Source organism: Citrobacter sp. CF971, assembly GCF_006385635.1.
Lineage (GTDB): Bacteria > Pseudomonadota > Gammaproteobacteria > Enterobacterales > Enterobacteriaceae > Citrobacter > Citrobacter freundii.
This window is the reverse complement of the sequence record NZ_CP041051.1, coordinates 2,129,035-2,186,705: the sequence shown is the minus strand read 5'-3', so window position 1 is coordinate 2,186,705 and position 57,671 is coordinate 2,129,035. Positions and strand designations below refer to the sequence as shown.

The following is a 57,671-nucleotide window of genomic DNA, read 5'->3' as shown; positions in this document are numbered from 1 at the left end:
GCGTCATTTTGCCGTGCAAGATATTGAATGGCAGGCCATAGCGCAGGGTCAACTCGCCAACCACAGGCCGGTGCGTGCGTTGCCCGGTAAACGTAAGCTTGATAACTACGCCGCCAAGCTCACTTGCCAACTGCGGATTAAACTCGTCTTCCTCGGTGTACTGACTCACCTGACGAACGAACTGTCGGGTGATCGGCTGCTGTGGATGGGTAAAGACGCTGAGTACGTCGCCTTCCTCAACAACTTTGCCATTTTCCATTACCGCCACGCGATCGCAGATTTTGCGTACTACGTGCATTTCATGAGTGATCAGCACAATGGTCAATTTGAAGCGACGGTTAATATCGAGGAGTAAATCGAGGATCTGATCGGTAGTTTGCGGATCCAGCGCCGAGGTGGCTTCGTCACACAGCAGGACATCCGGATTGTTCGCCAGCGCGCGGGCAATTCCTACACGCTGTTTTTGCCCGCCGCTGAGCTGGGACGGATACGCATTTTCACGACCGCTCAGCCCAACCAGCGTAATCAGTTCAGCAACCCGCTGTTTGATTGACGCTTTGGACGCGCCAGCGATTTGCATAGAGAAAGCAATATTTTCGCTAACGGTCCGTGACCACAGCAAATTGAAGTGTTGAAACACCATGCTGATTTTCAGTCGTGCCTGGCGTAACGATTCCCCACGGGCGGCAGAGATATCGTGGCCGTTAATCATCACGCTGCCGGAGGTCGGTTTTTCCAGCCCATTGAGCAAACGAATTAAGGTGCTTTTACCTGCCCCGCTGTAACCAATAATGCCGTAAATCTGTCCCTGTTCAACCGTCAGGTTGACGTTATCGACAGCGGTGATGGCAAGCCTTCCTGGCGTAAACACTTTCGAAATATTTTTCAGGACAATCATGTCGTTTGGGTATCCGCTGCTGCTTATTGTTCTTCTGCTATCACTTTTGGCTGTTTAGCAGTATGGATGTCCAAACGAGTGTAATCAGCGGAATTGTCTTTTAAAATGAATTAAAAAGTATTTGATATAACATTTAGATATATATGTCGCGAACACTGAACAGATATCCGTTCTATCCCAGCCACGATGATGGAAAAACTCCTGACATTTTTGTTCACTGTTTTTTTTATCTCAACCCATCTCAATTTATAACTGAATCGAGCAAGCCAGCATCTTTTAAATGAGACATAGGAAATTGCAAAACTAATACATGACTGTGCTCACAAGATATCTTGCGTTAATTGTAAACATATAAAAATAAAGAACGTGTAATCCACTTTTTATTATTCTCAATAATTTGGTTTTGCTTCCGGTTTACAGCATGATCTGTGATTCATTTCACCACATGGCAACATTACTATAAATACAATTCAGCAAAATACACGGAGGCTTTAAAGTTTAAAGAAGAAAGGCGTACATCTATTCTTAACTTACTCATCAAAGATCATAGTGTCAGCGTGAGAAAACTCGCCGTTCTTTTTAATGTTAGCCAGGAGACTATACGTTCAGATCTTTGTTATTTTCAGAAAACAGGAATGCTTTTGCGTTGTTACGGTGGTGGTATTGTTAACCGCCAGGCATTAAGCAAGTTGATAACAGAAAATAAAATTGATATCTCCGGCACAATTTCAACTCCGGCAAACAAAGATTTTCGATTACATAGAGAAGGCACGAAAATGTCGGGAAAAGTTTGTATATTAGGTTCATTTAATATTGATGTATCGGCTACCGTCCCCTGGCTTCCGCAAAGCGGTGAATCAATCCTCGCAAGCCAGTTCGGTTTTTATCCAGGAGGTAAAGGTGCTAATCAGGCATTGGCCGCAAATAATGCTGGCACCGACGTCCACTTTATTTTTAAAGTAGGTAAAGATCAGTTTAGCTCTTTTGCCCTCAATCATATTATCCAATCTGGTATAAATTCATATTGTGCTTATCAGACTGATGATGCCCCCACCGGAAGTGCATTAATTTATGTTTCAGAGCAGGATGGTGATAATATCATTGCTATCTATCCTGGTGCCAATATGATGCTAACCAGGCACGAAATTAATGAACAGCAGGGTCATATATCTGAAGCTAACGTTTTGCTAATGCAGCTGGAGACTAATATCGATGCTATTGAAGAATTTGTTCGCTTGGGTAAATTAGCAAACAAGACAATTATTTTGAATCCGGCACCTTATACCAAAAATGTTAGCCGTTTATTACCTTCAATAGATATTTTAACACCTAATGAAACAGAAGCATCATTTTTATCGGGTATTACAATCTTAAATATTGATGATGCCCAAAAAGCAGGGAATATCATTCTGCAATCAGGCGTTGAGAAGGTCATTATCACTCTCGGCGCACAAGGATCATTACTGTGCGAACGCAACCGTACTTTGTTTATCCCAGCCTGGAGTGCCGTCGTCAAAGATGCTGCGGGCGCGGGTGATGCATTTAATGGCGCACTGGCCGCCTCACTTGCCCGTAAATCAGACCTTGTATCAGCCATTCAGTATGCCTCTGCCTTTGCTTCACTGGCAGTTGAACAAGAAGGTGCATCGAGCATGCCGCAGCATGAGCTGGTACTACACCGGATGCGCACTCAATCGCATGATATTATTAATATCAAATAATAGGATCTTAGTATGAAAATTTTATTTATCGGTGAGTCATGGCATATTCATATGATTCATTCTAAGGGATATGACAGCTTCACATCCAGTAAATACGAAGAAGGCGCTGACTATCTATTATCCTGTCTGCGCCAGCAAAATATCACTATCGACTACATGCCAGCGCATATTGTACAAACCCGCTTCCCGCAAACGGTAGAGGAACTTGATATATACGATGCTATCGTGATTAGCGATATAGGCAGCAATACCTTTTTGTTGCAAAACAAAACTTTTTATCAGATGAATATCATCCCGAATGCGTTAGCGCTGATTAAAGAATATGTCTCAAATGGCGGCGGTCTGTTAATGATTGGCGGATACCTTTCCTTCACCGGCATTGAAGCGAAAGCAAATTATAAAAACACCCTGCTGGCCGAAGTTTTGCCTGTCGAAATGCTGGAGCATGATGATCGCGTTGAAATTCCGGAAGGATGCTGCCCAATCAACACGGAGGAACAGCATGTCATTACGCAAGACCTGACACAGTGGCCCCCCTTGCTCGGTTATAACAAATTGCGTGCCAAGGTAAACAGCATCACGTTGGTCAAAATAAATGACGACCCACTATTAGTTCTCGGTGAGTACAATAAAGGCAAAGTCGGCTGTTTTGCCAGTGATTGCGCACCGCACTGGGGAAGTCCGCAATTTATGCAATGGGAACATTACAAGTCATTCTGGTGTAACGTTCTGCAAGCAATTAAAAAATAAACGCCAATCTGCAGGTGATTATTGAATCACCTGCCCTTTTCCCTCCGTATCGGTTAAAAATATGCAAAGTCACTACAAATATGGTGAAATGTTTTGCGATAGCATATTAACCAGCTATCGTATTTATGGCGACCCGGCATCTCAATTAATGCCATTAATTATCTTACACGGCGGTCCATCAGGCGGTTTTGATTATCTATTAAATTATCATGAGCTGTCTGATGATGGACGCATGGTGATATTTTACGATCAATATGGCTGTGGTCGTTCGACGCATTTTCCGCTGGCGGATGCCTCATTCTGGACAATAGAACGTTATCTTCAGCAACTTCGCCAATTAATCAGTCATCTGAATATTGGTCAGCGATATTCATTACTCGGACATTCCTGGGGAGGTATGCTGGCAGCAGAGCACGCCTGCACGCAACCGGAAGGGTTGAGTGGTGTGATATATGCCAGCGCTCCCGCCAGCATCCCACTTTGGCAAAGCGAAGTACTGCGATTGTTTAAAGAACTCACGACTGGCGCTGATGCAATGTCAGACGATGCCATTATGCAGGCAAAAATCTATCAGCATCCGCCTGAACAACTTATTGCCTACTACAAAAAACATGTTTATTCCCTGGCGCAAGAACCGCTGCATATTCAGCGTTCTGATGCGCAATTTGCCGCCGATCCCACCGCCTACCATGTGCTATGGGGCGCGAATGAACTTGCGGTGAATGGCTTGCTGGCGCAGTGGGACATCACCCGTTCATTGCACAAGATTCGATGCCCAGGATTAGTCCTTCATGGTGAGTATGATCAGGCGACATCACAGGTCGTTCAACCGCTTATTACCCATATAACCCACTGTCGGGGTGTCACGATTCCTGACAGCAGCCATAACCCACATGAAGAAAATACCGAGCCTTGCCTCACTGCTGTCCGTGAGTTTTTACGAGGCCTTGATTAACACGAATTGAGGTGTTTACTATGAGTAAAATAAAAAAGTTATCTCTCACAGATTTGGTGCTGTACGGGCTGGTATTTATGGTGCCGATCGCGCCGGTTTCTCTCTATGGCGTCGTATATAATTTATCTCATGGCATGGTCGCGCTCGTGTATATTATTGGCGCTATCGCGATGTTTTTTACCGCCCACAGCTATTCAACATTATCAAAGCACATCTCATCCTCCGGGTCGGCTTATACCTATGCAGGCGTGTGCATCAACCCCGCTGTGGGTTTTCTCACCGGATGGATTTTGTTGCTGGATTATCTGTTATTCCCTACGCTGGTTGCCGTCCTGGGCGGTGTTGCTGTTCATGCAATACTTCCGCAAATACCGATTTGGGTATGGCCGTTAATTTATGTGGCTATCGGAACGGGCATAAATTATTTGGGAATACAACAAACAGCTAAATTCGACAAACTGCTGGTCTTTATTCAACTCGGTATTCTGGCCATTTTTGTGGTGCTGATTTTGCGACTGCTGATGCTTGATAGCAGTCATGTGTCATTTTCTTTCAAACCTTTTTTTGATTCTCAGTGGTTTACGCCTGGCTTAATTGCTACCGCGATCTCTGTTGCGGCGCTCAACTTCCTCGGATTTGATGCCATTAGTACCCTAAGTGAAGAAAGCGAAGGCGGCGGGAAAGCAGTCAGTAAGGCAACCCTTCTCGCCCTTATCCTGGCCACCGTGCTGTTTATTATTGTGGTGACCTTTGCCGCATTCGCTACGGGTAAAATCGACAGTTTTGCGGAAGGTACAGAAACTAACGAGGCCTTTTTCACGATTGCAGGCGATGTTGGCGGCATCTGGCTTAAAGTTGCATTTTCTATCATCGTAGCGTTCGTTTGCGCAGTCGGGAATATCATTACGGCGCAAACTGCCGTATCGCGCGTCCTGTTCTCTATGGGGCGAGATAAAATGTTACCCACATTTCTGGCGCATGTGCACAGTAAAAGAAAAACACCTGACTATGCAATTCTGTTCACCGGGGCTGTGACACTATTCCTTAGTTACTTGTTTTCCGGGAAAATTGAATCCATATCCACCCTTGTCAACTTCGGTGCGCTTTTCGCATTCTTTATGGTGAACCTGAGTGTCTTCGTGCTCTACAACGTAAAGATGAAAGAGCATCGTCGTTTTGTCCCTCATGTGATTTCTCCTGTGCTGGGGATGGTCGTCATTGGTTATGTCTGTATGAATATGAACATTCACGCGCTGACGCTCGGGGTTATCTGGTCTGTAATCGGTCTGGCGGTTCTGTGGTATCGGAAAGCGCATAAGCAGGACATCCATATCGATCTTGAGGGGCGAAAGCTGCTCGACTAAGGCTTAATGCTGAGTTTGCAACACGTTATTTTTTTCTTGTTGCGCAACACCGTCTGAAGTTGGGCGGTGTTTTGTTAACCAACCCGAAACAATTTAATGCTCATTCTTTGTAAAAGTGCACAGAAGTGTTTTGAAACGCTGTTTCCATTTTCCTTTTTGATAATTTTCAGCGTATAATGCGCGCCAATTGTCTCTTGAATGGTTTCAGCACATTGACCTGTAAAACTCAACGACTACAAAAATCACCATCCCGTTGGGCTGAAACACAAGCACACATTCCTCTGCACGCTCTTTCGATGTCACCTATCCTTAGAGCGAGGCATCACAACTTTCGTAACTCAGGTTTAGCTTCCCGTCCGTGCGCGGCGGGAGCCAGATTTCCATATCCTTCTCAACTTAAAGACTAAGACTGTCATGAAAAAGACGAAAATTGTTTGCACCATCGGTCCGAAAACCGAATCCGAAGAGATGTTAACCAAAATGCTGGACGCGGGCATGAACGTCATGCGTCTGAACTTCTCTCACGGCGACTATGCAGAACACGGTCAGCGCATCAAGAATTTGCGCAACGTCATGAGCAAAACCGGCAAGAAAGCAGCAATCCTGCTCGACACCAAAGGTCCGGAAATCCGTACCATCAAACTGGAAGGCGGTAACGACGTTTCCCTGAAAGCAGGCCAGACCTTCACCTTCACCACCGACAAATCTGTCGTAGGCAACAACGAAATCGTTGCTGTTACTTATGAAGGCTTCACGAAAGATCTGTCCGTCGGCAACACCGTTCTGGTTGACGATGGTCTGATCGGCATGGAAGTTACCGCCATCGAAGGTAACAAAGTTATCTGTAAAGTGCTGAACAACGGCGACCTGGGCGAAAACAAAGGTGTTAACCTGCCGGGCGTTTCCATCGCACTGCCAGCACTGGCTGAAAAAGACAAACAAGACCTGATCTTCGGTTGCGAGCAAGGCGTTGACTTCGTTGCAGCGTCCTTTATCCGTAAACGTTCTGACGTCGTTGAAATCCGTGAGCACCTGAAAGCGCACGGCGGCGAAAACATCCAGATCATCTCCAAAATCGAAAACCAGGAAGGCCTGAACAACTTCGATGAAATCCTCGAAGCGTCTGACGGCATCATGGTTGCGCGTGGCGATATGGGCGTTGAGATCCCGGTTGAAGAAGTTATCTTCGCGCAGAAAATGATCATCGAAAAATGTATCCGCGCACGTAAAGTCGTTATCACTGCGACCCAGATGCTGGATTCCATGATCAAAAACCCGCGTCCGACCCGTGCAGAAGCCGGTGACGTAGCGAACGCCATCCTCGACGGTACCGACGCAGTAATGCTGTCTGGCGAGTCAGCAAAAGGTAAATACCCGCTGGAAGCCGTTACCATCATGGCGACCATCTGTGAGCGTACTGACCGTGTGATGACCAGCCGTCTGGACTTCAACAACGACAGCCGCAAACTGCGCATCACCGAAGCCGTTTGCCGTGGCGCGGTTGAAACTGCTGAAAAACTGGACGCGCCGCTGATCGTCGTCGCAACCCAGGGTGGTAAATCTGCTCGTGCAGTACGTAAATACTTCCCGGATGCTACCATCCTGGCGCTGACCACCAACGAAACTACCGCGCGTCAGCTGGTGCTGAGCAAAGGCGTTGTTGCACAGGTGGTTAAAGAAATCAGCTCTACCGATGATTTCTATCGCCTGGGTAAAGAAGTCGCTCTGGAAAGCGGTCTGGCTCAGAAAGGTGACGTTGTGGTTATGGTTTCTGGTGCACTGGTTCCGAGCGGCACCACCAACACCGCATCCGTTCACGTGCTGTAATAATTCCATCGCGAATTAATTTGCTTAAAAAAGCGCCCTGGTGGCGCTTTTTTTATTTAATCGATAGCCACAATTAATAAAAAATCAAATCGGATTTCACTATCTAATCCGTGATTATCTAAGATGAATCCGATGGAAGCTTTCTGTTTTCACTCGGTTTTTTAGCCGTTTTTGCACAATTCGATGCTTCTTTGAGCGAACGATCAAAAATAAGTGCATTCCCATCAAAAAAATATTCTCAACATAAAAAACTTTGTGTAATACTTGTAACGCTACATGGAGATTAACTCAATCTAGAGGGTATTAATAATGAATCGTACTAAACTGGTACTGGGCGCGGTAATCCTGGGTTCTACTCTGCTGGCAGGTTGCTCCAGCAACGCTAAAATCGATCAGCTGTCTTCTGACGTTCAGACTCTGAACGCTAAAGTTGACCAACTGAGCAACGACGTGAACGCAATGCGTTCCGACGTTCAGGCTGCTAAAGATGACGCAGCTCGCGCTAACCAGCGTCTGGACAACGCAGCTACTAAATACCGCAAGTAATAGTATCTGTGTAATAAAAATGGCGCACATTGTGCGCCATTTTTTTTGCTCTGAATTCCCCTTCCCTGTTATTGCGTAGCGCGCACCTCAGCATCTTCTCCCGGCACACCATTTTGCGCAGACTTCACTTCTGGCCCATTGCTCGCGACCGATGCTTGCCCGGCAGTGACGGTGACCGGATAACCTGCACGACGATACAACGCCCTTTCCACCAGACTGTTATCCACCGCTTTATTGTCTTTAAACTGGGTAAAGCCGGCTGGTAACACATACGGCATGGTCTGGACGTTTTGTTCCTCTTCAGGCGACAGCGGTCGATGCACTTCGACATACCTCATACCGTTCGGCTCTATCGAATATTTTATCGGCTCATTAATCACCCTGACCGGCGTGCCTGTGCGGACCTGAGCAAACAACGCTTTGATATCCGGCGCGTTCATGCGAATACACCCAGAACTCACTCGCAGGCCCACGCTGTCCGGTGCGCTGGTGCCATGGATCAGATATTCACCGTTTCCATGCGCCAGACGCAGTGCAAAGCGTCCTAACGGGTTATTTGGTCCGGCAGGTACAACAGGCGGTAATGTGATGCCGCGCTCCAGAGAGCGTTTACGGATGCCTGGTGTAGGGGTCCAGGTTGGATTCGGGATTTTCTGCCCAACCCGGGTTTCCATTACCGGCGTTTCCAGCCCCTGCAAACCGATACCAATCGGGAATACCTGAACAATATTCTCTCCCGGCGGGAAGTAATACAGACGCAATTCCGCCAGATTCACAATAATGCCTTCGCGTGGTGCATCCGGTAGCAGTAATTGTGAGGGAATAGTGATCAGCGTTCCGGGTTTAGGTACGGGGGCAATAGTATTGTTGGCTTCAAGGATCAGCATTGCAGCGGTATCAAACTTACGGGCTATCGCCTGTAGGTTTTTATCGCCTTCCTGCACGGTGTAGGTTTGGTTTTGCCCAACAAGGCGGCTGTTCGCCTGGGGCAAAGGATAATCGACCGCCCATGCGGCCTGAATAGCGCTGTAGGCGCCGATTAGCATTAACGTAATAACAGACGCGCGTTTCATACTCACTCACCCCCCTGGCGTTCTTGCCGGACGGCGGCGAGCGCCCGATCCGGCCTACGAGTCACTGCGTTGCCTTACACGAACGCTTTCAAGTCGGTCTGAAAGTTGACGTGTTTTATCAGTTTAGCTAAGAGTTGCGGCTTTGGCGCGAATAGCCCGAATCATCGCCTCCAGCCCTTGTGAACGAGACGGTGTGAGATGCTGTGCGAGCGCCATTTTTTCAAACCACGGGCGCACATCAAAATTCACAATATCCTGAGCCGTCATGCGATCATACAAAATGAATACCACGGCAATAAGCCCTTTCACAATTGCCGCATCACTGTCGCCCTGTAATTCAATAATCCCTTCGCCATTCTGACGCATAACAATCCATACCTGGCTTTGGCATCCCTGAATGCTATTTTCCGGGCAGCGTAAGTCATCGTTTAGTTCCGGCAAACGCTGACCCAGTTCAATAATGTACAGGTATTTCTCTTCCCAATTAGCGCAACGCAGAAAATTACGCAACAACTTTTCTTTATCCGGTAGCGCAGCCATAACGCCTCCCTGTTAGCCCAGTAAATGGTGAATACGCTTGAGGCCCGTTACCAGGCGATCCACTTCTTCATGGGTGTTATACATTGCAATCGACGCCCGGCACATCGCGGGAACGTTATAAAAGGCCATCAGCGGCATTGCGCAGTGATGCCCCGTCCGCACGGCGATGCCATAGTTATCGAGAAAACTCCCGACGTCATAGGCGTGATGCTTGCCGAGGTTGAATGCAATCACACCCAGACGGTTATCCGGTCCGTAGATTGTTAAATCTGGCACATCCGCCAGCTGTTCCAACGCATAGCGCATCATGAACTGTTCATATTCGCTGATTTCAGTCAGCCCCAGCGCTGAAACATATTCAATAGCCGCGCCGAGTCCGATAATGCCCCCGGTGTTTGGCGTTCCGGCTTCAAACCGCCAGGGCGCTTTGGCCCACGTCGTTCCCTGACTCAAACTCACCGTCGCAATCATTGAACCACCGCCTTCCCACGGCGGCATCTCCTGCAGCAGCGACTCTCTGGCATACAGAACGCCAATACCGGTTGGACCGTAAAGTTTATGCCCGGAGAAAACATAAAAATCGCAATCCAGCGCCTGCACATCCACCTGATGATGCATCACCGCCTGCGCACCATCTACCAGCACTTTCGCGCCGTATTGATGCGCCAGCGCGATCATCTCACCCAACGGGTTTTCCGTGCCCAGCACGTTAGATACGTGGGTAATCGCCAGCAGCTTCGTGCGATCGTCAAACAGCGTCGGCAGCGTTTCCAGCTGCAACGTACCATCGTCATTGAGCGGGATAACGCGCAGTTCTGCACCTACGCGGGCACACAGCATCTGCCAGGGCACAATATTGGCATGGTGCTCCATTTCGCTGATGATAATGTTATCGCCCGCCCGCACATTGCTGCTGCCCCAGCTGTTCGCCACCAGATTGATGCCCTCCGTCGTACCGCGAACAAACACCAGCTCTTCGGCGGAGCGGGCGTTAATAAACAGCGAAACGAGCTTGCGCACATTCTCCATTTTTTCCGTAGCCTGAGCGCTCAGCGTATGGATACCGCGGTGGACCGCCGCATAGCCGTGACGGTAGAACTCGGCTTCGGCATCAATCACCTGGTTCGGCTTTTGCGCGCTGGCCGCGCTATCCAGATACGCCAACGGTAAACCATTCACTTCACGCGTCAGAACCGGAAAATCGGCCCGCACTTTTTCAATGGGAAATGTCATGCTACGCCTCCCGGTAAGCGTTGGGCGATCCGTGCCAGTACCTGTTGTTTCAGCGTTTCCTCGCCCAGGGCTTCCGTTAGCTCAGCGGCAAACGCATAGAGAATCATTTGTTGGGCATCTTGCTGGCCGATCCCGCGCGAACGCAAATAGAACATCTGCTCGTCGTCGATCCGCCCTACCGTCGCCCCGTGACTGCATTTCACGTCGTCGGCATAGATTTCAAGCTGCGGCTTGGTATCAACCTCCGCCAGTTTACCGAGCAGCAAATTATTGTTGGTCATCTGGCCATCGGTTTTAATAGCGTGCTGAGCGACGTTGATCAGGCCATTGAATACCGCCCGCCCCTTATCGCTGACTATCGTTTTATGCAGCTGGCGGCTGTTGCAATATCCTTTGTTATGCTCAAGCCAGGTGCGGGTGTCGCAGACTTCATTTTTCACCGGCATTGCCAGGCTGTTGAGCCGAAGCGTGGTGTTTTCGCCGTTAAGCTGGGTGCTGGTGTTATGACGCAGCACCGCATCACCGAGTAAAAAACTGTGGCTGGCGGCCGTGGCATCCGCCCCCAATTGAATGTCATTGTGCGCGAAATGGTGGCTCTGTGGGTTCTCAAACGCCAGTTTGATGTGGCGCAAGTGCGCATTCGCCGCGACATTCATGGTTAAACGTGCGCCGGTGAAATGGCGAAGCTCGCTGAGGCTGACATAGTGTTCAATAACGGTGGCTTCTGCGCCTTCCGCCAGCTCCAGATGGTGGCGATAGTGCGCCGTGTTCACCTCATCGCCCGCCAGCCCCTGGGTAATGTGCAGCAGCAGCAGCGGTTTCGCTGGGCGCTGGTTACGCTTCACCTGAATGTGAGTGACGCTACGCGACAGGCTTTCGGTCAGGTGCAGAAACACTTCCGGTTGGATAGCCGCTGGCAGCATCTGGCGCGCATCGTCAATGGTAATGTCAAAACCACTACCTTCCGCTCTGTCGCTCAGCGTTGGAGAGAATTGCCCGTCGACAAATACCAGTCGTATGGCATCAATTGCCGGCGCTAACGCTTCACACTGGGCTGACGTTATCTCAGTGACATGACTGACAAACTGGCTATTGGTTAACCCCTCCAGCGGCGTGTATTTCCAGTCCTCATGCTTACGCGTTGGCAGCCCCAGACGCAGCATCTGCTGCAGATGCTGCTGGGCATGTTGCGAGCGCGTCTCACCTTGCGTTTCAAACAGATGGTGCCACTGTTGCAGCACGTTACTGCTGTTCGCTAAGCCAGCCATAACCTTGCTCCTCAAGTTGTTTGACCAGCGTAAAATCACCGGACTTCACTATTCGCCCCTGGTAGAGAACGTGAACATAATCGGGTTTGATATAGTCCAGAATGCGTTGATAATGGGTGACGATAATGAATGAGCGTTGCCCGTCGCGTAGTGAGTTCACGCCGTCTGCGACGATTTTCAGCGCATCGATATCCAGCCCGGAGTCCGACTCATCCAGAATGCACAACTGAGGCTCCAGCACCGCCATTTGCAATATGTCATTACGCTTTTTCTCACCGCCGGAGAAACCAACGTTGACCGAACGCGTGAGCAAATCTTCCGGCATCTTCAGCAACGCAATTTTTTCTTCCATCAGATCCTGGAAGTCAAACCTGTCCAGCGACTCTTCACCACGGTAGGTGCGCACCGCATTCAGTGCCGTTTGCAGGAAAAACTGATTACTGACGCCGGGGATTTCCACCGGATACTGGAATGCCATAAAGATCCCTTCGCCGGCACGGTCTTCCGGTGACAGTTCCAGTAAATCCTTACCGTTGAATTCTACCGTCCCGCCGGTGACTTCATAGTCATCACGTCCGGCCAGGGTGGCGGAAAGCGTACTTTTCCCGGAACCATTTGGCCCCATAATGGCGTGCACTTCTCCGGGGCGAATTTCAAGACTCAGCCCACGCAGGATCGCCTTATCTTCCACACTGACCTGTAAATCTTTGATGCTTAACATGTGCTTTCCTTAAATTTTAACCGACGCTGTGTTCAAGACTTATGGCGAGAAGTTTTTGCGCTTCCACGGCAAATTCCAGCGGCAGTTCAGAGAACACGTCTTTACAGAAACCATTCACGATCATCGAAATGGCATCCTCTTCGCTGATACCGCGCTGCAGGCAGTAAAACAGCTGATCTTCGCCAATGCGCGACGTCGTGGCTTCGTGCTCGAGCTGGGCGCTGTTGTTACGACACTCCACATATGGGAATGTGTGCGCTCCGCAATCCGCCCCGATCAGCATCGAGTCACATTGGGTATAGTTGCGGGCGTTGGTGGCGGTCGGCATGATTTTCACTAAACCGCGATAGCTGTTCTGGCTGTGTCCAGCGGAGATCCCTTTCGAGATAATGGTCGATTTGGTGTTTTTACCGATGTGGATCATCTTGGTGCCTGTATCGGCCTGCTGATGACCACTTGTCAGGGCCACGGAGTAGAATTCGCCGATAGAGTTGTCGCCACGCAAAATGCAGCTTGGGTATTTCCAGGTAATGGCCGAGCCGGTTTCCGACTGCGTCCACGACATTTTGCTGTTTTCACCTTCGCACAGAGCGCGCTTGGTGACGAAGTTCAAAATGCCGCCGGTGTTACCATCCCCGGGGAACCAGTTTTGCACCGTCGAGTATTTCACTTCGGCATCTTTGTGGATGATGACTTCTACCACCGCGGCATGCAGCTGGTAGCTGTCGCGCACCGGAGCCGAACAGCCCTCGATATAGCTGACGTAGCTGCCCTCATCCGCGACCAGAATGGTGCGTTCAAACTGCCCGGTTTTTTCTGCATTGATACGGAAATAGGTCGACAGTTCCATGGGGCAACGCACGCCTTTCGGTACATAAATAAACGTACCGTCAGATGCCACCGCTGCATTCAGCGCGGCAAAGAAGTTGTCATTACCTGGAACCACGGTGCCCAGATATTGTTTTACCAGCTCAGGATGATCGTGAATCGCCTCACCGAACGAACAGAAAATAATGCCCTGTTCCGCCAGTTTGTCGCGATAGGTGGTCGCCACCGATACCGAGTCAAAAATAGCATCAACCGCCACCTCTTTGCCTTCACGGACCGGTACGCCAAGCTGTTCAAAGGCATCCTCAACCTCTTTGCTTAAAAACGCATTCGCCCCCGTTTGCTGCACCGCTCCCGGCTCAGATGCGCAGGTTTCATCGCAGTTACCGCAGGACGGTGCGGAATAATAGCTATACTCCTGGTAATTCAGCTTGTCGTAGTGCGCTTTTAGCCAGTGCGGCTCTTCCATGGTCAGCCATGCCCGAAAGGCATTCAGGCGGAATTCCAGCATCCAATCGGGTTCATTACGTTTTGCCGAAATCGCGCGCACGACCTCTTCGTTGATCCCTTTCGCCAGCTCATCGGTTTGCAGTTGGGTGAAGAAGCCCTCTTTGTAATTAAGGTGCCCGCCAGCCCAGGTGTTGACATCGTCAGTTGCTTCAGTATTACGAGACATAGTACCGCCTATACCCCAAAACTTTCGCCACAGCCGCATTCGTTCTGGGCTTTCGGGTTATGAAATTTAAATAACTGATTTAATCCTTCGCGAACGAAATCGACTTCTGTGCCGTCGATGAACGGCATCGCCTGTAAAGGCACATACAGTCTGGCGCCATCCGTTTCAAACAGGAGATCGTCTTTTTGGGCCTCGCGCACGGTATCCAGCACGTAGCCGAATCCCGCGCATCCCGTTTGCTTCACGCCCAGGCGTACGCCCAACATGTCGGGTTGCTTTGCCACCAGTTCACGGATATGCGCCGCAGCCGCAGGTGTTAACGTCAGTCCACGCCAGGCAAAATCGTCCGGGTTAAATGTTCCTGAATGCAATTCCATAGGGTTACCTCGAGTCACTAGCTTTTAAGCTATAACAACATGTTAGTGATAATGATTATCACTTCAACCCCTCAACAGCAGGGGCATTCGGGTTAACCGCCCTTTTTGACTACTTTTACTAAGCATAGACCCTGCAGCGAGGGTTTACAGGAATGGAATTATTTGTTCAATGCATTGATTAATAATGGATTATAGAAATCTAATCGTTCAGGCAGGTCAAAGATTAAAAGATGTATAGATAATGTCTATTTAAGGGATAGGTAGGGATAAAAACAGGGAAAACAACTATTCAAATAATATGCTAATGACAAAAAACCCTTAAGTCTGCTTGCTGGCAGGCTTAAGGGTTCCGGCCCCATCCGGCGCTTATCTCCGGCACTCACGATGGCTTAGCTCTTGAAGGGGCGATAAGAAGAATCTCATACACCGATAAGTTTTTTTTAACACAAATTGCGGTTTGACTATTTTGTGAGCACGTTTAGCTACCTTTTTAGCATTGCGCCGCCCCACTAAGCGCATCCAGCAGCAAACGTAGCCCCGCAGGCTGATGCTCCCGAGAAAGGTATAAACCATAAATTGGCAAGCATTTAGGTTGAAGTTCTGGCAGTAATCGAATTAACGCTCCCTGCGCCAGCCCTTCCTGCGCTTCCAGTTCTGGCACCAACGCGATTCCCATTCCTGCCACCGCCGACTCGCAGAGCAGCGAAGAGATTCCGGCGCTCAAGTTCCCTTTAATCGCAACGGCGACATCCTGGCCGTAGACATCCTGAAAGTGCCAGGATTTACCAGCAAACCCGCTGTAATAGAGGCAATTGTGCCGAGTGAGATCGTCGACTGTCTCAGGCGTGCCATGTTGATGCAGATAATCTGCGGACGCGCAAAGTACCGATTTACAGTCGCCCAACCGACGGGCGATGGTTCCTGGCTCGGGATTATCCGTTATGCGGATCGCCACATCGATGCGTTCCCCCACAAGGCTTACCGGTTGATTATTGATCTCCACCTCAATACGTAATTGCGGATATTGCTCCATAAACGCCGGCAGAACCGGAGCAAGAATATGCATGGCGGTAAAATGGGCGCAGGCCACACGTAGCGTGCCTGAGGGAATTTGCGCGCCACTGGCGGCACCAATATCCAGCGAAAGTTGCGCCAGAGAACGCGTTTTCAGTAATGCCTCTTCACCCGCTGGCGTGATCGTTAAGCGACGCGATGAGCGATGAATAAGCCTTGCGCCTGCCCATTTCTCCATCTCGTCGAGGTAACGACTGACCATCGGACGGGAAAGCCCCAATGCACGTGCAGCGGCGCTCAGACTGCCCAAATCACAGATATGATTAAATACCATTGCCGCCATCACTCTGTCCATTGCATCCCATCCGATCGTTTTATGAAACTCAGCATGTCCTAATGAGGGAATTCTAACAGATACGAATATGCTTAAAATACGGGAACTATCAAAAGACAATTCCCTGCATAAGGTTACCTGGTATGAAAGTTAAATCTCTGGCCCTGCTGTTACCTCTGTTTGCGTCTTCAGCTTTCGCCGCACCGCTACAGCTGGACGTCTATAATCCGCAGGAGAAGGGTATTTTCCCGGTCTCTTCGACGCTGGTGTCTGGCCCCAAAGAGGCGATTTTGTTTGACGCCCAGTTCAGCACCAAAGATGGCGAACAGCTGGTGCAGATGATTCGCGCCAGCGGTAAAACGCTGAAGGCTATCGTGATCACTTCCGGCGATCCGGATTTCTATTTCGGTCTGCAACCTATCGTCAACGCTTTCCCACAGGTAAAAGTTCTGGCAACACCGCAGGTGGTAGACCATATCCGCGCCACCAAAGAGGCCAAACTGCAATTCTGGGGCCCGCAAATGAAGGACGGCGCGCCAACATCGCTCACCGTTCCGCAGGCGACGACGCAAACGCAGTTCACGGTTGATGGTGAACCGCTGGAACTGCGTCACTCCAACGATTATGCAGCGTATATCTGGATCCCGGCGAATCGGGCCATTATTGGCGGCACAGGCGTGGCTTCAGGTATTCACGTCTGGACGGCGGATACACAATCTGAAGAACAGCGTAGTACATGGCGTAACGTACTGAGCGAAATGCAGAGCTTACAGCCCACTCAAGTGGTCCCGGGTCATTACATTGGCGAACGCCCAACCGGCGATAAAGCTATTCGCTTCACCCAGGACTATTTGCAGTCGTTTGAGCAGGTGTTAGGGGCGAAGAAAGGATCGGATTATGTGATTAAAACCATGACGGCAGCATGGCCAGGTCTGGCAGACGCAAGCTCGCTGGAACTAAGTGCGAAGGTTAACAGCGGTGAGATGAAGTGGTAATGAAGATTTAAGGCAAAAATAACCCCGAACACGTGTCGGGGTTTCGTTACGATAAGCATACCGGAATCAATGAACGCCCATGCGCCAGGCAAAATAGATCTCTTCTTTCAGTTCCATCGAGGAGAGCGCCAGTAAATCAGCAAACTCCAGTTCGAGCTGTTTCAGCCTTTTCAGGTACTGAGCCGGTGAAAGATCGGTTTTATCACGACGTAAAAATTCTATTGCCAGTTGGGCAGGGTCTAATTGGGTAGACATATCATCCTCGCTTGTGTTCAAAACCTGCACAGTATAACACCATTCCCTGTGCAGATAATGACCAAAAGCAATATGCATCACAAAATTGCGGTCGTCAGACGCGAAGTACAGCACAATCGTCCCTGCTCATCGAAGATCTCTATTTGCCAAACCTGGTGACGAGAGCCGGTATGTAACGCGCGACATACGCCCCTGACGTGCCCTTCCCGCGCAGAACGGATATGGTTGGCGTTGATCTCCAGGCCCACCACTTTCTGCTCACCCTGAGTACACAGGTATCCCGCTACTGAACCAATACTTTCCGCCAGCACCACGGATGCGCCGCCGTGCAGCAACCCAAAGGGTTGTTTGGTGCGATGGTCCACCGGCATTGTAGCTTCCAGCGTATCGTCACCAATGTGCACAAAACGAATATCGAGCAGCCCAACCATATTTCCTTCACCCATGGCATTGAGCGCCTCGAGTGTGACTTCACGTTTCCAGATCATCCTATAATCTCCAGCAGTGCCTGTAATGGGTGGCGAACGCCCGTACCTTCAACGCGTTTAACCTGACTGCGACAGGAGTACCCGGTAGCCAGACAACGGTTACGTGGCAATCGTTGCATTGCCTGGTGCCATGATAACTCATAGATCCCCAATGAGTTTTGGTGATTCTTCACTTCGTGGCCGTAGGTGCCAGCCATACCACAGCATCCCACGCTGACGTTCTCCAGCTTTGCGCCAAAGCGAGCAAAAATAGCCGCCCACTGTGCAGGCGCGCCCGGCAAGGCCGTCACTTCGGTACAGTGACCAAAGAAATACCACGGTTCACCGCCAACAGCGACTGGCTGCTGTGCTTCCACAGCTTTCGATAACCATTCGTTGGCTAGCAACACATGGAAATCCCCCCGTTGTTCACCCAGCACCATCTTGTATTCATCGCGATAACAAAGCACCAGCGCCGGATCAACACCCACCATCGGAATATTCAGCTTCGCTACCCGGTTAAGAAACTCGGATGTCTTTTTCGCCGTTTTAGCAAAACGGTTTAAGAAGCCTTTAATGTGCTGCGCCTTGCCGTTTGGCGAAAACGGCAGCAGTACCGGCTGCATGCCCAGCTTCTCTACCAGACGTATAAAGTCAGCAACCACCTGCGCATCGTAATAGCTGGTGAAAGGGTCCTGCACCACCAGCACCGTACGGGCTTTTTGCTCAAGACTGAGTAATTCGAGCTGTTCCAACGTCATATTGGCGGAGCGATGCCCCACCAGTTGGCGTTGCAGCGACGGTGCAGACAACAGAGGTAAATCAACCATTCCAATGTGCTTTTTAGCCAGGTTTCGCACCAGCGGCTGGTTGATGAAGAAGTTAAACGTTTTGGGCGCTCGTGCCATTAACGGCGCATAGCTCTCAACGGTCGCCACCATGTGATCGCGCAACGGGCGCAGATAACGCGTGTGGTACAGCTGGAGGAAGCGCGAACGGAACTCCGGTACATCAATTTTAATTGGACACTGGGTGGAACAGGCTTTACACGCCAGGCAACCTGACATCGCCTCTTTTACTTCGTGTGAGAAATCGTATTCACCCTTGCGCGCATGCCAGCTGTTGCGGGTACGGGCAATCAGCGAACGTAAACTGGCGCGTTTTTCCGGTAGCTCTTTTTCCAGCTGTATTGGGTCAATCCCGCGATCCGCTAACAAACGCAGCCATTCACGCACTAACGTGGCTCGCCCTTTTGGCGAATGAATACGGTTGAGGCTGATTTTCATCGACGGACACATAGGGCTTTTCGCATCGAAGTTAAAGCATAACCCGTTGCCGTTACACTCCATTGCCCCGCGCCACTCCTGGCGTACGGCCAGAGGGATCTGACGGTCATACGTTCCGCGTTTCACCGCGTCCACTTTCATCATCGGCGCATCTACGTCTTCCGGTGGACAGATTTTCCCAGGATTCAGCCGGTTTTGCGGATCAAACACCGATTTCACTTTGCGCAGTTCGCGATACAGCTCCTCGCCGAAGAACGCCGGGCTATATTCTGCACGAAAACCTTTCCCATGCTCGCCCCACAGCAAACCGCCATATTTCGCCGTCAGCGCCACAACATCATCAGAAATGCGTTTCATCAGCACTTCCTGCTGCGGGTCACACATATCCAACGCCGGTCTGACATGCAGCACGCCTGCGTCTACGTGACCAAACATGCCGTAACTCAGGGCGTGGCTGTCGAGTAGCGCGCGGAACTCGGCAATATAGTCCGCCAGATGCTCCGGCGGAACGCAGGTATCCTCGGCGAACGGAATTGGCTTCGCGGAACCTTTTGCATTGCCCAGCAGACCGACTGCCTTTTTGCGCATGGCGTAAATTCGTTCGACTCCCGCCAGTTCGGTACACAGCTGCCAGCCAATGACACCCGCTTCCTGACGAGCGATTAAGCCATCCAGACGTTCACACAGTGCGCTGACCTGCGAATTAATCAATACTTCGTCGTCACCGGCAAACTCTACAATGTTCAGACCCAGCATCTCTTTATCAGGTACATCGGTAATCAATTCACTTACCGAGTGCCAGACGATATCTTCCCGCGCCAGATTGAGTACTTTGGAGTCAACAGTTTCTACCGACAATGCGCGTGCTTCCACCATCACCGGCGCATTACGCAACGCCGAGTCGAAAGAGTCGTACTTGACGTTAACCAGTTGTCTGACTTTTGGCAGCGGCGTGATATCCAGACGGGCTTCGGTGATAAACGCCAGCGTACCTTCAGAGCCGGTGAGAATGCGGGTTAAATCAAATTCGGTCATCTCATCGTTAAAGACGTGCCGTAGATCGTACCCGGTCAGGAAGCGATTAAGTTTCGGGAATTTATCCATGATCAGCTGTCGGTTATCACGACAACGTTCATAAACGGTCTTATAGATGCGGCCAATGGTGGTATTGCTTTTCCCCAGCATTTCGGCAAGCTCGATCGGCATTGGCTGAGTATCAAGAATATCACCGCCCATCAGCACCGCACGGATGCCCAACACATGATCGGAAGTTTTACCGTAAACCAACGATCCTTGCCCGGACGCATCGGTGTTGATCATCCCGCCGAGCGTTGCCCGGTTACTGGTGGATAATTCCGGGGCAAAGAAATAGCCGTAAGGCTTCAGAAACTGGTTGAGCTGATCTTTTATCACCCCGGCTTCTACCCGCACCCAACCTTCTTGCGGGTTGATTTCAATAATGCGGCTCATATAGCGGGACATATCAACAATAATGCCCTGGTTCAGCGCCTGACCGTTGGTCCCGGTGCCGCCGCCGCGCGGGGTAAAAATCAACGACGAGAAAAGCGGTTCTGCCGCCAGACGGGCGATTAGCGCCACATCTGCGGTTGAACGAGGGAAAACGACAGCATCAGGTAGCAGCTGATAAATACTGTTATCCGTCGACATTGTTAGACGATCGGCATAGCTCGTTGCCGTATCGCCCGTAAATCCTTGCTGCTCCAGCGCCTGCAAAAAGTTGAGCACCAGTTGAACGACACCTGGTGCCTGAGAAATTTGTGGAATCATTATAGTGACCCTTTCCTGCGGTCTGTGTTGTGAATTTAATCGTTTGCGTGTTGCTTTGTTTGTTGTATCACATTTTTTTCTAATACGCTCAGCAGATTTACAGGCAGAATCCGCCTGTTCAAAACCGCTGAAATTGCTCATCATTACAGGGTGTGATTTAAGTATTCACGTCGCGTCAACGTTCTGGCGCAAAGACAAAGGTGAAAAGTATTTATGGTAAATTTCCGTCAGCCCAGGGATATTGCACAAGTGCTGCTATCGGTGCTGTTTTTAGCCATCCTGATTGTGGCCTGTCTCTGGATTGTTCAGCCCTTTATCCTCGGTTTTGCCTGGGCAGGCACGATTGTCATTGCAACCTGGCCTATCCTGCTACGCTTACAAAAATTGCTCTGGGGACGCCGTTCACTTGCCGTACTGGTGATGACGCTGTTGCTGGTGCTGTTGTTCATCATCCCCATCGCGCTGCTGGTTAACAGCATCGTCGATGGCAGTGGGCCGCTGATCCATGCCGTAACCGCAGGTGATATGACACTACCGGATCTGGCATGGTTGAACAGCATTCCACTGGTGGGTGCCAAAATGTATGGCGCATGGCACAGCTTACTGGATATGGGCGGTTCGGCGATTATGGCCAAGGTTCGTCCTTATATCGGCACCACCACCACCTGGTTCGTCGGTCAGGCCGCGCATATCGGCCGCTTTATGATGCACTGTGGCCTGATGCTGCTGTTCAGTGCCCTGTTGTACTGGCGCGGTGAACAAGTCGCATTAGGTATTCGTCACTTCGCCTGCCGTCTTGCCTCAAAACGTGGAGATGCTGCCATTCTGCTGGCAGCACAAGCCATTCGCGCCGTCGCATTAGGCGTTGTGGTCACCGCTCTGGTACAGGCAGTGCTCGGGGGTATTGGTCTGGCGGTAACCGGTGTGCCGTATGCCACACTGCTGGCGGTATTGATGATCCTGTCATGTCTGGTGCAACTGGGGCCGCTACCGGTACTGATTCCGGCCATTATCTGGCTATACTGGACGGGGGATTCAACCTGGGGCACCGTGTTGCTGGTGTGGAGCGGCGTGGTCGGAACACTGGATAACGTGATTCGACCGATGCTGATTCGCATGGGTGCCGATTTGCCACTGCTCCTGATTCTCTCCGGAGTCATCGGCGGATTGATTGCCTTCGGCATGATTGGTCTGTTTATCGGTCCAGTAGTGCTGGCCGTTTCCTGGCGTCTGTTCTCCGCCTGGGTAAACGAAGCCCCTGCGCCAGGTACCAATCCGGATGAAATCCTCGAAGAAATTGCTGAAATCGAACGCAATAAGTAATCCAACATCAGGCGGCAACGCCGCCTGATTATTTAACAATACTAATCAATCTCCCTCTTACGGGATTAGAACCAACTTCGTCCCTCTTTCAATACTCATTTGTGTCGCAAATTCTTTACAGTTTTTAAACTATTGAGATGAATCTGATCGACGTAAAAAATCAGTATGCCTACTATTAGCCCATGGCTTTAGATCAACACATTGATTTATAAGCATGGAAATCCCCTGAGTGAAACAACGAATTGCTGTGTGTAGTCTTTGCCCATCTCCCACGATGGGCTTTTTTTTGTCCTTCGCACGCCACTCCACCAACCTTAACGCACCAACACATTATCTTCCCCGTCAAGGACCAAATAATATTGCACAAAATACGGTAATGACTCCAACTTGTTGATAGTGTTTTATGTTCAGATAATGCCCGATGACTTTGTCATGCAGCTCCACCGATTTTGAGAACGACAGCGACTTCCGTCCCAGCCGTGCCAGGTGCTGCCTCAGATTCAGGTTATGCCGCTCAATTCGCTGCGTATATCGCTTGCTGATTACGTGCAGCTTTCCCTTCAGGCGGGATTCATACAGCGGCCAGCCATCCGTCATCCATATCACCACGTCAAAGGGTGACAGCAGGCTCATAAGACGCCCCAGCGTCGCCATAGTGCGTTCACCGAATACGTGCGCAACAACCGTCTTCCGGAGCCTGTCATACGCGTAAAACAGCCAGCGCTGGCGCGATTTAGCCCCGACGTATCCCCACTGTTCGTCCATTTCCGCGCAGACGATGACGTCACTGCCCGGCTGTATGCGCGAGGTTACCGACTGCGGCCTGAGTTTTTTAAGTGACGTAAAATCGTGTTGAGGCCAACGCCCATAATGCGGGCAGTTGCCCGGCATCCAACGCCATTCATGGCCATATCAATGATTTTCTGGTGCGTACCGGGTTGAGAAGCGGTGTAAGTGAACTGCAGTTGCCATGTTTTACGGCAGTGAGAGCAGAGATAGCGCTGATGTCCGGCGGTGCTTTTGCCGTTACGCACCACCCCGTCAGTAGCTGAACAGGAGGGACAGCTGATAGAAACAGAAGCCACTGGAGCACCTCAAAAACACCATCATACACTAAATCAGTAAGTTGGCAGCATCACCCAAAATACTGTGACTCTCTTCAAGCCGAAATATCCACAGCAATGTTATTACTATTCCACCGTCTTTTATGAAGCGACCAAATAATGAACGCATTAGAGCTACAGGCGATCCGCCATATTTTTGCTATGACGGTGGAAGAAAGCGCCAGGTATATCGCGCGCGATGACAATGTTGTCGCCTGGCAACAATGGGAAAAGGGTGAAAGAGAAATTCCAGACGACATTGTCCGCATTTGTTCAGAAATGAAAGCCAAGAGGAAGTTAAGAATTAATGCAATTATCGACAAAATAAATAACCGCATTGGTAATAACACCATGCGTTTTTTCCCCGATCTGAACGCTTTTCAGGCGGTTTATCACCACGATGGTTTTCTCGACTGGAAAATCTATCAGTCGGCAGCTGTTGAACTCTATGCTCACGATCTCGAGCGTATGTGTTAAGAGATCGCAACGCCATACCTATTTAGCCTCTTCGCTGAGTAACACATTATGAAAAACACCTATTTCTCCACTGCGATAGGGCTGTACCTAAATTACCTGGTGCACGGCATGGGGGTCATTCTGATGAGCCTCAATATGTCTTCACTGGAACAACAGTGGCAAACCAATACCGCGGGCGTCTCGATTGTTATTTCCTCACTCGGTATCGGCCGCTTAAGCGTTTTATTAGTAGCAGGGATGCTTTCCGTTCGCTATGGTCGCAGACCATTTATTATCCTTGGTATGACCTGCTACCTGATTTTCTTTATTGGCATCATAAATACTCACAGTATTTTTCTTGCCTATGCTTTTGGTTTTTTAGCGGGAATGGCAAACAGTTTTCTCGATGCCGGAACCTATCCCAGCCTGATGGAGGCATTCCCCCGTTCACCCAGCACGGCCAATATTTTGATAAAAGCCTTCGTCTCCAGCGGTCAGTTCCTGCTGCCAATGATTATCAGTCTGCTGGTATGGGCCGAAATCTGGTTTGGCTGGTCCTTCCTGCTGGCGGCAACCGTTATGATACTCAACGGTGTGTTTTTATTTCGCTGTCGGTTTCCGCCACATCCCGGGCCTCATACCGTCATCCGGGCTCAACCGGCTGAACGGGAAACCGGACAACCTGAACATCGTTGCTCCCTGCTCGACCTTGCCAGTTACACCCTGTACGGCTACATCGCAATGGCGACATTTTACCTGGTAAGCCAGTGGCTGGCGCAATACGGACAGTTTGTCGCCGGAATGCCCTATACGTTATCTATCAAACTGTTAAGCATTTATACCTGCGGCTCTCTACTGTGCGTGCTGATCACCGCCCCGCTGGCGCGAAAAGCAGAACGCGCGACATCGATGCTGATGCTGTATACGTTTATCTCATTTGTCGCACTGCTGATGGTTTGTCTGCATCCGACACCTATCGTTGTCATTATCTTTGCGTTTGTCATCGGTTTTTCTTCCGCAGGGGGCGTTGTGCAAATCGGTTTAACGCTGATGGCCGCACGCTTTCCGCATGCGAAGGGCAAAGCGACCGGTATTTACTACAGCGCGGGCAGCATTGCGACCTTCACCATTCCATTGATAACAGCAAAACTCTCTGAAACCAGTATTGCTCACATCATGTGGTTTGATACTGGCATAGCCGCTGTTGGATTCCTGTTGGCGTTGTTTATTGGTTATCGCAGCCACATCACGTCAAAACATCAGCTAAAGATGATACAAGCCGTAAAATAAGCGTGGATGCAATATTGTTCCCCTCTTCTGCAAAATAATTGACTTCAGTTTTAAAACATCAGCAAAACACTGGCTGGCAGAGTTCGATTTCACAGTGTGTTATGCAATATACCTGGTAACTTAAACGCCATGCTATGTAGGTTCTGTGGCTGCCGCCCAGTATATTAATTACAAGGTCGCCGCAATTTAAACAATATCGACGAGCACAGAACAATTTTAAAATCCGCAAGGAGTTGTGAAAATGTCTCAAAGCAAGACCTTTAATACGCCATTTCTTTTGGCGATAATCTGTATTTATTTAAGTTATTTCCTACACGGCATTAGCGTCATTACACTGGCGCAAAATATGACCTCTCTTGCAGAAAAGTTTTCCACCGACAATGCAGGAATTGCCTATTTGATTTCAGGCATTGGTCTGGGGCGACTGGTGAGCATCTTATTCTTTGGCGTGCTCTCAGATAAATTTGGTCGTCGGGCTATCATTCTGTTAGGCGCTATTCTTTATATACTGTTCTTCTTCGGTATTCCCGCCAGCCCTAATCTGATGATTGCCTTTATTCTGGCCGTTTGCGTTGGCGTGGCAAACTCGGCACTGGATACCGGCGGGTACCCGGCGTTAATGGAATGCTTCCCTAAAGCCTCTGGCTCAGCCGTTATCCTGGTGAAAGCTATGGTCTCGTTTGGGCAGATGATCTACCCCATCGTCGTCAGCACCATGCTGCTCAACCATATCTGGTACGGTTATGCGGTCATTATCCCGGGTGCGTTGTTTGTCGTCATTACCTTGATGCTGCTAAGAAGTCGCTTCCCTGGCCAGATGGTGGATGCTGGCATCGCGAAAGATCTGCCACAGATGAACAGTAAACCGTTGGTCTGGCTGGAAGGTGTGGCATCCGTCATGTTTGGTGTTGCTGCCTTTTCGACTTTTTACGTCATCGTAGTCTGGATGCCCAAATATGCGATGGCCTTTGCCGGCATGGCAGAATCTGACGCACTGAAGACAATCTCTTACTACAGTATGGGATCATTGGTCTGCGTATTTATTTTTGCCGCTCTGTTAAAAAAATGGGTTCGACCTATTTGGGCAAATGTGTTTAACGCCGGGCTGGCAACCATCACCGCAGCCGTCATCTACTTATATCCCTCTCCGCTGGTGTGTAACGTCGGTTCATTTCTCATTGGATTCTCTGCCGCTGGCGGTATTTTACAGCTCGGTGTCTCGGTGATGTCTGAATTCTTTCCCAAGAGCAAAGCCAAAGTCACCAGTATTTATATGATGATGGGTGGCGTAGCCAACTTTATTATCCCATTAATCACCGGATACCTCTCTAACATTGGTCTGCAGTACATCATTTTGCTGGACTTTGCATTTGCTCTGCTGGCCTTCATCACCGCCATCATCGTCTTTATTCGTTACTACCGCGTATTTGATATCCCCAAAAATGATGTGCGGTTGGGCGAACGTTATTTTCAATAAATTGTTTAGAAGGAGTATCAAATGGACGTAACAGCTAAATATGAACTAATTGGTTTGATGGCCTACCCTATCAGACACAGTCTGTCACCTGAAATGCAAAATAAGGCATTAGAAAAAGCGGGATTGCCATTCACTTATATGGCATTTGAAGTCGATAACTCAACGTTTGCTAATGCAATTGCCGGGCTGAAGGCCTTAAAGATGCGTGGTACAGGGGTCTCAATGCCCAACAAGCAGCTAGCATGTGAATATGTTGATGAATTAACACCTGCCGCCAAACTGGTCGGTGCAATTAATACTATCGTCAATGATGATGGTTACCTGCGTGGTTACAATACCGATGGCACGGGTCATATTCGTGCAATTAAGGAAAGTGGTTTCGATATCAAAGGTAAAACCATGGTACTGTTGGGCGCAGGCGGTGCGTCGACAGCCATTGGTGCACAGGCAGCGATTGAAGGCATCAAAGAAATTAAACTCTTTAACCGCCAGGATGAGTTTTTTGCCAAAGCGCAGGAGTTTGCCAAACGCGTCAATGAAAACACCGACTGCGTGGTCACTGTTATCGATCTCGCAGATCGCCAGGCTTTTGCTGACGCACTTGCCAGCGCGGATATTTTAACCAACGGAACAAAAGTCGGCATGAAGCCGCTGGAAAATGAATCTCTCGTGACCGACGCTTCCCTGCTACGTCCGGAACTGCTGGTAACCGAATGCGTCTACAACCCGCATATGACCAAATTATTGCAGCAGGCACAAAGTGCTGGTTGCAAAACAATTGATGGTTACGGCATGTTGTTATGGCAAGGGGCTGAACAGTTCAAGCTCTGGACCGGGAAAGATTTCCCGCTGGAGTATGTGAAACAGGTTATGGGTTTTGCCGCCTGACGGGCAAGCATTTGTAGAATAGTTAAAGGGTAATCAATGAAAACCGTAACCGTAAGAAATCTCGTTATTGGCGATGGTGCGCCGAAGATCATTGTGTCGCTGATGGGTATAGACATCGCAACGGTAAAAAGCGAAGCGCTGGCCTATCGCGAAGCGGATTTCGACATTCTGGAATGGCGCGTTGACCATTTCGGCGATGTCTCTTCCACAGATGCCGTGCTGGAAGCGGCTCGCGCCATCCGCGATGTGATAGCGGACAAACCGCTACTTTTCACCTTCCGCAGCGCCAAAGAAGGCGGTGAACAGGCACTGTCTGTCGAAAACTATATTGCACTTAACCGCGCGGCGGTAGACAGCGGTCTGGTGGATATGATCGATCTGGAACTGTTTACCGGAGACGAACTGGTCAAAGCGACCGTCGAGCATGCGCACGCGAAAAATGTCTTTGTGATTATGTCCAATCACGATTTTCATAAGACACCAGCTGCAGAAGAGATTGTCCAGCGCCTGCGTAAAATGCAGGAACTAGGCGCAGACATCCCCAAAATTGCCTTGATGCCGCAAAATAAAGCGGATGTTCTGACGCTGCTTAGCGCCACGCTGGAAATGCAAGAACGCTATGCCGATCGCCCGATAATCACCATGTCGATGGCTAAAACAGGGGTGATTTCACGTCTGTCTGGTGAAGTTTTCGGTTCAGCGGCAACCTTTGGGGCAGTAAAAAAAGCCTCCGCTCCAGGACAAATTTCGGTCACCGACCTGCGTACTGTATTGACAATATTGCATCAGGCTTAATTACAGATATATCCATATTAATATCAGTAATGCCCTACCCCAGATATTCGTCTAACCACGGATATCTGGCCGATGATTAAACTTTATTAAATAACTCACAATATTGTTGTCGAATATAGCGACAGGTAGTCGCACGCATATAATCTGGAGTTCACATGAAATTTTCAAGACCAAATCGTATAGATGGTCGGGTACCCGTATTATCCGCAGCAGATGCAGTTAATTATATTCCTGATGAAGCAACTCTTTGTGTATTAGGTGCAGGTGGCGGTATTCTCGAAGCAACAACATTAATTAACGCGCTGGCTGAAAAATATAAAAACTCTCAGTCACCACGAAATCTAGCGTTGATTAGCCCTACAGGTCTGGGTGACCGTGCCGACCGGGGAATTAGCCCGCTGGCACAGGAAGGCTTAGTCAAATGGGCATTATGCGGACACTGGGGACAATCACCACGAATCTCCGACCTGGCGGAACAAAATAAAATTGCCGCCTATAACTATCCTCAGGGCGTATTAACCCAAACCCTGCGTGCATCGGCAGCCCACCAGCCAGGGATCCTCAGTGATATCGGCATCGGTACATTTGTTGACCCTCGCCAACAGGGCGGTAAGCTGAATGAAGTGACCACCGAAGATCTGATCAAATTGGTGGAAATTGATAACAAAGAGTACCTGTATTACAAAGCCATTGCGCCAAACATCGCCTTTATTCGCGCCACCACCTGTGACAGCGAAGGCTATGCCACCTTTGAAGATGAAGTTATGTATCTTGATGCGCTGGTGATTGCCCAGGCCGTACACAATAACGGCGGCATCGTTATGATGCAGGTGCAAAAAATGGTGAAGAAAGCCACTTTGCATCCGAAGTCGGTACGTATTCCCGGCTATCTGGTCGATATTGTGGTCATCGACCCCGACCAAACGCAACTGTACGGTGGTGCGCCGGTTAACCGCTTTATCTCTGGCGATTTTGTGCTCGATGACAGCCAACAAACTGCCCTGCCGCTCAATCAGCGTAAACTGGTGGCCCGACGCGCCCTGTTTGAAATGCGCAAAGGTGCGGTCGGCAACGTTGGCGTAGGTATTGCCGATGGCATTGGTCTCGTCGCGCGCGAAGAAGGCTGTGCTGACGATTTTATTCTGACAGTCGAAACGGGTCCGATTGGCGGCATCACCTCTCAAGGCATTGCTTTCGGTGCCAACGTCAACACTCGCGCCATTCTGGATATGACGTCCCAGTTTGACTTCTATCACGGTGGCGGGCTGGATGTGTGCTATTTAAGTTTTGCCGAAGTGGATCGCCACGGCAACGTCGGCGTACACAAATTCAATGGCAAAATCATGGGTACCGGCGGTTTTATCGATATTAGCGCCACTTCCAAAAAAATTATTTTCTGCGGCACGTTAACTGCCGGAAGTCTGAAAACGGAAGTTGCGGACGGTAAGTTAAATATCGTGCAGGAAGGTCGGGTGAAAAAATTCGTTAATGAATTACCTGAAGTGACTTTCAGCGGAAAAATTGCCCTCGAACGTGGACTTGATGTGCGTTACATCACTGAACGCGCTGTATTTACGTTAAAAGCAGATGGTCTTCATTTAATCGAAATTGCACCGGGAGTCTCTTTACAGGAAGACATCCTGGACAAAATGGATTTCACACCGATTATTTCCCCAGACCTGAAATTGATGGACGAAAGATTATTTATCGATGCCTCGATGGGCTTTGTATTACCCGACGCAGCCAATTAAAAGGAGTACCCTGATGGACTTTTCATTAACTGAAGAACAAGAACTGTTGCTTGCCAGCATTCGTGAGCTGATTACCAGCAATTTCCCGGAGGAGTATTTCCGTACCTGCGATCAGACGGCGACTTATCCGAAGGAATTTATGCGAGCCCTTGCGGACAACGGCATTTCGATGCTGGGCGTTCCGGAAGAGTTTGGCGGCATACCGGCTGATTACGTCACCCAGATGCTGGCGCTGATGGAAGTGTCAAAATGTGGCGCGCCCGCTTTTTTGATCACTAACGGTCAGTGCATCCACAGCATGCGACGTTTTGGCTCCGCCGAGCAGCTGCGTAAAACAGCAGAAAGCACCATGGAAACGGGCGATCCGGCGTATGCGCTGGCATTAACCGAGCCGGGAGCAGGCTCCGATAATAATAGTGCCACCACCAGCTACACCCGCAAAAATGGCAAGGTGTATCTCAACGGGCAAAAAACGTTTATCACTGGCGCTAAAGAGTATCCATACATGCTGGTACTGGCTCGCGACCCGGAGCCGAAAGATCCGAAGAAAGCCTTTACGTTGTGGTGGGTGGATTCTAAGAAACCGGGCATTAAGGTTAACCCGCTGCATAAAATCGGCTGGCACATGTTAAGCACCTGCGAAGTCTATCTTGATGACGTTGAAGTGGACGAAAGCGATATGGTCGGCGAAGAAGGCATGGGCTTCCTCAACGTAATGTACAACTTCGAAATGGAACGCCTGATCAACGCCGCGCGCAGCACGGGTTTTGCCGAATGCGCCTTCGAAGATGCCGCCCGCTACGCTAACCAGCGCATCGCATTTGGTAAGCCGATCGGTCATAACCAGATGATCCAGGAAAAACTGGCGCTGATGGCAATCAAAATTGAAAACATGCGCAATATGGTGCTGAAGGTCGCCTGGCAGGCCGATCAGGAACAGTCGCTGCGAACCAGTGCGGCACTGGCAAAACTGTATTGTGCACGTACGGCAATGGAAGTGATTGACGACGCAATTCAGATCATGGGCGGACTGGGTTACACCGATGAAGCACGCGTATCCCGATTCTGGCGCGATGTCCGCTGTGAGCGCATTGGCGGTGGTACCGATGAAATCATGATTTACGTCGCGGGTCGCCAAATCCTAAAGGATTATCAGAATAAGTAAGCGGTATAACTGACCGGATAGCGCAGATACGCTATCCGGGACGGTGCGGGAGAATCAAACTTCAGGCATCAAGCATTCCTGCTCAGCAAGGTTATTTTTAAACTGCTTACGATAATCGCTGGGAGTACACCCCACATGCCGCTGAAAAAGTTTGGCAAAATGATCGACGTTTTCATACCCTACCCGCCACGAAATTTCCGCCAACGAGGCCTCCGTATTGGTCAGGGAAAATTTCGCTTCTGTCATTCGCCGTTGAATAACATAATTGATGGGTGATATACGATACTCGCGGGTAAATTCATGGCAGATATAGCTCACGCTGGCGCGGAATTTTTTAGATAACTGTTCGAGAGTAATTTTTTCGCGGAAGTTGTTATTTAAATAGACCAATACATCTTTAATTAAGACATCTTTTTTAATATATCCCTGTTCAGAGCGGTAAGCATTTTTAAAGTTTTCGTAATATAACACGGTTAATGCATACGCGAATGCGTCATAAGCGGAAGACGTCAGGTTGTTCTTGCTCTGCGGGAGCATCACCCCCAGCTCATTAAAAATACTCTTAATAACCTCTTTACCCTGGCTGACGCTAATGACCGGACACGAGTGCATCTGCAATAGCTGATTGTCCTGCCAACTGTTAAACCGGAAACCGTAGAGTGCGCAGGTGTAAGTGGTAGCAGGTGCGCTGCTATCAGATGCAACCGCATGCAATCGCCCTTGCTCAATCACCACAATGTCCCCGGCATGCGCGACATACAGCGAAGAGTCGATGATTAATCTTGCAACCCCCTTTTTAACATAGATAAGCTCCGTTTCATTATCATGAACATGATGTCCGGACTCCCAGTTAGGATCATCGCTAATGACGAATCGGGAAAATCTCGGCGTTTTCCCCTGCTCAAAAAGGGTCTCAATGGCATTATCAAAGCAGCGTTGATACATGACAACCTCCACCTAAAGGCAGTAATTTTGTGAATAATGAATATCGAAAAGTGAAAACGATAATAACGTTATACAACGTTATTCCTTGCTGGCGAAACAAAATTATTTGCGTCGACTGCAAGATGATACCTCCTGCCTCATTGCGTTGTTTTCCACGTTTATTTCCGTTTGATAAAAAACGAAAAGAATAAATGTTATTAATTCAACATTAACAATTTACATATCAGAAACAAATTAAGCGTAAAAACGATAAAAAACATGATGCATTTCGCAATTATCCTTCCCTGGTTTGTTTGCTCTTTTTTCTCTTCAGTACACAAGGCCGAGCTCTCGTTTATAAAACAAGCATTCCCGCAGCACTTTTTTTTTGCAAGATTGTTGGGAATGAAAACAGATTGCCCCGTCGAAAACTGTCCCCTCTCTGCCGCAAACTATTTTCAGTTAATTTTCCCTACTGTGGATGACTGGAGATGCCATGAAAATAATAACCTGCTTTAAGTTGGTGCCTGAAGAACAGGACATTGTTGTTACCCCACAGCATTCGCTTAACTTTGACCGGGCCGATGCCAAAATCAGCCAGTTTGATCTGAATGCGATTGAGGCCGCGGCGCAACTGAGTGCGGAGGGTGATGAAATCGTCGCTTTAACCGTGGGCGGATCGCTACTGCAAAATTCCAAAGTGCGTAAAGACGTGCTGTCACGTGGACCGGACAGTTTGTTCATGGTGCAGGATCCGCAATTGGAGCATTCATTGCCCCGCGACACCGCTCAGGCGCTGGCCTGCGCGGCCAAAAATATGAATTTCGACCTGATGCTGTTCGGAGAAGGATCGGGGGATATCTATGCCCAACAGGTTGGCTTACTGGTTGGCGAACTGTTGCAACTCCCGGTGATTAACGCCGTCAGCAACATCCAACGTAACGGCGACCGCATTGTGGTTGAGCGCGTGCTGGAAGACGAGGTTGAAGTGATTGACCTGCCGCTCCCCGCCGTACTCTGCGTAACCTCGGATATCAACACGCCGCGTATTCCCTCAATGAAAGCCATTCTCGGCGCGGGTAAAAAGCCCGTCACACCATGGCAAGCCAGCAATATTGGCTGGACGCCTGCGTCACCGTTAGCGGAACTGGTAAGCCTCACCGTACCGCCACAAACGGAACGTAAGCATATCATTCTGGAAAATGACTCGGCTGAAGCCATTGCCGAACTGGCTGAACACCTGAAAAAAGCCCTGAACTAAGCTCAACGGAGAGAAATTGTCATGAGTAAATTAGCTAACGTATGGGTGTTCAGCGATAACGTAGAACGCTATGCAGAATTAATGACCGGCGCGCGTCAGTGGGGTGAGTATGTCCATCTTATTGTACAAGGCAGCGAACAGGCTAATCAGGTTAAACCTCTGGGTGCCGATGAAATAATCGTGCTCGAAGCCCCCTCCGGTTTACAGCGTGTAGAAAATTACGCCGAAACCATCGCGGCGCTGATGCAAGAACACGCCGGAATGCTGTTGATGCCAGCCACAAAGCGCGCGAAATCACTTGGGGCACGGTTAAGCATCCAACTCAATGCCGCGATGGTGAACGACGCAATATCGGTGACTCTTGAGGATGGCACAGTGTTCGCAGAGCACCGAATGTATGGTGGGCTGGCATTCGGCAAAGAAAAAATCAAAAGCGCGCTGGCAATTATCACTCTTGCCCCTGGCCTGCTTGAACCCGTAGCAGAAAACGCCTCGCACAACTGCCCTGTTGTCCCAGCAGCTTACATCGCACCGCTTCATGAAATTATGTGCCAGGAACGTCGCGCTAAATCCGTGAGCAGCGTAGACCTCAGTAAAGCCAAACGTGTGGTTGGCGTGGGTCGCGGCCTGGTTGCGCAACATGATCTGCAGATGGTGCATCAGTTGGCATCGGTACTGGGGGCAGAAGTGGGCTGTTCACGCCCGATCGCCGAAGGCGAAAACTGGATGGAGCGCGAACGCTACATTGGCGTTTCTGGTGTGTTACTGAAGTCAGACCTTTATCTGACGTTGGGCATTTCAGGACAAATTCAGCATATGGTCGGTGGTAACGGCGCGAAAGTCATTGTTGCTATCAACAAAGACAAGAAAGCCCCTATTTTCAATTATGCCGATTACGGCCTGGTAGGCGACATCTACAAAGTTGTTCCGGCCCTTATCGAACATCTCAGCCGCTAATCCCCCCATTTAACGCACATCTCCCGCTGCCCTTACAGCGGGAAGGGAGCATAAAGCATGTCAGATGAAAAATTTGATGCCATTGTGGTCGGTGCTGGCGTGGCGGGTACGGTTGCAGGCTACGTTATGGCTCTGTCCGGACTGGACGTGCTGGTCATTGAGCGCGGAAACAGTGCAGGCAGTAAAAATATGACCGGCGGAAGACTCTACGCGCATAGCCTTGAGCGCATCATGCCAGGGTTCGCGCAGGAGGCGCCGCTCGAGCGTAAAGTCACCCGCGAAAAAATCTCCTTTCTGACCGAAGAAAGCGCCGTCACTCTCGATTTCCATCGTGAAAAAGCTGACGCACCAACGCAGGATTCGTATACCGTTTTGCGCAACAGACTTGACCCATGGCTAATGGAAAAAGCGGAACAAGCTGGCGTGCAGTTCATCCCCGGTGTGCGCGTCGATGCTCTGATCCGCGAAGGTAATAAGGTCACCGGAGTCCAGGCCGGTGACGATATCCTGGAAGCCAATATTGTCATCCTGGCCGATGGCGTCAACTCTATGCTGGGGCGGTCCCTGGGGATGGTTCCTCCCTCTTCTGCACATCACTATGCCGTTGGCGTAAAAGAGCTGATCGGCTTACCTCCAGCGGTCATTGCAGATCGCTTCAACCTTTCAGGTAATGAAGGCGCGGCCTGGCTGTTTGCAGGCTCACCGTCTGATGGATTGATGGGAGGAGGTTTTTTGTATACCAACCAGGACTCCATCTCTCTGGGGCTGGTGTGTGGTCTGGGGGATATTGCCCATGCCACAAAAAGTATTCCACAAATGCTGGAAGACTTTAAGCAACATCCAACTATTCGACCATTGATTGCCGGTGGTGAATTACTGGAATATTCCGCGCATATGGTGTCGGAAGGCGGTCTGGCAATGGTTCCAAAGCTGGTCGATGACGGTGTGATGATCGTCGGTGATGCCGCCGGTTTCTGTTTGAACCTGGGTTTCACGGTGCGAGGTATGGATTTGGCCATCGCTTCCGCAGAAGCCGCTGCCCAAACAGCCATTGCAGCAAAAGAACGACAGGATTTCTCTGCCAGCAGCCTGATGGACTACAAACGCGCGCTTGAACAAGGCTGTGTGATGCGTGATTTACAACATTTTCGCAAGATCCCAGCGTTGATGGAAAACCCACGTCTGTTCACCCAGTATCCGCGTATGGTGGCCGACATCATGAGCGATATGTTCACCGTTGACGGACGTCCAAATCAACCGGTTCGCAAGATGATTATGTCCCATGCCAAACAAATCGGACTGATGAACTTACTGAAAGACGGTATCAAGGGGGCAACTGCACTATGAGTCAGGACAATACTGTTAACGTTGACGTCAAACTGGGCGTCAATAAATTCAATGTCGATGAAGGCCACCCGCACATCATCCTGGCCGAACATCCAGACCTTAATGAATTTCGCAAGCTGCTGAAAGCCTGCCCCGCCGGGCTGTATAAGCAGGACGAGAGTGGAAACATTCATTTTGATTCTGCTGGTTGCCTGGAGTGCGGAACGTGTCGAGTACTGTGCGGCGACACGATCCTCGACCAATGGGAATATCCGGTCGGAACATTTGGCATTGATTTTCGCTACGGCTAACGGATTTTGCCTGTAGTACACCGGTTCGGCCACGCCGGCCATCCGGTCAGATGTATGCCGAAATCATCCAGGGAATAACTTCATGAGTATCACACTAACGTTTAACGCCGAACGTCGCGAAGTCTGGCGGCAACAGGGTTTATGGGGAGATGCTTCGCTTGGCGATTACTGGAACCAAACTGCCAGAGCCATGCCAGATAAAATCGCGGTGGTTGATAACCATGGCGCTTCATACACCTATGCTGCACTCGATAGCGCGGCCAGCAATCTGGCAACCTGGTTTTTAGCCTGCGGTATTCAACCTGGCGATCGCATTGCCTTCCAGCTACCGGGCTGGTGCGAGTTTACGATTATCTACCTGGCCTGCCTGAAAACCGGGGCCGTTTCCGTACCGCTGCTGCCAGCGTGGCGTGAAGCAGAGATGGTATGGGTGTTGAATAAGTGCAAGGCGAAGATTTTTTTCGCACCGACGCTGTTTAAACAGACCCGACCGGTCGATCTGATCCTGCCCTTACAAAACCAGTTGCCACATCTGCAACAGATCGTTGCCGTGGATAAACTGGCTCCGGCAACGACCTCGCTAGCGCTCAGCCAACTGCTTTTAGCTCCGCCATTAACCCAAACGATTAATGTTCACGCCGATGAACTGGCGGCGGTGTTGTTTACCTCCGGTACCGAGGGAATGCCAAAAGGCGTAATGCTGACCCACAACAACATCCTTGCCAGCGAGCGCGCCTACTGTGCCCGTCTTAATCTCACCTGGCAGGATGTGTTTTTAATGCCAGCACCACTGGGACACGCTACCGGTTTTCTGCATGGCGTTACCGCACCGTTTTTAATCGGCGCACGCAGCGTATTGTTAGATATTTTCACCCCAGCCGCCTGTCTTGAACTGCTGGAACAACAACGCTGTACCTGTGTGCTCGGCGCAACGCCCTTCGTCTACGACATGTTGTGTAGCATGGATAAACGGCCAAGCGATCTCTCATCGCTACGCTTTTTCTTATGTGGGGGCACAACCATTCCACAGAAGATTGCCCGTGACTGCCAGCAGCTCGGCATAAAATTATTAAGCATTTATGGCTCGACAGAGAGTTCCCCGCATGCGCTGGTCAATCTCGATGATTCGCTTTCTCGCATGATGGATACCGACGGATATGCTGCTGCAGGCGTCGAAATTAAAGTGGTGGATGAAGCACGCAATACGTTGCCTGCGGGTGTAGAAGGCGAAGAAGCCTCACGCGGTCCCAATGTGTTTATGGGCTATCTCGATGAACCCGAACTCACCGCCCGTGCGCTGGATCAAGACGGCTGGTATTACAGCGGCGACTTATGCCGAATGGACGATGCGGGGTACATCAAAATCACCGGACGGAAAAAAGATATCATTGTCCGCGGTGGAGAAAACATCAGCAGCCGCGAAGTTGAGGATATTTTATTGCAGCACCCCCGCATTCACGATGCCTGCGTTGTCGCGATGCCGGACGAACGCTTAGGTGAAAGGTCATGTGCTTATGTGGTGCTAAAACCGCCGCATCATTCGCTGTCACTGGAGTCAGTGGTAGCCTTTTTTAGTCGCAAGCGGGTGGCAAAGTACAAATACCCTGAGCACATTGTGATCGTGGAGAAATTACCACGCACAGCGTCCGGTAAAGTACAAAAATACCAACTGCGTCAGGATATTATTCAGCGTTTGAGCGTGGAGAGTGTTGCAGGATAAAGTGCCGGATGGCGACGCTAGCGTATCTTATCCGGCCTACGTTGAATAGGCCGGATAAGGCATGATGTTACTTGTTCAGTTCAGCCAGACTTAGCCAGGTCTGTACGACAGTGTCCGGGTTCAGCGACAGGCTGTCGATCCCCTCTTCCATCAGCCAGGCCGCAAAGTCTTCATGGTCAGATGGGCCCTGACCGCAAATACCCACGTATTTGCCCTGTTTCTTGGCTGCACGAATCGCCATTGACAGCAGCGCTTTCACCGCGTCGTTACGCTCATCAAACAGTTCAGAAACCACACCAGAGTCACGATCCAGCCCCAGCGCCAACTGCGTCATGTCGTTTGAGCCGATGGAGAAGCCGTCGAAGTACTCGAGGAACTGCTCGGCCAGCAAGGCGTTAGACGGGATCTCACACATCATGATGATCTTCAGTCCGTTCTCACCGCGTTTCAGCCCCTGGCGTGCCAGCTCTTCCACCACCGCTTTCGCCTGGGCAACGGTACGTACAAACGGTACCATCACTTCAACGTTAGTCAGGCCCATGTCGTTACGGACACGTTTTACTGCGTCACATTCCAGCGCGAAGCAGTCGCGGAAGCTATCGGCAACATAACGGCCCGCCCCACGGAAGCCCAGCATCGGGTTCTCTTCATGCGGTTCATAACGCTCACCGCCGACCAGGTTGGCATATTCGTTGGACTTAAAGTCAGACATACGCACGATGACGCGTTTAGGATAAAACGCCGCCCCCAGCGTCGCGATCCCTTCCGTCAGACGACCAACGTAGAATTCACGCGGAGAATCGAAACCTTTCATCATGGCGCGGATTTCATTTTGTAGCTCAGGCGTCTGGTCATCAAACTCCAGCAGTGCACGCGGGTGTACGCCAATCATACGGTTGATGATAAATTCCAGACGCGCCAGACCAACACCTTCGTTTGGCAGGCAGGCGAAGTCGAAAGCGCGGTCCGGGTTACCGACGTTCATCATCACCTTCAACGGCAGATCCGGCATGGTCTCCACGCTGGAACTCTTCACGCTAAAATCGAGCATGTCAGCGTAAACATAACCGGTGTCGCCTTCGGCACAAGAGACAGTAACCTTCTCACCATCTTTCATGCGCTCGGTCGCATCGCCACAGCCCACCACGGCAGGGATCCCCAGCTCACGGGCAATGATTGCCGCGTGACAGGTACGACCGCCACGGTTGGTGACAATCGCCGCTGCTTTCTTCATGATCGGTTCCCAGTCCGGATCGGTCATGTCGGTAACCAGTACGTCGCCTGGTTCGATACGGTTCATTTCGCTGATGTCCTGGATGACTTTGACCGAACCCGCGCCAATGCGGTGACCGATAGCACGACCTTCAGCAATAATTTTACCCTGCGCATGCAGCGTATAACGCTCCATCACCTGGCCACGAGAACGCACGGTTTCCGGGCGCGCCTGCACAATGAACAGCTTGCCGGTATGACCGTCTTTCGCCCATTCGATATCCATCGGACGACCGTAGTGCTTCTCGATCTGCACCGCCTGCTTGGCCAGTTCCTGCACTTCTTCGTTAGTCAGGGAGAAAATGTCGCGTTGTTCCTGCGGCACATCTTCGATCGTTACCTGCTTACCGTGTTCCTGGGTCGGCGCGTAGATCATGCGGATTTTTTTCGAACCCATGGTGCGACGAACGATAGCCGGACGGTTAGCCGCCAGCGTCGGTTTATGCACGTAGAATTCATCCGGGTTAACGGCCCCCTGCACGACCATCTCGCCCAGGCCCCATGCAGAGGTGATAAACACCACCTGATCGAAACCGGATTCGGTATCGATGGAGAACATGACGCCGGAAGACGCGAGGTCAGAACGCACCATCCGCTGCACACCCGCAGAGAGCGCTACGCCACGATGGTCATAACCCTGGTGGACACGATAAGAGATCGCGCGGTCGTTAAACAGCGAAGCAAATACGTGTTTGATGGCAACCAGCACGGCATCAAATCCCTGGACGTTGAGGAAGGTTTCCTGCTGACCGGCAAATGACGCATCTGGCATATCTTCTGCGGTTGCGGAAGATCGCACAGCAAAAGAGGCATGGGCATCGTCCGCTGACAGCTGCGCGTAGGCATCGCGGACGGCATTTTCCAGCTCCGGCTGGAAAGGAGTGTCGATAATCCACTGGCGGATCTGCGCGCCGGCTTTTGCAAGCTCGGTGACATCGTCAATATCCGTTTTATCCAGCAGCTCATAAATGCGCTGGTTTACACCGCTCTGGTCCAGAAACTGGTTAAACGCGTCGGCGGTCGTTGCAAAACCATTCGGTACGGAAACACCCATACCTGAAAGGTTAGTAATCATTTCACCCAGGGAGGCATTTTTGCCCCCAACTCTGTCTACATCATTCATGCCGAGTTGGTTATACCAAAGCACCAGCGGTGACGAGCCATTGTTGGACATCGAACAATCCTTATATTTGAACGAGGTTAGGAAACTCAATTTTGCGTAATTATCTTTGCATATTTACTCCAGCGAAAAAAACGGTGAATCGTTCAAGCAACTTTATTTTTTATTTTTTCAGATTGTTTCCGCATTTGCGCAAACCCGCGAGCCACAGGGGATCTCCACAAAAACTACCGGTATAAACATTTGTTCCGAAAAATGAAATGTACTTTTCATTAATTATAAAAATACCGTTTCATTTTATAAAAAAGATGCAGCAATATTCGCTTCTGGCGAATTTTAATTTATGCTTTCAGAGAATTATGTCTGCCCAGGATGAGCAAAATGGATAATGCTGTTGATCGTCACGTATTTTATATTTCTGATGGTACGGCCATCACCGCCGAGGTCTTGGGTCACGCGGTGATGTCGCAATTTCCGGTCACGATCAGCAGCATTACGCTGCCGTTTGTGGAAAATGAGAGTCGTGCGCGCGCAGTTAAAGACCAGATTGACGCGATCTACCAACAAACTGGCGTGCGCCCTTTGGTGTTTTACTCCATCGTCCTGCCCGAAATTCGCTCAATCATTCTGCAAAGCGAGGGATTTTGTCAGGATATAGTGCAGGCGCTGGTTGCCCCACTACAACACGAGATGAAGCTCGACCCTACACCTATCGCCCATCGCACGCACGGTCTGAATCCCGGTAACCTCAACAAGTACGACGCGCGCATTGCCGCCATTGACTACACCCTCGCCCACGACGACGGTATTTCGTTGCGCAACCTCGATCAGGCCCAGGTGATCCTGCTCGGTGTTTCTCGTTGCGGCAAAACCCCAACCAGTTTGTATCTGGCCATGCAGTTTGGTATCCGCGCCGCCAACTACCCCTTTATTGCCGATGATATGGATAATTTGGTGCTGCCCGCCTCCCTCAAGCCGCTGCAGCATAAGCTGTTCGGTCTGACTATCGACCCTGAGCGCCTGGCGGCCATCCGCGAAGAGCGCCGTGAGAACAGCCGTTACGCCTCGCTGCGACAGTGCCGAATGGAAGTTGCTGAGGTAGAAGCGCTGTACCGGAAAAACCAGATCCCCTGGCTGAACAGTACCAATTATTCGGTAGAAGAGATTGCTACCAAGATCCTCGATATCATGGGACTGAATCGCCGCATGTACTAGAATGCTAGTGCATTGGTTCGATTTTTTGTTATTATGCTCGCCACCAGGCAGGATGAGTGTGATATTGTGATGTACATCACTTCCCGGTAGTCCTGCCGTTGAAGCAACAAATTTCTGAGACAAGTAATGAACAGAACCGATGAACTCCGTACTGCGCGTATTGACAACCTGGTCACTCCAGCAGAGCTTGCGCAACGGCATCCTGTTTCATCCTCCGTCGCCCGTCATGTTACGGACTCCCGACGTCGGATAGAAAAAATTTTAAATGGTGAAGACCCCCGTTTACTGGTGATCGTAGGTCCCTGCTCGATTCACGATCTTGATGCCGCGATGGAATACGCGACACGATTACAGGCGCTGCGCACAAAGCACCAGGCGCGTCTGGAAATCGTGATGCGTACCTATTTTGAAAAGCCACGCACCGTCGTGGGTTGGAAAGGCCTGATTTCCGACCCGGATTTGAACGGCAGTTATCGTGTAAACCACGGTATTGAACTGGCGCGAAAACTGCTGTTGCAGGTCAACGAACTGGGCGTCCCCACGGCGACTGAATTCCTCGACATGGTGACCGGCCAGTTTATTGCCGATTTAATCAGTTGGGGAGCTATTGGCGCGCGCACCACCGAAAGTCAGATCCATCGTGAAATGGCCTCCGCGCTCTCCTGCCCGGTCGGTTTTAAGAACGGAACGGATGGCAACACGCGCATCGCCGTCGATGCGATTCGCGCCTCCCGCGCCAGTCACATGTTCCTCTCGCCGGATAAAACCGGTCAGATGACCATTTATCAGACCAGCGGTAACCCTTACGGGCATATCATCATGCGTGGCGGTAAAAAGCCGAATTATTATGCTGAAGATATTGCCGCCGCCTGCGATACCCTGCACGAATTTTCCCTGCCTGAGCATCTGGTGGTCGATTTTAGCCACGGCAATTGCCAGAAGCAGCATCGTCGTCAGTTGGACGTTTGTGACGACGTGTGCCAGCAAATTCGTAACGGTTCGACGGCAATTGCCGGGATCATGGCGGAGAGTTTCCTGCGTGAAGGTACGCAAAAAATCGTTAGCGGCCAGCCGTTGGTTTACGGTCAGTCTATTACCGACCCGTGCCTGAACTGGGAAGATACTGAACTGTTGGTTGAAAAACTCGCCTCTGCGGTTGATAGCCGTTTTTAATGCTGTTCGCCGGGCAATATCACTTTGCCCGGTGCTAATCCTTTGTTTTTCCCCGATTATTGTGCAAAAAACGTTCTCGTCACAATTATTTCACAAAAACGCTTGCCGCAAATTTGCAGTTTGATGATAATGATTATCATTGTTACATTGATTGTTATTTTTAAACACTATGTCACGTATGGATAACACAACGGCTACGCCTGCAAAAGACACAACACCGCCTTCCGTCGCGCCAAACGAGCGACGAATTGACAGTAAAACCCTGCTGGGTAACGAAGGACGCGTGATCATAGAGCATGATGGTCAGCACTACCTGCTGCGCCAGACGCAAGCCGGAAAACTCATTCTGACTAAATAAACAACACATTTCGCCAGCCACCCAGGTCATACCCAGGCAGCCAGCGCTTTTCGATTTCCTAATGGAGAGTTGCTATGCCTTACCTGCACACCGCTTCCCTGCGCCCATCGCTGTTGGCGCTGGCGATTGTCAGTAACCTGCCCATCGTAGCCTATGCGGCGGTCGAGGATATGACCGTCACCGCCACCGGCAATGCCCGTAGTGCCTTTGAAGCGCCGATGATGGTCAGCGTGATTGATGCCACTGCCCCGGAAAACCAGACCGCCAGTTCGGCAGCCGATCTGTTGCGGACGGTTCCGGGTCTAACCCTCGATGGAACGGGTCGTACCAACGGCCAGGACGTGAATCTGCGCGGCTACGATCGACGTGGCGTTCTGGTACTGGTTGACGGCGTTCGTCAGGGAACTGACACCGGACACCTGAACAGCACCTTCCTCGACCCGGCGCTTATCAAACGTATCGAAGTCGTGCGTGGCCCTTCCGCACTACTGTACGGTAGCGGCGCGCTGGGCGGCGTGATCGCCTATGACACTGCGGATGCCAAAGATCTGCTGGAAGCCGGACAAAACAGCGGTTACCGCGTGTTCGGTACCGCGGCAACCGGCGATCACAGCCTCGGTATGGGCGCCAGCGCATTTGGGCGCACCGATACGCTGGACGGACTGCTTGCATGGTCGAGTCGCGATCGCGGTGATTTGCGCCAAAGCGACGGTGCTACAGCGCCAAACGATGAAGCGATCAACAATATGCTGGCGAAAGGTAGCTGGAAAATTGACAGCGCCCAGACGTTGGCCGGCTCGCTGCGATACTACAACAATGACGCCCGGGAACCTAAAAACCCGCAGACCAGTGCGGCGGATGCCAGCAACCCGATGACCAACCGTTCAACGATCCAGCGTGATGCGCAACTGACCTACTCGCTCGCTCCGGCAGACAATAACTGGCTGAACACGGATGCCCGTATCTACTGGTCCGAAGCGCGCATTAATGCTCAGAACGCAGATAACACTGGCGAATTTCGCAAGCAAACCACCAAAGGCGGGAAGATCGACAACCGCAGCCGCCTGTTTACCGACTCTTTTGCATCTCACCTGCTGACCTACGGCGGTGAGTACTATCGCCAGGAACAACAACCCGGTGGTTCAACCACCGGTTTCCCGGAGGCAAAGATCGATTTCAGCTCCGGTTGGCTACAGGATGAAATCACTCTGCGCGACCTGCCGGTTACGCTGCTGGGCGGTACCCGTTATGACTCTTATCGCGGCAGCAGCGACGGCTATGAAGATGTTGATGCTGACAAATGGTCGTCCCGCGCCGGACTCACCGTTACGCCAGCCGACTGGCTGATGCTGTTCGGTTCATACGCTCAGGCCTTCCGTGCGCCAACCATGGGCGAGATGTATAACGATGCGAAACACTTCTCGATTGGTCGTTTCTACACTAACTACTGGGTGCCAAACCCTAACCTGCGCCCGGAAACCAACGAAACCCAGGAATACGGATTTGGCCTGCGCTTTGACGATCTGCTGATGGCGAGCGATGCGCTCGAATTTAAAGCCAGCTATTTCGACACCAAAGCAAAAGATTACATCTCCACCAGTGTTGACTTCGCCGCTGCGACAACCATGTCCTATAACGTTCCCAATGCCAAAATCTGGGGCTGGGACGTGATGGCGAAATATACCGCCGACCTGTTCAGCCTCGACATGGCCTATAACCGCACACGCGGCAAAGATACTGACACAGGTGAATACATTTCCAGCATTAACCCCGACACCGTCACCAGCAAACTGAATGTGCCGGTTGCGCACAGCGGTTTCTCCGTAGGCTGGATTGGGACATTTGCTGACCGTTCAACGCATATCAGCAGCACCTACGCTAAACAGCCTGGCTATGCGGTAAACGATTTTTACGTGAGCTATCAGGGCCAACAAGCACTGAAAGGCATGACCACCACGCTGGTACTGGGCAACGCCTTCGACAAAGAGTACTGGTCGCCGCAAGGCATTCCGCAGGATGGTCGTAATGGCAAAATTTTCGTGAGTTATCAGTGGTAATCACTTTTCCCCGGTTCGCCGGGGCCGCAATCTGGAAGGAAGAGACAATGAATCATTACACACGCTGGCTGGAACTGAAGAAAGAAAATCCCGGCAAATACGCACGCGACATTGCAGGGTTGATGAATATTAGTGAAGCCGAACTGACCTTTGCGCGCGTCGGCCATGACGCCTGGCGCTTACGTGGCGAAGTCCGCGAAATTCTCGGCGCACTGGAAGCCGTAGGTGAAACCAAATGCATTTGCCGCAACGAATATGCGGTGCATGAACAGGTTGGCGCTTTTACCAATCAGCACCTGAACGGCCATGCCGGGCTAGTTCTTAATCCGCGTGCCCTCGACCTGCGCCTGTTCCTCAATCAGTGGGCAAGCGCTTTTCATATCAGTGAGACTACCGCCCACGGCGAGCGTCAGAGCATTCAATTCTTTGACCATCAGGGAGACGCACTGCTGAAGGTCTATACCACACAAAATACCTTCGTTGAGGAATGGGCGGCGTTGCTGACCCGTTTCATCTTTGCAGAAAACCCGCCGCTGGTGCTGCAACCCGTCAACAATTCTGTGCCTGCCGCCGTCACTGTCGACACACAGACTGTTGATCAAGAGTGGCGAGCGATGACCGATGTCCATCAGTTCTTCGGTCTGCTGAAACGCCACGATCTCACCCGCCAACAGGCGTTTAATCTGGTTGGCGACGACCTGGCCTGTAAGGTTTCTAATAGCGCACTGGCGCAATTGCTCGACACCGCGCGTCAGGATAGCAACGAAATTATGGTTTTTGTGGGTAATCGCGGCTGTGTACAGATATTTACCGGCGTGATTGAAAAACTGGTACCGATGAAAGGCTGGCTGAACATCTTCAACCCAACATTTACCCTGCATCTACTGGAAGAGAGCGTGGCGGAAACGTGGGTGACGCGTAAACCGACCGCCGATGGTCACGTCACCAGTCTGGAGCTGTTTGCTGCCGACGGCACGCAAATCGCCCAGCTGTATGGTCAACGTACGGAAGGCGAGCCGGAGCAGACACAATGGCGCGCACAGATTGACGCACTGACGCCGAAAGGACTGGCCGCATGAAAAAACTGCTGGCCCTGATCGCGCTGCTGCCCTTCGCGGCGCTGGCTGCGCCCGAGGAACGGGTTGTTGCGCTCGGTGGCGATGTCACCGAGATTGTCTACGCACTGGGAGCACAACCCTCCCTTGTGGCGAGAGACAGCACAAGCCAGTGGCCTGTTGCGGCAACCGCGTTACCTGATGTTGGTTATTTGCGCCAGCTCAACGCCGAAGGGATCCTGGCTACACGCCCTACGCTGGTCCTTGCCAGCGCGCAGGCACAGCCTTCTTTAGCACTAAAACAGCTTGAGCAGAGCAACGTCAAGGTTGTCACGATCCCAGCAAGCAACGATCTTAACGCGATTGATGAAAAAGTTCGGGTTATCGCTGCGGCTACTCATCGGGAGGCCGACGGCGAAACGCTGCGCGCAACGTTACGTCAGGAACTGGCGACGCTCCCGTCGTCTGAACTTAATAAACGTGTGCTGTTTATTCTCAATCATGGCGGGATGACCGCAATGGCGGCGGGCCAGCAAACCGCAGCCGATGCGGCGATTCGTGCCGCAGGTCTACGCAACGCGATGCAGGGCGTTAATCGCTATCAGCCGCTGTCACAAGAAGGCGTCATTGCCAGCCAGCCCGATCTGGTGGTGATTTCGCAGGACGGCGTTAAGGCGATGGGTGGCGAAGATAACCTGTGGGCGCTACCGGGGCTTGCGCAAACACCTGCCGGAAGGAATAAACAGGTATTGCAGATTGACGATATGGCGCTGTTGGGCTTCAGCGTTCGCACGCCACAGGCTATTTTGCAGCTTCGTGCTAAAGCGGAGCAATTGCCCTGATGTCCCGGCGGATCACCTGTTCGTTGTGGATGTTGGCATTGATGCTGGTTGCAATGACGGTTCTGGCTACCGGTTTTGGCGCGTTGCGCCTGCCGGTAAGTCTGCTCTGGCGTGATGGCGATGAGGCACTGCGTCAAATCTGGATCACGATTCGCCTTCCCCGCGTCCTGCTGGCGCTGGTGATTGGCGGTTCTCTGGCGCTCGCTGGCTGCGTGATGCAGGGACTGTTTCGCAATCCGCTTGCAGACCCTGGATTACTGGGAATAAGCAGCGGCGCCGCCTGCGCTGTGGCCCTGTGGGTGGTGCTGCCTGTCTCTTTGCCCGCGCTGATGATGTTGTATGCTCCAATGCTGGCCGCTTTTTTCGGCGCGCTAGCGGCAACCGTAGTGATTTTTATCCTCAGCCAACAGCGCGACGGTTCGCTCTCCCGCCTGCTGCTGGTCGGCATTGCCATCAACGCGCTCTGCGGGGCGGCGGTTGGCGTACTGTCGTGGGTCAGTAATGATGCGCAACTGCGCCAGCTGTCGCTATGGGGAATGGGAAGTCTGGGGGCCGCACAGTGGTCCACGCTGTTGGCTGTCACTTCGCTGACAATCCCGACAGTGCTGATCATCTGGCGACTTGCTCCGGCGCTGAATCTTCTGCAACTGGGTGAGGAAGAGGCGCATTATCTCGGCGTTGATGTACGTACAATCCAGCGTATTTTGCTGCTTTGTAGCGCATTACTGGTTGCCTCAGCCGTGGCGGTAAGCGGCGTGATTGGCTTTATCGGGTTGGTAATCCCACATTTAATACGTATGTGGCTCGGCTCAGACCATCGGGCCGTTATTCCGGGTTCCGTGCTGGCGGGCGCGTTTTTATTGCTGATTGCCGACACCCTGGCTCGTACGGCGGTTGCGCCTGCGGAGATGCCGGTCGGTCTGTTGACCAGTCTTCTCGGCGCACCGTGGTTTTTATGGCTTATTTTTCGTCAGCGAGGAGCGCATGGCTGAACATTTCATCGCTGAAGGGCTTCACTATCACGTAGCTGGCAGAGCGGTGATTGACGACGTATCGCTCGCCCTTACAAAAGGTGAACTGGTTGCACTCATCGGCCCAAACGGTGCGGGGAAATCCACCCTGCTGCGCCTGCTGACCGGTTTTCTCAAACCAGCAACCGGGCGCTGCGTGCTGGCGGACAAACCGTTGCATGAATGGTCTACCCAGACCCTGTCGCGGCATCGGGCAGTGATGCGCCAGCAAACACTGCTGGGATTCGACTGGCCGGTAGAGGCTGTCATCGCGATGGGCCGCGCGCCGTGGACCCAACAGCAGGAGCCCCGGCTTATCGCTCAGGTGATGGAAATGACCGGATGCACACCGTTGGCGGGTCGGCAATACGCCGCGCTTTCCGGCGGCGAGCAACAGCGAGTACAGTTAGCCCGTGCGCTGGCACAACTCTGGTGCGACGGTGCGCCTCGCGGTTGGTTATTCCTTGATGAACCGACCTCCGCGCTGGATCTTTACCACCAGCAGCATCTGTTGCGCATGCTAAAAACGCTTACCTCTTCGGGAGAGCTGCATGTGTGCATTGTGCTTCACGATCTGAACCTCGCCGCACTGTGGGCAGACAGAATAGTGCTGCTGCACAACGGCAGGCTGGTATCGCAGGGAACACCGGAAACTGTGTTACAGGCCGATGACCTGAAGCGCTGGTACGGTGCTCAGGTACACGTTGGCCAGCATCCGGCCAACGCCTCCCCGCAGGTATTTCTGGCCCCTTAGCTTGAACAACTCACTTCCAGCCGTTTGCCCCAGTCAGGTGGACGGCTGACATAGTCATCATCACGATCGGCAAACGGGGTACGCAACGCCTGGTGCAACCGATGCAGCTCGGCGTAATCCCCCTGCTCTGCCTGACTAATCGCCCGTTGCGCCAGCCAGTTACGTAATACCATCGCCGGGTTAGCCGCCTTCATCTGTGTTTGTCTGGCAGCATCGGCAATATTGTCTTGCTGAAGACGCGAGCGATACCGCGTGAACCAGTCGTCAAACGCTGCGCGGTCGATAAACTCATCGCGCAACGGAGATTGCGCACTGTGTTGTTCCGTTTGGCTGAGCATGCGAAACGTTCGCGTATAGTCGCTTCTTTCCCGCGACATCAGACTAAACAGCTCGCTAAGCAGTTCGTTATCGTCTTTCTGCTCGCTAAAGAAGCCGAGCTTTTGCCGCATCCGCTGACCGTAGCGAGTTAACAGCGCCAGCTGGTAACTGTCCAGCGCATCATTGAGCGCCTCGACCGGGATAAACGGCGACAGGGTTTGCGCCAGACGTTGCAGGTTCCACAACGCGGCGGCCGGTTGATTATCGAAACTGTATCGCCCCTGGTTGTCAGAGTGATTGCAGATATAATCGGGCACGTAATCATCAAGAAAACCGAATGGACCGTAATCCATCGTCAGACCCAGAATCGACATGTTGTCCGTATTCATAACACCATGCGCAAACCCTACCGCTTGCCAGTCAGCGATTAACGTCGCAGTACGCGTGACAACATCGTTAAACCACAGCTGATATTTATCGGCGTCTTCCTGCCATTGCGGCCAGTAATGGCGAATCGCAAAGTCAGCCAACTGGCGCACTTTTTCCGGCTCCCGGCGATAGTAAAAATGCTCAAAATGGCCAAACCGCATATGGCTTTGCGCCACGCGGATAAGCATCGCTCCCGCTTCGACCGTTTCGCGATACACCGGCGTGTCGCTGGTGACAATCGACAATGCCCGCGTGGTCGGTATTCCCAGGTAGTGCATCGCTTCGCTAGCAAGGCTTTCGCGAATGGTCGAGCGCAGCACGGCGCGCCCATCCCCCATGCGGGAATACGGTGTGAGTCCGGCGCCTTTCAGGTGCCAGTCAAACGTTGAACCATCCGCGAGCTGTTGTTCGCCCAGCAGGATCCCACGTCCGTCGCCAAGCTGACCTGCCCAGACGCCGAACTGATGCCCACTATAAACCTGGGCTAAAGGCGACATCCCGGGAAGCAGCGATTCGCCTCCCCAAACGCCCGCACCAGTTGAAATATCAAATAGCGCCGCAGGAATAGCTAATTGCTCCGCCAGCGCATCGTTATGCCAGATAAGGCGCGCATTTTTCAAAGGGGTGGGTGAAAGCGCGGTATAAGTTGCTGGTAGTTCATCACGCCAGCGAGTGGTAAAAGACAGGGTCATAGGGCCTCCTGCCTCTAGTGTAGACTGTTAATAGCCTGTTAAACACCAGCAAATAAAAGGGTTATATCTTAGCAAGCGAAATTATCTGCGCAGGAGGCACTGCAGGCCACAATCCTCCCTGCATGGCACTGAATCCCACAGGCAAAACACGCTCCAGCATCTCTTGTGTATCAATTCCGCTAATGATTATTGACTCACAACTGGGAGATAGTTGCGCCAGAATAGCCCGCATAAACGGTTCAAACGAAATATGTGCAATCCTTTGTTGAACAAAGTTTTTATCCAGAACGACGCGTTTGAACAGACCGTCAAAAATTGCCCGGGTTGATATACCGCCAGCACCATAGTTTGTCAGGACTAATGGAAATCGCGCAGCAAGTGCGGCCAATGTTGGATTATCTTTACCTTTGTTTAACTCCGGATAGCTTTCATTAATAGTCAGCTCCAGAAATGAAAATCGTTCAACTTGTGAAGCAAGTTCAGTATCTGATAATAAAGTATTAGCAATTGCTGGCGTTAAATTAATCCAGGCAAATACTTTTCGCTGAATAAAAAAATGTTGGCACGTTTCGATTAATTCTAGTTTTTCTACAAATAAACGACATTGTTCGTCGTCTGACATCCGAGGTAGGACCAGCTCGGTGGGTATACGCACATCCCCATGTGCACTGGCGAAATTGGTGATGATGTCGACGAATTCAAGATCGCCTTTTTCGCTTCTCGCAGGAAGAAAAGAGAACTCAGAATGGTAAAGATTATCCAGTGAAACAATCATCGTGCCAGCCCCGCTGCATGGGTGTTATCCGGCATCCTGTAGCAAAGGATGAAGAAATACGTTACTGCTGATGCAAGTAGAGGCCCTTTCATTTTTCCCTTTTTAGCCGGTAAATCGAATCCTTTTTTTTAGCTTATCCTGATTATAAGCGAATATCCAGCTTTGCACTTTTTAATATCTCGGAATAAATCATATTTTTAGCAAGATACGCTCTTAATGTTCATGGGTATTGTCTAACCAAAAGCAGAAATAAAAGTTAACTTTCAAACGGTGATGTCGAGGCTGCCACTCGATGGCAGCCTCGGAGTTGTGGGGATTAAATACGTCGCGCCTGCCAAAAGTTTTTACGCCAGTAAACGTTATCCAGAGACGAGCGCATCACTCCACGGCTGGTTGAAGCATGAATAAATTGATTATTGGTATCGTAAATACCGACATGCAGACCGCTTTCCCCAGACCCGGTTTTAAAGAAAACCAGATCGCCGGGCAGCAAATCGTCTTTATCAATTTCGGTACCAATCTTTGATTGCGTACGCGTATCGCGTGGGAGTTGCAGATCGAATTTATCGCGCATCGTCATCAAAACAAATCCAGAACAATCCACCCCGCTACGACTCATACCACCATAACGATAGGGTGTACCATGCCAGGTTTGTAGCTGATCATTAAGACCGGCGATAACGGCGATTGAATCCGACAAGCGGGCATTTGGCGCAGGCGCACGATGGCTGCTGCAGCCCGCCAAAAACAATGCTGTGATTAAAAGGAGCCAAAAGCGCATTCAGTACGAATCCTCTGAATTTTATTTTTATACCAATTTAGCGTGGAAATTATATGATTTTCAAGAACCCATTTAACTTAAGTGGTTGATATGAGCATTCTGTGCCCTTCAATATCCAAACGTCGGAAGTTGACGCCATAGGCCGCAGACAGATTGGCCGGCGTCAGTACCGCATCTCGAGAACCACTGGCAAGCAGTTTCCCGCGTTTGAGTAGCCAGGCTTTATGCGCATGGCGTAAGGTGTGATTAAGGTCGTGACTGCTCATCACAATCGCTATGCCCTGCAAACACAGCTGACTCAACAATCGATCCAGTGCGTTTTGTTGCGCGACGTCCAGACTGTTCATCGGCTCATCCAGGAGTAAAAGCTGACCTAATGGATTCGCTTGTGGGCAAATCTGCAGGATAACCGCAGCCAGGCGCACACGCTGCCACTCACCGCCGGAGAGTTGGTTCACGCCGCGCCCCAGTTTATCTCCCAGGCCGAGCGCATCGGCGACCTCCTGTAACAGATCGGTACGTGCTTTGTCGGGTTGATGCAGCGTCAGAAAATGCCAGACCGGCATCGCAAACGGCGGATTTTGCTGTTGCGCAAGATAGGCACGATATTGCGCCAGCCTGGCAGCCGGCCATTCCTCCAACGGCATATCACCAAAAGTGATGCTGCCCTCTCCGTTCGTCAGACCCGCCATACGCGCCAACAGCGTACTTTTTCCGGCACCGTTTGGTCCCACTAAATGCAGGATCTCTCCTGCTTTTATCTCACCAGAAAGCGGGCCAAGACGGGTCGATTCCGCGACGTCCTGTAGCTGCATCAATCGAGACATTAGTTTGCCAGCGCCTGCTTGATGGTTTGCACCAGAATGGGATCCTCAGGCGTCATATCCGGTGAGAATCGTTGCAGCACTTTTCCATCGCGACCCACTAAAAACTTCTCGAAATTCCACAGAATATCGTCCGGGTAGAGCGGCGCACGACCTTTGCTCGCCATTCGCTCATAGAACCCACTGTCCGCAGGTGCAACGGCCGTTGGTGCGGAATCAATCAGCTTCTGATACAGCGGATGGCGTCCCTCGCCGTTGACGTCAATTTTGCTGAACATCGGGAAAGTTACGCCCCAGGTGGTACTGCAGTACGTTTTTATTTCCTCTTCGCTGCCCGGCTCCTGGCCCAGAAACTGATTGCAAGGGAAACCAAGAACGCTGAAGCCCTGTTGGTGCCAGGTTTTCTGCAGATTCTCCAGTTGCTCGTACTGCGGCGTCAGTCCACATTTTGAAGCAACGTTGACGATTAACAGCACATTTCCGGAATACGGCTGCAGTGAGGTAACCTCGCCGTCGATGGTCGTCACTTCTGTATCAAGGATAGTGTTTTGCATAGCATCTCCAGAACAACAGGTGGATTTTCAGTGTTTAATCATAGACCGAACCAACGCGTTCTAGCGCGCGGCTTTTAACAATAGCCAGATAAATACCGGTGCGCCCATGGTGGCCGTCACCACGCCGATAGGTAACTCAGCCGAGGCCAGCACCAGACGCGCGACAACATCAGCAAACAGTAATGCGATTGCACCAGCCAACGCACAACCTGGCAATAAAACACGGTGATCGGTGAGGCCGCACAGTCGCAAAATATGCGGGATCACAAGCCCAATAAAACCAATCGCCCCTGCCAGAGCCACGCTCACGCCGACCATCCAGCCCGTGGCGACCACCAGCAGGTTGCGCCAGAACCATAGTGGCAGCCCCAGCTGACGAGCAGACGTCTCTCCTAATGCCAGCATATTCATCGGCTGCGACTGACAGCAGATCCACACCAGTACCGGAATCAACGCCACCATGAGCCAGGCCTGATGCCAGTCTACGCCACCGAAGCCCCCCATCATCCAGTACATCAGCTGTCGTAAGTCAAATGATGTGGAGAAGTAGATGGCCCATGTCATCAGCGCGCTACAGATAATCCCCAGCGCCACCCCTGCCAGCAGCAGACGGCTGGTAGACAAATGGCGGCGGGCGAAACGTAGCAGTATGAGCGTGATAATCAGCGCCCCGGCAATGGCGCAAAGGCCCAATGCCCAGCCGGGAAGTTGCCCCTGACCCAGCAGCACCGCCGCGATGAGCCCGACTCCCGCGCCGTTAGACACGCCTAATAATCCCGGCTCGGCGAGCGGATTTTCAAAGAGAGCTTGCATCACTGCGCCTGATAAGGCCAACGCAGCGCCTACCAGCAAAACGGCAAGGGTACGGGGAAGTCGGATTTGCCAGACGAACAGATCGCCGCGGGCGCTGAACCAGTCGCCGGGAGCGATCCATTGTTCTCCTGCGCACAAGCTTAGAATCGTTGCCAGTAGCATAAGTACTGACAGTGACAGTATCCAGCGCACGTTTCGACGCTGCTGTTGATGGGCGAAAGTCAGCATGTTTTCCATTCTGCTGAAAAGAGATGAAGGTGATTCTACGGTGCTGATTCGGTAGTGAAAAGGAAAAAGGCCGCAGAGCGGCCTTTTTAGTTATATATCATGGTTTGCGCTGCCGCTTTGATGGCAGAGCAAGTGACTTAACTGATCGTTAAATCACTCTTCTTTGGGCGTTGCGTTTTCGACCCGGCTTTTTAACTTCTGTCCGGGTCTGAAGGTCACCACGCGCCGTGCTGTAATGGGAATATCTTCGCCCGTTTTCGGGTTACGGCCCGGACGTTGATTCTTATCACGCAGATCGAAGTTACCAAAACCAGAGAGTTTTACCTGCTCACCATTTTCCAGAGCACGACGGATCTCTTCGAAAAACAGCTCGACCAGTTCTTTGGCATCCCGCTTGCTAAGCCCAAGCTTATCAAACAGATATTCTGACATTTCAGCTTTTGTAAGCGCCATAGGTTCAATCCCTCAATGATGCCTGGAATCGCTCTTTTAATGCCTCTACACATTTGGCGACGGTAGCGGCAATCTCCTCTTCTTCAAGTGTACGGCTGGTATCCTGAAGGATCAGGCTGATAGCGAGGCTCTTATAACCCTCCGCAACACCCTTACCGCGGTACACGTCAAATAAGTTTACGCCAACTACCTGATTTACGCCAACTTTCTTACACTCGGATAAAATATCCGCAGCGGGAACGTTTTCGGCCACAACAACCGCGATGTCGCGACGGTTCGCCGGGAAGCGAGAAACTTCACGCGCCTGAGGCACCACGCGGTCTGCGAGCTTATTCCACTCCAGTTCAAACACCAGAGTGCGACCGTTCAGATCCAGTTTACGTTCCAGTTCAGGATGAACAACCCCAATGAAACCAATACGTTCACCTTTCAGATAAATCGCCGCAGACTGACCCGGATGCAGTGCTGGATTCGCTTCAGCTTTGAACTGAATGTCTGCCAGTTTGCCGGTCAGGTCGAGAACCGCTTCCAGATCGCCTTTCAGATCATAGAAATCAACGGTCTCTTTTGCCAGATTCCAGTGTTCATCATGACGGTTACCGCAGATCACGCCCGCCAGCATCAGATCCTGACGGATCCCGAGATTGGCCTGTGTATCCGGTACGAAACGTAAACCCGTTTCAAAAATACGTACGCGGTTCTGCTGACGGTTCTGGTTATACACTACCGTAGACAGCAAGCCGGTCCACAGGGACAAACGCATAGCCGACATATCAATAGAAATTGGGCTTGGCAGCAGCAGCGCTTCTTCACCCGGGTGCAGCAGCGACTGGACTTTCGGGTCGACGAAGCTGTAGGTAATTACTTCCTGGTAGCCTTTGTCATTCAGCATGGTTTTTACACGTTTCAGCGACAAATCCGCTTCACGATGCGTACCCATGATAAGACCCGCCTGAATCGGCGTGTTCGGGATATTGTCATAACCGTATACGCGGGCGACTTCTTCGACCAGGTCTTCTTCGATTTCCATATCGAAACGCCAGCTCGGCGCGACCGCTTTCCACTCATCCTGCCCTTCCGTCACGTCACAACCCAGACGACGCAGAATGTCGCTCACCTGCTCATCCGCAATATGGTGTCCGATCAGACGATCCAGTTTGCTACGACGAAGCGTAATGGTTGCGCGTTTTGGCAGCGTGTCTTCGTTCGTCACGTCAATGACTGGACCCGCTTCGCCGCCGCAGATATCGATCAGCAGGCGCGTTGCACGTTCCATGGCCTTATGTTGCAGAGCCGGATCAACACCACGCTCATAGCGGTGAGAAGCATCGGTGTGCAGACCGTGACGACGTGCGCGACCGGTAATAGACAGCGGGCTGAAGAATGCACATTCCAGCAGGACGTTTTGCGTTTCATCATTCACGCCGGAATGTTCGCCACCAAAGATGCCGCCCATCGCCAGCGCTTTGTTATGGTCCGCAATCACCAGCGTATCCGCATTCAGCTTCGCTTCGCTGCCATCCAGCAATACCAGGGTCTCACCCTCTTTTGCCATACGGACAACAATTCCGCCTTCAATGCGGTCTTTGTCGAATGCGTGCATCGGCTGGCCCAGTTCGAGCAGCACATAGTTAGTCACGTCAACCACGGCATCGATTGAACGAATACCGCAACGACGCAGTTTTTCTTTCATCCACAGCGGGGTCGGCGCTTTAACATTGATGCCTTTAACCACGCGGCCCAGATAGCGTGGACAGGCTTCCACGGCTTCAACCTGAATCGGCAGGACGTCGCTAATGGTTGCCGCTACAGGCGCGATTTCCGGCTCAACCAGCGGAGCTTTGTTCAGCACAGCAACATCACGTGCGACACCGATAATGCCTAAGCAGTCGGCGCGGTTCGGCGTGACGCTGATTTCGATAGTGTTGTCGTCAAGCTTCAGGTATTCACGGATATCGGTGCCAATTGGCGCATCGGCCGGCAGTTCGATAATCCCGTTATGATCGTCGGAAATACCCAGCTCAGAGAATGAGCACAGCATACCTTCAGACGGCTCACCGCGCAGTTTCGCGGCTTTGATTTTGAAATCGCCCGGCAGAACGGCACCAACGGTTGCCACAGCCACTTTCAACCCCTGACGGCAGTTTGGCGCACCGCAGACGATATCCAGCAGACGGTCACCGCCTACATTCACTTTGGTGACACGCAGTTTGTCAGCGTTCGGGTGCTGGCCACATTCAACCACTTCACCCACCACAACGCCGTTGAACGCACCGGAAACAGGTTCCACACCGTCAACTTCCAGACCCGCCATTGTGATTTGGTTTGACAGAGCATCGCTATCAATCGCCGGGTTTACCCATTCGCGTAACCACAGTTCACTGAATTTCATTGTTTTATCCTGCCTTTATTTAAACTGTTTGAGGAAACGCAGATCGTTTTCGAAGAAAGAACGCAGATCGGTAACACCGTAACGCAGCATGGTCAGACGCTCCATCCCCATACCAAATGCAAAGCCCGAGTAGATTTCCGGATCGATGCCAACATTACGCAGCACGTTCGGGTGAACCATCCCGCAACCCAGTACTTCCAGCCACTTACCGTTTTTGCCCATCACGTCTACTTCCGCAGAAGGTTCAGTGAACGGGAAGTAGGAAGGACGGAAACGAACCTGCAGGTCTTCTTCAAAGAAGTTGCGCAGGAAATCGTGCAGCGTGCCTTTCAGGTTGGTGAAGTTGATGTTGGTATCAACAATCAGCCCTTCCATCTGATGGAACATCGGGGTGTGAGTCTGATCGTAATCGTTACGATATACACGGCCCGGGGCGATAATACGGATCGGCGGCTGTTTTTCCTTCATGGTGCGGATCTGCACGCCGGAAGTCTGCGTACGCAGCAAACGCGTCGCGTCAAACCAGAAAGTGTCGTGGTCAGCGCGCGCCGGATGATGGCCAGGAATGTTCAGCGCATCGAAGTTATGATAGTCATCTTCGATTTCCGGACCAGTCGCCACGGTAAAGCCCAGCTCACCAAAGAAACTTTCAATCCTGTCAATTGTACGCGTTACAGGATGCAGACCGCCGTTTTCGATACGACGCCCTGGCAGGGAGATATCGATAGTTTCTTCTGCCAGACGAGCATTCAGGGCAGCACTTTCTAATTCGGCCTTACGCGCGTTCAGCGCTTGCTGCACCTGTTCTTTGGCTTCGTTTATCACCGCACCTGCTGCCGGGCGCTCTTCTGGCGGCAGTTCGCGCAGGGTTGTCATCTGAAGGGTCAGGTGCC

Annotated in this window: 52 protein-coding genes and 1 other RNA gene (2 of these 53 only partly in view); 29 read left to right on the top strand and 24 right to left on the bottom strand. The window is 51.2% G+C overall.

Annotated features, from left to right (window positions below; genetic code table 11):
* Nucleotides 1-898: the 5' portion of a methionine ABC transporter ATP-binding protein gene (locus tag E6P06_RS14000; protein WP_046670595.1), read on the bottom strand. The gene continues 125 nt to the left of window position 1, outside the view; only the first 898 of its 1,023 coding nucleotides appear in the window; its start codon is at nucleotides 896-898; its stop codon lies beyond the left edge, outside the window.
* 521 nt (nucleotides 899-1,419) lie between these two features.
* On the opposite strand from E6P06_RS14000, the gene E6P06_RS13995 reads away from it, so the two are divergent.
* The 6 genes from E6P06_RS13995 to lpp all read left to right on the top strand — a co-directional run bounded on the left by E6P06_RS13995 (nucleotide 1,420) and on the right by lpp (nucleotide 8,061).
* A complete protein-coding gene (locus tag E6P06_RS13995) occupies nucleotides 1,420-2,619 on the top strand; it encodes a ribokinase (protein WP_139935903.1) in 1,200 nt (399 codons plus the stop codon).
* A gap of 12 nt (nucleotides 2,620-2,631) precedes the next feature.
* Nucleotides 2,632-3,369 (top strand): glutamine amidotransferase, encoded by a 738-nt coding sequence (locus E6P06_RS13990; protein WP_003836572.1) that lies wholly within the window; start codon nucleotides 2,632-2,634, stop codon nucleotides 3,367-3,369.
* Nucleotides 3,370-3,430: 61 nt separating this feature from the next.
* Nucleotides 3,431-4,324: a proline iminopeptidase-family hydrolase gene (locus tag E6P06_RS13985; protein WP_003836575.1), complete on the top strand. Its 894-nt coding sequence runs from the start codon at nucleotides 3,431-3,433 to the stop codon at nucleotides 4,322-4,324.
* A 20-nt stretch (nucleotides 4,325-4,344) separates the two neighbouring features.
* The gene (locus E6P06_RS13980; protein WP_003836577.1) at nucleotides 4,345-5,688 is read left to right on the top strand and encodes an APC family permease; all 1,344 of its coding nucleotides are present in this window, start codon (nucleotides 4,345-4,347) and stop codon (nucleotides 5,686-5,688) included.
* Nucleotides 5,689-6,102: 414 nt separating this feature from the next.
* Nucleotides 6,103-7,515 carry a pyruvate kinase PykF gene (pykF, locus tag E6P06_RS13975; RefSeq protein WP_003029366.1) on the top strand — a complete coding sequence of 471 codons (1,413 nt, stop codon included), beginning with the start codon at nucleotides 6,103-6,105 and terminating at the stop codon, nucleotides 7,513-7,515.
* A 309-nt stretch (nucleotides 7,516-7,824) separates the two neighbouring features.
* A complete protein-coding gene (gene lpp / locus E6P06_RS13970; protein WP_003029373.1) occupies nucleotides 7,825-8,061 on the top strand; it encodes a murein lipoprotein Lpp in 237 nt (78 codons plus the stop codon).
* Between the two features lie 68 nt (nucleotides 8,062-8,129).
* Here lpp and E6P06_RS13965 read toward each other — a convergent pair whose 3' ends face one another.
* The 8 genes from E6P06_RS13965 to E6P06_RS13930 all read right to left on the bottom strand — a co-directional run bounded on the left by E6P06_RS13965 (nucleotide 8,130) and on the right by E6P06_RS13930 (nucleotide 16,146).
* Nucleotides 8,130-9,134 (bottom strand): L,D-transpeptidase family protein, encoded by a 1,005-nt coding sequence (locus E6P06_RS13965; protein WP_003029376.1) that lies wholly within the window; start codon nucleotides 9,132-9,134, stop codon nucleotides 8,130-8,132.
* Nucleotides 9,135-9,257: 123 nt separating this feature from the next.
* Nucleotides 9,258-9,674 carry a cysteine desulfuration protein SufE gene (sufE, locus tag E6P06_RS13960; protein WP_003029378.1) on the bottom strand — a complete coding sequence of 139 codons (417 nt, stop codon included), beginning with the start codon at nucleotides 9,672-9,674 and terminating at the stop codon, nucleotides 9,258-9,260.
* A 12-nt stretch (nucleotides 9,675-9,686) separates the two neighbouring features.
* Nucleotides 9,687-10,907: a cysteine desulfurase SufS gene (sufS, locus tag E6P06_RS13955; RefSeq protein WP_096890452.1), complete on the bottom strand. Its 1,221-nt coding sequence runs from the start codon at nucleotides 10,905-10,907 to the stop codon at nucleotides 9,687-9,689.
* Nucleotides 10,904-12,175 carry a Fe-S cluster assembly protein SufD gene (sufD, locus tag E6P06_RS13950; protein WP_003836582.1) on the bottom strand — a complete coding sequence of 424 codons (1,272 nt, stop codon included), beginning with the start codon at nucleotides 12,173-12,175 and terminating at the stop codon, nucleotides 10,904-10,906. The genes sufS and sufD overlap by 4 nt, the downstream gene beginning before the upstream one ends.
* On the bottom strand, nucleotides 12,150-12,896 hold the full coding sequence (gene sufC, locus E6P06_RS13945) for a Fe-S cluster assembly ATPase SufC (protein WP_003029383.1): 747 nt from the start codon (nucleotides 12,894-12,896) through the stop codon (nucleotides 12,150-12,152). The genes sufD and sufC overlap by 26 nt, the downstream gene beginning before the upstream one ends.
* Nucleotides 12,897-12,912: 16 nt before the next feature.
* Entirely contained in the window at nucleotides 12,913-14,400 is a 1,488-nt protein-coding gene (sufB, locus tag E6P06_RS13940) for a Fe-S cluster assembly protein SufB (protein ID WP_003836585.1), read from the bottom strand.
* An 8-nt stretch (nucleotides 14,401-14,408) separates the two neighbouring features.
* Nucleotides 14,409-14,777 (bottom strand): Fe-S cluster assembly scaffold SufA, encoded by a 369-nt coding sequence (sufA, locus tag E6P06_RS13935; RefSeq protein ID WP_003029385.1) that lies wholly within the window; start codon nucleotides 14,775-14,777, stop codon nucleotides 14,409-14,411.
* A 490-nt stretch (nucleotides 14,778-15,267) separates the two neighbouring features.
* Nucleotides 15,268-16,146 (bottom strand): LysR family transcriptional regulator, encoded by an 879-nt coding sequence (locus E6P06_RS13930; RefSeq protein WP_139935347.1) that lies wholly within the window; start codon nucleotides 16,144-16,146, stop codon nucleotides 15,268-15,270.
* A 122-nt stretch (nucleotides 16,147-16,268) separates the two neighbouring features.
* Between E6P06_RS13930 and E6P06_RS13925 the strand changes: the two genes are divergently transcribed.
* Nucleotides 16,269-17,120, top strand: coding sequence for a Vmh family MBL fold metallo-hydrolase (locus E6P06_RS13925; RefSeq protein ID WP_048216518.1), 852 nt, complete (start codon nucleotides 16,269-16,271; stop codon nucleotides 17,118-17,120).
* A gap of 66 nt (nucleotides 17,121-17,186) precedes the next feature.
* Here the strand turns inward: E6P06_RS13925 and E6P06_RS13920 are convergent, their stop codons facing one another.
* The 3 genes from E6P06_RS13920 to E6P06_RS13910 all read right to left on the bottom strand — a co-directional run bounded on the left by E6P06_RS13920 (nucleotide 17,187) and on the right by E6P06_RS13910 (nucleotide 20,916).
* Nucleotides 17,187-17,375, bottom strand: a complete 189-nt coding sequence (locus E6P06_RS13920; RefSeq protein WP_003836591.1) for a YdiH family protein — start codon at nucleotides 17,373-17,375, stop codon at nucleotides 17,187-17,189.
* Between the two features lie 77 nt (nucleotides 17,376-17,452).
* Nucleotides 17,453-17,863, bottom strand: a complete 411-nt coding sequence (gene menI, locus E6P06_RS13915; RefSeq protein WP_003030541.1) for a 1,4-dihydroxy-2-naphthoyl-CoA hydrolase — start codon at nucleotides 17,861-17,863, stop codon at nucleotides 17,453-17,455.
* Complete coding sequence (locus tag E6P06_RS13910) at nucleotides 17,860-20,916, bottom strand: FAD-binding and (Fe-S)-binding domain-containing protein (protein WP_003836595.1); 3,057 nt, start codon at nucleotides 20,914-20,916, stop codon at nucleotides 17,860-17,862. The genes menI and E6P06_RS13910 overlap by 4 nt, the downstream gene beginning before the upstream one ends.
* Nucleotides 20,917-21,129: 213 nt before the next feature.
* Between E6P06_RS13910 and ydiK the strand changes: the two genes are divergently transcribed.
* Both ydiK and rprA read left to right on the top strand, forming a co-directional pair.
* Nucleotides 21,130-22,239 carry an AI-2E family transporter YdiK gene (ydiK, locus tag E6P06_RS13905; protein WP_003030544.1) on the top strand — a complete coding sequence of 370 codons (1,110 nt, stop codon included), beginning with the start codon at nucleotides 21,130-21,132 and terminating at the stop codon, nucleotides 22,237-22,239.
* Nucleotides 22,240-22,421: 182 nt separating this feature from the next.
* Nucleotides 22,422-22,529, top strand: an RNA gene (rprA, locus tag E6P06_RS13900) — antisense sRNA RprA.
* Nucleotides 22,530-22,581: 52 nt separating this feature from the next.
* On the opposite strand, the gene E6P06_RS13895 is transcribed toward rprA, so the two are convergent.
* Nucleotides 22,582-23,324 (bottom strand): IS1-like element IS1A family transposase gene (locus E6P06_RS13895; protein ID WP_246862903.1). Its coding sequence is split into 2 segments (ribosomal slippage): nucleotides 22,582-23,075 and nucleotides 23,075-23,324, totalling 744 coding nucleotides; the frame shifts between segments, so codons are not numbered across the junction.
* Between the two features lie 138 nt (nucleotides 23,325-23,462).
* Here E6P06_RS13895 and E6P06_RS13890 point away from each other — a divergent pair.
* From E6P06_RS13890 to E6P06_RS13860, 7 genes are all read left to right on the top strand, one after another.
* Nucleotides 23,463-23,819, top strand: coding sequence for a YdiL family protein (locus E6P06_RS13890; RefSeq protein ID WP_003836596.1), 357 nt, complete (start codon nucleotides 23,463-23,465; stop codon nucleotides 23,817-23,819).
* A gap of 48 nt (nucleotides 23,820-23,867) precedes the next feature.
* On the top strand, nucleotides 23,868-25,088 hold the full coding sequence (locus E6P06_RS13885) for an MFS transporter (protein WP_139935346.1): 1,221 nt from the start codon (nucleotides 23,868-23,870) through the stop codon (nucleotides 25,086-25,088).
* 241 nt (nucleotides 25,089-25,329) lie between these two features.
* Nucleotides 25,330-26,565 carry an MFS transporter gene (locus E6P06_RS13880; protein WP_003836601.1) on the top strand — a complete coding sequence of 412 codons (1,236 nt, stop codon included), beginning with the start codon at nucleotides 25,330-25,332 and terminating at the stop codon, nucleotides 26,563-26,565.
* 21 nt (nucleotides 26,566-26,586) lie between these two features.
* Nucleotides 26,587-27,453, top strand: a complete 867-nt coding sequence (gene ydiB, locus E6P06_RS13875; protein WP_003836604.1) for a quinate/shikimate dehydrogenase — start codon at nucleotides 26,587-26,589, stop codon at nucleotides 27,451-27,453.
* 36 nt (nucleotides 27,454-27,489) lie between these two features.
* The gene (gene aroD, locus E6P06_RS13870; protein ID WP_003836605.1) at nucleotides 27,490-28,248 is read left to right on the top strand and encodes a type I 3-dehydroquinate dehydratase; all 759 of its coding nucleotides are present in this window, start codon (nucleotides 27,490-27,492) and stop codon (nucleotides 28,246-28,248) included.
* A gap of 155 nt (nucleotides 28,249-28,403) precedes the next feature.
* Complete coding sequence (locus tag E6P06_RS13865; RefSeq protein ID WP_003843475.1) at nucleotides 28,404-29,999, top strand: acyl CoA:acetate/3-ketoacid CoA transferase; 1,596 nt, start codon at nucleotides 28,404-28,406, stop codon at nucleotides 29,997-29,999.
* Nucleotides 30,000-30,012: 13 nt separating this feature from the next.
* The gene (locus E6P06_RS13860; protein ID WP_003836610.1) at nucleotides 30,013-31,164 is read left to right on the top strand and encodes an acyl-CoA dehydrogenase; all 1,152 of its coding nucleotides are present in this window, start codon (nucleotides 30,013-30,015) and stop codon (nucleotides 31,162-31,164) included.
* A gap of 54 nt (nucleotides 31,165-31,218) precedes the next feature.
* Here E6P06_RS13860 and E6P06_RS13855 read toward each other — a convergent pair whose 3' ends face one another.
* Complete coding sequence (locus E6P06_RS13855) at nucleotides 31,219-32,109, bottom strand: AraC family transcriptional regulator (RefSeq protein WP_003836612.1); 891 nt, start codon at nucleotides 32,107-32,109, stop codon at nucleotides 31,219-31,221.
* A gap of 475 nt (nucleotides 32,110-32,584) precedes the next feature.
* Here E6P06_RS13855 and E6P06_RS13850 point away from each other — a divergent pair, with 475 nt between their 5' ends.
* The 5 genes from E6P06_RS13850 to fadK all read left to right on the top strand — a co-directional run bounded on the left by E6P06_RS13850 (nucleotide 32,585) and on the right by fadK (nucleotide 37,663).
* Nucleotides 32,585-33,349, top strand: a complete 765-nt coding sequence (locus E6P06_RS13850; RefSeq protein WP_003843472.1) for an electron transfer flavoprotein — start codon at nucleotides 32,585-32,587, stop codon at nucleotides 33,347-33,349.
* Between the two features lie 21 nt (nucleotides 33,350-33,370).
* Complete coding sequence (locus E6P06_RS13845; protein ID WP_139935345.1) at nucleotides 33,371-34,306, top strand: electron transfer flavoprotein subunit alpha; 936 nt, start codon at nucleotides 33,371-33,373, stop codon at nucleotides 34,304-34,306.
* Nucleotides 34,307-34,363: 57 nt separating this feature from the next.
* Nucleotides 34,364-35,653, top strand: a complete 1,290-nt coding sequence (locus E6P06_RS13840; protein ID WP_016150135.1) for an FAD-dependent oxidoreductase — start codon at nucleotides 34,364-34,366, stop codon at nucleotides 35,651-35,653.
* Nucleotides 35,650-35,943, top strand: coding sequence for a 4Fe-4S ferredoxin (locus E6P06_RS13835; RefSeq protein ID WP_003836621.1), 294 nt, complete (start codon nucleotides 35,650-35,652; stop codon nucleotides 35,941-35,943). The genes E6P06_RS13840 and E6P06_RS13835 overlap by 4 nt, the downstream gene beginning before the upstream one ends.
* Before the next feature lie 82 nt (nucleotides 35,944-36,025).
* Nucleotides 36,026-37,663 (top strand): medium-chain fatty-acid--CoA ligase, encoded by a 1,638-nt coding sequence (gene fadK, locus E6P06_RS13830; RefSeq protein ID WP_003836623.1) that lies wholly within the window; start codon nucleotides 36,026-36,028, stop codon nucleotides 37,661-37,663.
* A 67-nt stretch (nucleotides 37,664-37,730) separates the two neighbouring features.
* Here fadK and ppsA read toward each other — a convergent pair whose 3' ends face one another.
* A complete protein-coding gene (gene ppsA, locus E6P06_RS13825) occupies nucleotides 37,731-40,109 on the bottom strand; it encodes a phosphoenolpyruvate synthase (protein WP_003836625.1) in 2,379 nt (792 codons plus the stop codon).
* Nucleotides 40,110-40,436: 327 nt separating this feature from the next.
* Here ppsA and ppsR point away from each other — a divergent pair, with 327 nt between their 5' ends.
* The 8 genes from ppsR (at nucleotide 40,437) to E6P06_RS13785 (ending at nucleotide 48,519) form a co-directional block, all read left to right on the top strand.
* On the top strand, nucleotides 40,437-41,270 hold the full coding sequence (gene ppsR, locus E6P06_RS13820) for a posphoenolpyruvate synthetase regulatory kinase/phosphorylase PpsR (protein ID WP_003030553.1): 834 nt from the start codon (nucleotides 40,437-40,439) through the stop codon (nucleotides 41,268-41,270).
* Nucleotides 41,271-41,396: 126 nt separating this feature from the next.
* Nucleotides 41,397-42,443 (top strand): 3-deoxy-7-phosphoheptulonate synthase AroH, encoded by a 1,047-nt coding sequence (gene aroH / locus E6P06_RS13815; RefSeq protein ID WP_003030555.1) that lies wholly within the window; start codon nucleotides 41,397-41,399, stop codon nucleotides 42,441-42,443.
* A gap of 169 nt (nucleotides 42,444-42,612) precedes the next feature.
* The gene (hemP, locus tag E6P06_RS13810) at nucleotides 42,613-42,801 is read left to right on the top strand and encodes a hemin uptake protein HemP (protein WP_057064633.1); all 189 of its coding nucleotides are present in this window, start codon (nucleotides 42,613-42,615) and stop codon (nucleotides 42,799-42,801) included.
* Nucleotides 42,802-42,875: 74 nt separating this feature from the next.
* Nucleotides 42,876-44,858: a TonB-dependent hemoglobin/transferrin/lactoferrin family receptor gene (locus E6P06_RS13805; protein WP_139935344.1), complete on the top strand. Its 1,983-nt coding sequence runs from the start codon at nucleotides 42,876-42,878 to the stop codon at nucleotides 44,856-44,858.
* A gap of 47 nt (nucleotides 44,859-44,905) precedes the next feature.
* Complete coding sequence (chuS, locus tag E6P06_RS13800; RefSeq protein WP_139935343.1) at nucleotides 44,906-45,937, top strand: hematinate-forming heme oxygenase ChuS; 1,032 nt, start codon at nucleotides 44,906-44,908, stop codon at nucleotides 45,935-45,937.
* Nucleotides 45,934-46,755, top strand: a complete 822-nt coding sequence (locus tag E6P06_RS13795) for a hemin ABC transporter substrate-binding protein (RefSeq protein WP_139935342.1) — start codon at nucleotides 45,934-45,936, stop codon at nucleotides 46,753-46,755. Before chuS ends, E6P06_RS13795 begins: the two co-directional genes overlap by 4 nt.
* A complete protein-coding gene (locus E6P06_RS13790) occupies nucleotides 46,755-47,747 on the top strand; it encodes an iron ABC transporter permease (RefSeq protein ID WP_061550014.1) in 993 nt (330 codons plus the stop codon). Before E6P06_RS13795 ends, E6P06_RS13790 begins: the two co-directional genes overlap by 1 nt.
* The gene (locus E6P06_RS13785) at nucleotides 47,740-48,519 is read left to right on the top strand and encodes a heme ABC transporter ATP-binding protein (protein ID WP_058842631.1); all 780 of its coding nucleotides are present in this window, start codon (nucleotides 47,740-47,742) and stop codon (nucleotides 48,517-48,519) included. Before E6P06_RS13790 ends, E6P06_RS13785 begins: the two co-directional genes overlap by 8 nt.
* Here E6P06_RS13785 and selO read toward each other — a convergent pair.
* From selO to pheS, 9 genes are all read right to left on the bottom strand, one after another.
* Nucleotides 48,516-49,958, bottom strand: coding sequence for a protein adenylyltransferase SelO (gene selO / locus E6P06_RS13780; protein ID WP_016150131.1), 1,443 nt, complete (start codon nucleotides 49,956-49,958; stop codon nucleotides 48,516-48,518). The two genes, E6P06_RS13785 and selO, sit on opposite strands and share 4 nt — an antisense overlap.
* Before the next feature lie 61 nt (nucleotides 49,959-50,019).
* Nucleotides 50,020-50,733, bottom strand: coding sequence for an EAL domain-containing protein (locus E6P06_RS13775; protein WP_003836643.1), 714 nt, complete (start codon nucleotides 50,731-50,733; stop codon nucleotides 50,020-50,022).
* 316 nt (nucleotides 50,734-51,049) lie between these two features.
* The gene (locus E6P06_RS13770; RefSeq protein ID WP_003836644.1) at nucleotides 51,050-51,514 is read right to left on the bottom strand and encodes an NlpC/P60 family protein; all 465 of its coding nucleotides are present in this window, start codon (nucleotides 51,512-51,514) and stop codon (nucleotides 51,050-51,052) included.
* A 77-nt stretch (nucleotides 51,515-51,591) separates the two neighbouring features.
* A complete protein-coding gene (gene btuD / locus E6P06_RS13765) occupies nucleotides 51,592-52,341 on the bottom strand; it encodes a vitamin B12 ABC transporter ATP-binding protein BtuD (protein ID WP_003030567.1) in 750 nt (249 codons plus the stop codon).
* Entirely contained in the window at nucleotides 52,341-52,892 is a 552-nt protein-coding gene (locus E6P06_RS13760; protein WP_137348238.1) for a glutathione peroxidase, read from the bottom strand. Before E6P06_RS13760 ends, btuD begins: the two co-directional genes overlap by 1 nt.
* Before the next feature lie 60 nt (nucleotides 52,893-52,952).
* Nucleotides 52,953-53,933 (bottom strand): vitamin B12 ABC transporter permease BtuC, encoded by a 981-nt coding sequence (btuC, locus tag E6P06_RS13755; protein WP_003832584.1) that lies wholly within the window; start codon nucleotides 53,931-53,933, stop codon nucleotides 52,953-52,955.
* Between the two features lie 153 nt (nucleotides 53,934-54,086).
* Nucleotides 54,087-54,386 carry an integration host factor subunit alpha gene (gene ihfA, locus E6P06_RS13750; RefSeq protein ID WP_003030571.1) on the bottom strand — a complete coding sequence of 100 codons (300 nt, stop codon included), beginning with the start codon at nucleotides 54,384-54,386 and terminating at the stop codon, nucleotides 54,087-54,089.
* A 4-nt stretch (nucleotides 54,387-54,390) separates the two neighbouring features.
* Nucleotides 54,391-56,778, bottom strand: a complete 2,388-nt coding sequence (gene pheT, locus E6P06_RS13745) for a phenylalanine--tRNA ligase subunit beta (protein WP_003030574.1) — start codon at nucleotides 56,776-56,778, stop codon at nucleotides 54,391-54,393.
* Between the two features lie 15 nt (nucleotides 56,779-56,793).
* Nucleotides 56,794-57,671, bottom strand: partial view of a phenylalanine--tRNA ligase subunit alpha gene (gene pheS, locus E6P06_RS13740; RefSeq protein ID WP_003832580.1) — the 3' portion only. 106 nt of this gene lie beyond the right edge of the window; the window shows 878 of its 984 coding nt (coding positions 107-984); its start codon lies off the right edge, out of view; its stop codon occupies nucleotides 56,794-56,796.

Bases quoted from the DNA above. Each gene is read 5' to 3' on its own strand.
- E6P06_RS13990 (WP_003836572.1), top strand. From the start codon at position 2,632: ATGAAAATTTTATTTATCGGTGAGTCATGGCATATTCATATGATTCAT.
- E6P06_RS13985 (WP_003836575.1), top strand. From the start codon at position 3,431: ATGCAAAGTCACTACAAATATGGTGAAATGTTTTGCGATAGCATATTA.
- E6P06_RS13980 (WP_003836577.1), top strand. From the start codon at position 4,345: ATGAGTAAAATAAAAAAGTTATCTCTCACAGATTTGGTGCTGTACGGG.
- pykF (WP_003029366.1), top strand. From the start codon at position 6,103: ATGAAAAAGACGAAAATTGTTTGCACCATCGGTCCGAAAACCGAATCC.
- lpp (WP_003029373.1), top strand. From the start codon at position 7,825: ATGAATCGTACTAAACTGGTACTGGGCGCGGTAATCCTGGGTTCTACT.
- E6P06_RS13965 (WP_003029376.1), bottom strand. From the start codon at position 9,134: ATGAAACGCGCGTCTGTTATTACGTTAATGCTAATCGGCGCCTACAGC.
- sufE (WP_003029378.1), bottom strand. From the start codon at position 9,674: ATGGCTGCGCTACCGGATAAAGAAAAGTTGTTGCGTAATTTTCTGCGT.
- sufS (WP_096890452.1), bottom strand. From the start codon at position 10,907: ATGACATTTCCCATTGAAAAAGTGCGGGCCGATTTTCCGGTTCTGACG.
- sufD (WP_003836582.1), bottom strand. From the start codon at position 12,175: ATGGCTGGCTTAGCGAACAGCAGTAACGTGCTGCAACAGTGGCACCAT.
- sufC (WP_003029383.1), bottom strand. From the start codon at position 12,896: ATGTTAAGCATCAAAGATTTACAGGTCAGTGTGGAAGATAAGGCGATC.
- sufB (WP_003836585.1), bottom strand. From the start codon at position 14,400: ATGTCTCGTAATACTGAAGCAACTGACGATGTCAACACCTGGGCTGGC.
- sufA (WP_003029385.1), bottom strand. From the start codon at position 14,777: ATGGAATTGCATTCAGGAACATTTAACCCGGACGATTTTGCCTGGCGT.
- E6P06_RS13930 (WP_139935347.1), bottom strand. From the start codon at position 16,146: ATGGACAGAGTGATGGCGGCAATGGTATTTAATCATATCTGTGATTTG.
- E6P06_RS13925 (WP_048216518.1), top strand. From the start codon at position 16,269: ATGAAAGTTAAATCTCTGGCCCTGCTGTTACCTCTGTTTGCGTCTTCA.
- E6P06_RS13920 (WP_003836591.1), bottom strand. From the start codon at position 17,375: ATGTCTACCCAATTAGACCCTGCCCAACTGGCAATAGAATTTTTACGT.
- menI (WP_003030541.1), bottom strand. From the start codon at position 17,863: ATGATCTGGAAACGTGAAGTCACACTCGAGGCGCTCAATGCCATGGGT.
- E6P06_RS13910 (WP_003836595.1), bottom strand. From the start codon at position 20,916: ATGATTCCACAAATTTCTCAGGCACCAGGTGTCGTTCAACTGGTGCTC.
- ydiK (WP_003030544.1), top strand. From the start codon at position 21,130: ATGGTAAATTTCCGTCAGCCCAGGGATATTGCACAAGTGCTGCTATCG.
- E6P06_RS13890 (WP_003836596.1), top strand. From the start codon at position 23,463: ATGAACGCATTAGAGCTACAGGCGATCCGCCATATTTTTGCTATGACG.
- E6P06_RS13885 (WP_139935346.1), top strand. From the start codon at position 23,868: ATGAAAAACACCTATTTCTCCACTGCGATAGGGCTGTACCTAAATTAC.
- E6P06_RS13880 (WP_003836601.1), top strand. From the start codon at position 25,330: ATGTCTCAAAGCAAGACCTTTAATACGCCATTTCTTTTGGCGATAATC.
- ydiB (WP_003836604.1), top strand. From the start codon at position 26,587: ATGGACGTAACAGCTAAATATGAACTAATTGGTTTGATGGCCTACCCT.
- aroD (WP_003836605.1), top strand. From the start codon at position 27,490: ATGAAAACCGTAACCGTAAGAAATCTCGTTATTGGCGATGGTGCGCCG.
- E6P06_RS13865 (WP_003843475.1), top strand. From the start codon at position 28,404: ATGAAATTTTCAAGACCAAATCGTATAGATGGTCGGGTACCCGTATTA.
- E6P06_RS13860 (WP_003836610.1), top strand. From the start codon at position 30,013: ATGGACTTTTCATTAACTGAAGAACAAGAACTGTTGCTTGCCAGCATT.
- E6P06_RS13855 (WP_003836612.1), bottom strand. From the start codon at position 32,109: ATGTATCAACGCTGCTTTGATAATGCCATTGAGACCCTTTTTGAGCAG.
- E6P06_RS13850 (WP_003843472.1), top strand. From the start codon at position 32,585: ATGAAAATAATAACCTGCTTTAAGTTGGTGCCTGAAGAACAGGACATT.
- E6P06_RS13845 (WP_139935345.1), top strand. From the start codon at position 33,371: ATGAGTAAATTAGCTAACGTATGGGTGTTCAGCGATAACGTAGAACGC.
- E6P06_RS13840 (WP_016150135.1), top strand. From the start codon at position 34,364: ATGTCAGATGAAAAATTTGATGCCATTGTGGTCGGTGCTGGCGTGGCG.
- E6P06_RS13835 (WP_003836621.1), top strand. From the start codon at position 35,650: ATGAGTCAGGACAATACTGTTAACGTTGACGTCAAACTGGGCGTCAAT.
- fadK (WP_003836623.1), top strand. From the start codon at position 36,026: ATGAGTATCACACTAACGTTTAACGCCGAACGTCGCGAAGTCTGGCGG.
- ppsA (WP_003836625.1), bottom strand. From the start codon at position 40,109: ATGTCCAACAATGGCTCGTCACCGCTGGTGCTTTGGTATAACCAACTC.
- ppsR (WP_003030553.1), top strand. From the start codon at position 40,437: ATGGATAATGCTGTTGATCGTCACGTATTTTATATTTCTGATGGTACG.
- aroH (WP_003030555.1), top strand. From the start codon at position 41,397: ATGAACAGAACCGATGAACTCCGTACTGCGCGTATTGACAACCTGGTC.
- hemP (WP_057064633.1), top strand. From the start codon at position 42,613: ATGTCACGTATGGATAACACAACGGCTACGCCTGCAAAAGACACAACA.
- E6P06_RS13805 (WP_139935344.1), top strand. From the start codon at position 42,876: ATGCCTTACCTGCACACCGCTTCCCTGCGCCCATCGCTGTTGGCGCTG.
- chuS (WP_139935343.1), top strand. From the start codon at position 44,906: ATGAATCATTACACACGCTGGCTGGAACTGAAGAAAGAAAATCCCGGC.
- E6P06_RS13795 (WP_139935342.1), top strand. From the start codon at position 45,934: ATGAAAAAACTGCTGGCCCTGATCGCGCTGCTGCCCTTCGCGGCGCTG.
- E6P06_RS13790 (WP_061550014.1), top strand. From the start codon at position 46,755: ATGTCCCGGCGGATCACCTGTTCGTTGTGGATGTTGGCATTGATGCTG.
- E6P06_RS13785 (WP_058842631.1), top strand. From the start codon at position 47,740: ATGGCTGAACATTTCATCGCTGAAGGGCTTCACTATCACGTAGCTGGC.
- selO (WP_016150131.1), bottom strand. From the start codon at position 49,958: ATGACCCTGTCTTTTACCACTCGCTGGCGTGATGAACTACCAGCAACT.
- E6P06_RS13775 (WP_003836643.1), bottom strand. From the start codon at position 50,733: ATGATTGTTTCACTGGATAATCTTTACCATTCTGAGTTCTCTTTTCTT.
- E6P06_RS13770 (WP_003836644.1), bottom strand. From the start codon at position 51,514: ATGCGCTTTTGGCTCCTTTTAATCACAGCATTGTTTTTGGCGGGCTGC.
- btuD (WP_003030567.1), bottom strand. From the start codon at position 52,341: ATGTCTCGATTGATGCAGCTACAGGACGTCGCGGAATCGACCCGTCTT.
- E6P06_RS13760 (WP_137348238.1), bottom strand. From the start codon at position 52,892: ATGCAAAACACTATCCTTGATACAGAAGTGACGACCATCGACGGCGAG.
- btuC (WP_003832584.1), bottom strand. From the start codon at position 53,933: ATGCTGACTTTCGCCCATCAACAGCAGCGTCGAAACGTGCGCTGGATA.
- ihfA (WP_003030571.1), bottom strand. From the start codon at position 54,386: ATGGCGCTTACAAAAGCTGAAATGTCAGAATATCTGTTTGATAAGCTT.
- pheT (WP_003030574.1), bottom strand. From the start codon at position 56,778: ATGAAATTCAGTGAACTGTGGTTACGCGAATGGGTAAACCCGGCGATT.